The organism is Sutcliffiella sp. FSL R7-0096, from assembly GCF_038595065.1.
Classification (GTDB): Bacteria; Bacillota; Bacilli; order Bacillales; family Bacillaceae_I; genus Sutcliffiella_A.
On the sequence record NZ_CP152003.1, the window covers coordinates 3,223,516 to 3,281,186 of the forward strand.

Here is a 57,671-nt window from a genome sequence, read left to right on the forward strand (position 1 = left end):
TTGGCCAATACTTCTTCATATATTTCAAATAATTTTTCCTTTAAGAAAACAGGCGTGATTATTTCATCAAATTCAAGATTTATGTACTCTTCTTCCACATCCAACTCCAATAAGGTCAAGCAACGCTTATTGATATACTCTATTTTCCCACCCTTTGAAAGCACCAATATGGCAATGTCGAGTGAATGTGTCATAAACTCATTGACCTTTAGAGATTGTTCAATGGTCCCATAATGGAGTGGCAGGACGGTGGAAATGTCTTTGTTCTCAATGACATGGCCAGATAAGTATATCCGTTCACCAGAAAGCACACCGGTATAAACCACTTCAAAGTAGCTACGATTTATCCGATGAAAAAGAATTCTTTTTAAGGGTTTGCCTTCTGCTTCAATGATTTCCTGAAGATATGTATAGACCTCATGGCGATAACTTGATGGAAAACTGAGAAAAAAAGATCGGTCCTCATCCAAGGAGGATAGAAATGTGCTAGCCCTCTCATTCCACTCTTCTATAAAGCCATTTGCGTTAATTATAATTCGTAGGTCTGAGCTTAAATGCTGAAAGATATCTTGTTCTTTCTCATCTATTATAAACGACAAGGTGACTCCCCCTTGTTACTCCTTTGAATATCATTCGTTTATGGAATGTTTTAATTATACAATAATTTCCCAACAGTTGTCATATTATTTCGTAAAGGTAGCCTTTTTGTTTTTTCATCATAGGCTACTATGGGAGGGATAATATGATGAATATTTATCAACAAATCGTCAACAAAAAGCTTCATAACATTACTGCAGAAGAATTAATGAAGTATAGCGGGGAATATAATATTTCGTTGACACCTGATCAGGCAAAAAAGGTTTCCGCCCTATTACAGTCGAAAAAAGTGAATGTATTTAACACCTCGGAAAGAATCCAGCTGATGAAGGAAGTCGCAAAGATTACCGGACATGAAACTGCCAAAAAAGTGAATCAGCTTTTTTTGGAATTTACCAAATAATTTTTTGAAAATTACCAAGTAATTTTTTTGAAAATTACCAAATGAAAAAAGAAGCCAGGAACTTGGTTCCCGGCTTCAGTCTTTTAGTCGTTCATAATCTTGTTTAACAGTTCCTCATCAAACTGTCCATTTTTAAGCATTTCAATCTCATGCTTATATGGCGGTTTCCGGTCTTTCTTATCTTCCCCGACATAAGGCGTCTCCAATATCTTTGGAATATGCTTCAACTGGTCATGGTGCACGATATAGTTTATTGCTTCAAATCCGATATGACCAAATCCGATGTTCTCGTGACGGTCTTTAGCCGCCCCGCATATATTCTTACTATCATTGATATGAAGAACTTTAAGACGTTCCAAACCGATGATGTCATCAAACTGTTTCAATACCCCATCAAAATCGTTCACAATATCATATCCTGCGTCATGAACGTGACAGGTATCCAAGCAGATGGAAAGCTTCTCGTTCAGATGTACCCCATCAATGATTGCAGCCAGTTCTTCAAAGGTACGACCACATTCTGAACCTTTCCCTGCCATCGTTTCCAATGCAATCTGGACGTTCTGCTCTTTTGTCAGCGCTTCGTTCAATCCTTTTATGATCTGGGAAATGCCAACTTCCGTACCTGCACTAACATGGGCACCAGGATGCAAGACAATCTGCTTTGCGCCTAATGCCTCTGTCCTTCTAACTTCTTCTGCGAGGAAGTTCACGCCTAGCTCGAATGTCTCAGGTTTTTGTGAGTTACCGATATTGATGATATATGGTGCGTGAACGATAATTTCCTTTAGTCCATGCTCTTTCATATGTGCAAGACCTGCTTCGATGTTTAGGTCTTCGATTTTTTTTCTTCTTGTATTCTGGGGAGCACCTGTATAGACCATGAATACGTTCGACCCGTAGGATGCAGCCTCTTCACTCGCTGCAAGCAGCATTTTTTTTCCGCTCATGGATACATGAGAACCAATCAGTAAATTTTCCACAACATCACCTCTTTTAAAATCAGTCTTTATTTTAACATAAGGATGCCGTGAAAGGTTATCCAAGTACTTTGATTATCTCTTTTTGAGGCGGCGTTGTCTTTTCTTGTATTGCTCTACCTCGTATTTATGTTTCTTTTTATAGCCAGGCTTGACTTTGGTGGATTTTTTAACAGCTGTTTTAGCTGCTACATCAATCTCATTGATCTGTTTTTTACGGTTTTGTCGCTTGTTACGTGGACCAATTTCAACAAGTTCACCATTCTTCAGGTCTATTTGAGTGAATTCAATGCCCAGCTTTTCAATCTGTGCCAATGCATTCTCATCCGCTGGCTCATAAAGGGTGATGGCATTACCTGAATAATCGGCACGTGCTGTACGGCCTACACGGTGAACGTAGAAATCCAGGTCTGATGGGAGTTCATAGTTGATGACATGGCTTACTCCTTCAATATCGATTCCTCTTGCCGCAAGGTCTGTCGCCACTACATATTGATATTCAAGATCATTGATCTGCTTCATCATCTTCTTACGTTCACGAGGGTTAAGATCTCCATGAATTCTTCCGACTTTCAGCCCCTGTTCCAATAGGCTGTCTGCCACTTCATCCGCTTTCTTCTTCGTGTTTGTAAACACAATCGCCAAATAGGGATTATATTGAACAAGGACATCATGTAGAAGCTTAGTCTTGCTTTTTGATTTGACTGGAATCAATAGGTGCTTGATTTTTGCTGCTGTCACCTGCTTAGGGGCAACATGTGTATATCTTGGGTTTTCCATATATTTACGCAAGAAAGGTTTCAACTTTTCTGGGATTGTCGCCGAGAATACCATGATTTGCAGATTCTTAGGCATTGCCGCTGCAACTTTATCAATATCCTCTATAAATCCCATATCAAGCATCAGATCCGCTTCATCCACGACAATCGTTTTTGCTGTATGGACCAAAAGGGCATTTTCCACCATTAGGTCTTTTATTCGTCCAGGTGTCCCAACCACGATATGGGGCTGTTGCTTCAAACGGTCAATCGTTCGTTGCTTGTCCGTCCCGCCGATATAACAGCGTGCTGTGATCATTTCTTCCTCTGAACTGAATTTAGTAATCTTCAGCACTTCTTGGTAAATCTGATTCGCCAGTTCTCTTGTAGGCGCAGTAATGACTGCTTGTACTTCCTGCACAGATGGATCGATTTTACTTATGATTGGAATGAGGTAGGCATGGGTTTTCCCTGTCCCTGTTTGGGATTGACCGATGGCACTTTCTCCATTCAATAAAGATGGAATCATTCTCTCTTGGACTTCTGTCGGCTTCTGAAAACCCAATTCTTTTACCGCTTCCAAAATAAACGGCTTTACCTTAAATTTTTCAAACGTTGTATTCATCTATTTACCTCCACTTTTAAAATCATGCATGGAATATGTATCTATGTCATTATTTTAAAGTTCTATTTTAATTGTTAAAATTGTTAATTCTTGTTGTGTTGTTCGTTCTTTTCAACCCAAACCACTATTATAAAGCAGTTTTTCCATTTTGGCTACACTACGGTTGTGCCCATTCTTTCCACACAATAAACATGCCAAGCACCATTCGCATAAATTATAGGAGACTAGAAAAGATTAGGCTTTTTTCATTTATTCATCTTGTGGAAAATACGCCGAGGCTGATAAAAAAATTAATACATTCTTTTTAGGAAGAAAGGAGGATTACCATGTTTTTTGGACCAAATCGATCTATGTCACCGATGCAGCAATCCCCTTTTCGCATGGGCAATGGCCCATCTCCATTTATGCAACAACAGCCGAATAACATGTTCAATATGTTTACTATGCCCAATTCTAATATGAGCAATATGTCCAACATGCAAAATCCTATGATGATGAGAAACCCTTCTCCATTTATGGGTGGAGCGGGCAGAGGAATGGCTATGGGCGGAGCAGGCAGAGGAATGGGCATGGGAGGTGGTAATGGAGGCGGCGGTCTGCTTGCCAAACTTTTCGGAAGAAGCGGTGCCAACAGCATTGGAAATATGAGCGGACTTGGACAGATGGCAGCCAATACAGGTGCAAGGGGAGGAATTAGCCAGCTCGCAAACGCCGGTACCCTTCAGCAACTTATTAATCCCAACAATTTAACAGGCATGCTTGGCAATGTTCAAAAAGCGCTAAAAATGGCAGAAGGTGTCATGCCGATGGTTCAGCAATATGGACCTCTTGTAAGAAATGTACCTGCCATGATTAAGCTTTATAGTGAATTGAAAAATGTAGATGACACCGACGATGAAACAGAAGACACTTCCTCTGACGAAAAATCTGGTGAGGATACAGAGGTTAAGGTGACTGCGGACAGTGGTGATGAAACAACCAAAAAGAAAAAAGTGCGACTTAAACCAAAATCTGATACTGCTGATGCTGAAGCAAAGCCAAAAGGTAGCTCTGCACCAAAACTTTATATCTAATATCTTCTTTTGTACTAACCCTTCATTTTATACTATAATAGGAAGTAGTGAGAGAGTGTTGATCACTCTCTTTATTTAGGCTCTTTTTTCAAGCCTATATCGATGTAAGGAGGGTTTTCCCTATATGGAACTTATTAAAATCGCCCCTCGTGGCTACTGCTACGGTGTAGTGGATGCTATGGTGATTGCCAGAAATGCAGCATTAGATAAGACGTTACCACGCCCAATCTACATTCTAGGTATGATTGTTCATAATAAACATGTAACAGATGCTTTTGAAGAAGAAGGTATCATCACATTGGATGGTGCAAACCGTCTTGAAATTCTCAACCAGATCAATGAAGGGACCGTCATCTTTACTGCACATGGTGTATCACCTGAAGTAAAGGTTCGTGCCAAGGAAAAAGGATTGACTACCATTGACGCGACATGCCCGGACGTTACCCGAACACATGACTTGATTCGCATGAAAGAAGCTCAAGGGTATGAAGTGATCTATATCGGTAAAAAAGGACACCCGGAGCCGGAGGGTGCAGTAGGTGTCGCCCCATCCATCGTTCACCTGGTGGAATCTGCTGAAGATGTGGAGGCCCTTTCCCTCGATAGTGAAAAAATCATTGTCACCAATCAGACGACGATGAGTCAATGGGATGTTGCAGACATCATGGTGAAGGTACAGGAAAAATACCCACATGTAGAGCAGCACAAGGAAATCTGCCTTGCGACCCAGGTCAGACAGGAAGCAGTGGCCGAACAGGCAGGAAAAGCTGATGTGACAATAGTTGTCGGTGACCCTAAAAGTAATAACTCGAATCGATTGGCACAGGTATCACAGGAGATTGCAGGAACCCCTGCATATCGCATTTCCGATATCAGCGAGTTGAATGTAGAGTGGTTGATGGGTGCCAGCACAGTAGCAGTTACAGCAGGCGCATCCACTCCAACCCCAATTACAAAAGAAGTCATTCGCTTTGTGGAGCAGTTCGATCCATTGAATAAAAATACGTGGAACACCACGAAAAATGTTCCATTGCAAAAGATTTTGCCAAAAGTGAAAAAAGCGAAAACCTCATAAGGTTCATTGTTTTTTTGCACCCTCTCTTTCGAGGGTGTTTTTTTGAATGAAACGAGATAGTTGGCTTCTATGTTGCCTTCGAGTTTTTTGTTGGTTCGCTTTAGGCACTGAGACGCCCTCTCGTTACCTTTTACCCCTTCTTAGAAACGCTTTGGGCATTGATAGACCATACTCCCAGTTCCGCTCCGCTCATCTTTAATCTACAAAAAAAAGAAACATCCCTGCAAAGGATCGTTTCTTTCCACAACAAATTCATTATATAAACGTAAAAGGATCTGTGTTGGTCTCTGAAACTAGGACTTCGAGCTCCCAATTCTTCTCCTGCACTGCCTTCTCCAGTCTCTGTGCTACACCATTTTTCATGATTTTCTCGGCATAATGTCCTGGATCGATTACATTCAACCCGATTGCCATGGCATCATGAGCCGTATGAAAGTATAGATCACCAGTTACATATACATCAGCGCCGGCGAATTTTGCGGCATGAATGTATTTATTTCCGTCTCCACCCAGCACAGCCACTTTTTTAATCTCGCTGTTCAAATCTCCGACCACTCTGACATTTTCAACACCCAGCCCCTTTTTAACATGGGTGGCAAAGTTGGATAGGGTCATACCTGCTTTCAATTTTCCAACACGTCCCAATCCAAGTAAGTCCAATGCATTTTCAAGTTTGAAAAGATCATAGGCTACTTCTTCATAAGGGTGGGCTTTAAACAGCGCATTCAATACTCGCCTCTCTAAATTTACAGGATAAACGGTCTCTACCCGGACTTCCTCTACTTTTTCAAGCTTGCCCTTCTTTCCGATAAAGGGGTCTGTCCCATCTAAAGGAAGAAAACGACCTTCGCCTTCCACGCTAAAAGAACAGTGGCTATAGTTCCCGATATGACCTGCTCCTGCCTCTCCAAGTGCTTCCCTCACCTCTTCCGCATGCGAAATAGGAACAAACACACTCAGTTTACGCAGTTCATCGGAATAAGTGGGTACAAGAACTTTCACGTCTTCCAACTCCAAAGCTTCAGCAAGGAGGTCATTCACCCCACCGGTTGCCACATCGAGATTCGTGTGTGCTACATATACACTGATGTCATGTTTGATACACTTAGTGACAATCTTTCCTGCTGGAGAATTGTCGGTTACATTTGGAAGAGCTCTAAAGATAGGTGGATGATGTGCAATAATCAAATCCACATCAAAAGCAATCGCTTCATCCACGACCTGTTCAAGCACATCTAATGTAACCATCACTTTGTGTACAGGCTTCTTCAACGTTCCAATCTGAAGGCCGATCTTGTCCCCTTCAACGGCGTATTTCTTTGGAGAGAACTGTTCAAACCATTCTATTACCTGTAAACCATTAACTGTTTTCAACCCCTAATACCTCCTCTACCAGATGGATTTTTTCACCAAGTTCTTTCATTTTCATCTCATTCGCTTCTGTTTTGGCAGCTACCTCCAGCTGTGCTACAATTTTCTTCCAATGGGCAAGCTCATAGGTCCACTTTTGCACAAAGACATCATTTTTTTCTTTAGCAAGGAACGGGCCTACAAGTAAGTACGCATCCTTTTTGAAAGTATATGGCTTTTCGCTATCGCCACGCTCTGCCACTAAGATTTCATATATTCTGCCGTCATCCAATAATATCTGTTCTGCTATAAGTTGCCATCCATTTGCAAGGAGCCACTCCCTGATTTTTTTCGCACCTATATTCGGTTGTAGAATAAGCGTTTGAACTCCTTCGAGCTTCTCCTTCCCCTTCTCTAGGATGGATTGGATCAGGGATCCACCCATTCCCGCAATGGTAATGCAAGTAACTTCATTTGGAGAGATGACTTCAAGTCCATCCCCTTTTCTAACTTCAATGACACGGTCTAGTTCTGTTTTTCGAACCTGTTGAACAGCAGATTGAAAGGGACCTTCCACCACTTCACCTGCTATCCCCTTCTCAATCATTCCTTGCAAATAGGCATAACATGGCAAGTACGCGTGGTCGGAGCCGATATCCGCCAATACGCTACCTTTGGGTATAAAAGAAGCCACGGCTTCCAAACGTTTTGAGAGCTTTAATTCATTCATGTCTATATCCTCTTTGTTATGTATTTTAATTGCTTAACACCAAGTATAAAAAAAAACCCTTCACAAATGCAAAGGATCTTTTATATGTGTAACATTTTGCTAATAAAACAAATCTTACTCTTCGCCTTCTTCTTGGCCTTCTTCACTTTCAGCACCATTGGCAAGCCACTCAGCAAGAACTTCAGCTTCTTGAGGTGTAGCTAGGTTAGCTGGCATTGACCCCTGCCCATTGATGATAACGTCTTTAATCTCTTCTTGAGAAAGTTTTTCGCCTACATCAGTTAATGCCGGTGCAGCTCCCGCACCTTCCAAGTTGCCGCCGTGACAGCCGATACAAGAGTTTTGTTGGTAAAGTTCTTCCGCAGTTAATTCTACAGTTTCATCTTCGCCTGATGCGATTTTTTCTGCTTGATCAAGTCCAACGAAAGATAGTAAGAACATTAGTCCGAGACCTAATACCGCAATAAATGCAAAAGGAATAAGCGGATTACGATTCATGCTATTCAAACCTCCTTATGTACATGTACGTGAGTCTAATCTTATACAAGCACTCTCTATTTTACTTTATATTTTACTATAGGAAAAGACTAAAATGCCAACTTCTCTCTTAAATTCACAGTTTAGACAAAAACCTTCATCATGGAGGATGAAGGTTTTTATATTTCTTGACTATATTGTACCTCAAAAAGTGACAAGTGATGTGTTTTTAGTAATTTTTTTGTTAATAATGAATCTCTATATAAACACCGCTGTTGATTTCCGCAAAAGGCTTCGCTTTCCGCGGGGCGACCTTGAGCCTCCTCGGCTTCGTCTGTGGGGTCTCAAGATTGTCTCTACTCCCCCGCTGGAGTCTACGTCTTTTGCTCCAATCAACAGCTAGGAATCCTAAAAATCATTGGCTAATTCCAATTATCAAATCCCTAATGATCTAGCAATGACCATTCTTTGTACTTCGGATGTGCCTTCGCCGATTTCTAAGAGTTTCCCGTCGCGCATGAAACGTTCAACGTGATATTCTTTCATATAGCCATATCCGCCGTGAAGTTGGACAGCCTGATCGGCAATTTCCATGCAAACCTCTGAAGCGTAGAGTTTACACATGGAGGCTTCCTTTGAAAACGGTCTGCCTTGATCCTTCAGCCAAGCAGCTTTGTAGACCATATTTCTTGCTAGTTCTAGTTTCATTGCCATATCGGCAAGTTTGAATTGGTTGATCTGGAAGCTTGATAGGGAACGACCGAATTGTTTTCTTTCAGTTGAGTAAGCGAGCGCTCGCTCAAAAGCAGCCTGGGCAATACCCACAGCCATCGCACCAATCCCGATACGCCCTCCATCAAGTGTGATAAGAAACTGCCTAAAGCCTTCCCCACGCTTTCCTAAGAGGTTCTCTTGAGGAACTCGTACGTCCTCTAGTACCAATTCCGTCGTATTGGAAGCATTTAGCCCCATTTTTTCATAGTTATCAATTACTTGGAATCCTTTAGCATCCGTCGGAACGATTACTGCTGAGATTTCCTTTTCGTTTCCTTTTTTATCGGTGATAGCAGTCAAGGCCAAATGCTTTGCATATGAAGCATTGGTAATGAAGCATTTGTTACCGTTTATGATAAAGTCATTTCCATCTTCCACAGCTGTGGTCTGTGTACCACCTGCATCAGATCCTGCATTGGGTTCAGTCAACCCGAACGCACCAAGTGATTCTCCCGTACAAATCGGCACTAGATATTTACGCTTTTGCTCCTCTGTACCGAATAAATTTAAAGGTGCCCCTCCAAGGGATACGTGTGCGGAATAGGTGATTCCCGTTGATCCACAAGCACGGCTCAATTCTTCCACCACAATTGCAAAGCTTACCGTATCTGCACCGGCTCCTTCATATTCCTCTGGAAATGGTAATCCCATCATTCCCAGCTGTGATAATTGTTGAAAAACCTCAATAGGAAATTTCTTATCCCGATCTCGTTGTAATGCTCCAGGAGCTACCACTTCATCGGAAAATTCTCTAATTGTTTTCTTAATCATCGCTTGTTCTGACGTTAAATCAAAGTTCAAAATCTTTCCCCCCCTGTTGTTTGAAAAACATTAGCCGTTAATTGTTCTACCATCCTACAAAATGTTGAATGCGCTTTCATTTGTATTATAATAGATATGAGGGAATTTTCACAACTTTTTAAAATAAATAAATTATAAGTAAATTACATTAAAATAATGTTCACAACAAGCAACACTACGGTTATGATTGCTGCAATGTTCAAATAGTACCACTTTTTCATAAAACCTAGAATGAACCAAATCAATGCCTGAAAAGTAATGATGATAAAGGTTGCGGGCAGTTGGAAAGCATTCAGTTCCAGCAGTTTGATGGATAGGATGAGAAAAAGCAACGCACTTACAATGACTGGGATATGTATCAGAATTTGTTCTTTTCGAAAAGTAAAATTTCCGATAAAAGAAAGCAGAATAAAAAAAGTTATCAGGACCATTTGCAAATGAACTGGCATTTCAGTAAAATAAATGACAAGAAATGTTATTGGAATAAGTGAAAGTATCAGGCATGCAAAAACGGTAGAAAAGATTTTTTTCCTTTTTCTATCTTGTTGCTCAACCACTTTTCCCTCTGTATATAACGCCAATAAATAATCACAATATTGTTCTGGGAGCATTCGACTTTTCTTCCAATATTCAATTTCTTGTACGATTGTTTGTTTCCTTTGTAAATTCACGGATTAACACTCCAGTAATAAGTCCAGTTTTAGATAACTGAATATTATAAAAGTAAAGAATTGCAAAAAAAGAGAAATAGCTTACTCTTTTAAGAAAAGCAAACTATTTCCGTATGAGGTTCTATTCTAAGAAATCCTTTAGACGTTTACTGCGACTTGGGTGTCTCAGTTTACGCAGTGCTTTGGCTTCAATTTGGCGGATACGCTCCCTGGTGACCCCGAAGACCTTACCAACTTCTTCAAGAGTTCGTGTACGGCCGTCATCCAGTCCGAAGCGCAGTCGCAAAACATTCTCTTCACGATCAGTAAGTGTATCAAGAACATCTTCCAATTGTTCCTTTAATAGTTCGTAGGCAGCGTGATCGGAAGGAGACGTTGCATCCTGGTCTTCAATGAAGTCTCCAAGGTGGGAGTCATCCTCTTCCCCGATCGGAGTTTCAAGTGAAACAGGTTCCTGGGCTATTTTAAGGATTTCACGAACCTTATCAGGTGTCAGATCCATATCTTCTGCGATTTCTTCTGGACTCGGTTCACGACCAAGGTCCTGTAGCAACTGGCGTTGTACCCGGATCAGCTTGTTAATGGTCTCCACCATATGAACTGGGATACGGATGGTTCTTGCCTGGTCAGCGATAGCACGCGTGATAGCCTGACGGATCCACCATGTTGCATATGTAGAAAATTTGAACCCTTTACGATAATCAAACTTTTCTACCGCTTTGATTAGCCCCATATTTCCTTCTTGGATAAGGTCTAGGAACAACATTCCACGGCCCACATAGCGTTTGGCGATACTTACAACCAAGCGCAGGTTCGCTTCAGCAAGTCGGCGTTTCGCTTCTTCGTCACCTTCTTCAATCCGGTTAGCAAGGCTGATTTCTTCTTCTGCAGATAGAAGGTCGACACGGCCGATTTCTTTCAGGTACATTCTTACCGGGTCATTGATTTTCACACCAGGTGGTACAGTAAGGTCGTTCAGGTCAAATTCTTCTTCTTTTGCTAGCTGTTGAGTGTTTGGATCATCATCGGATTCTGCTTCACCAATGATTTCCACACCTTGTTCACCAAGGTACTCGTAGTATTCATCCATCTGATCGGACTCTATCTCAAATCCAGCCATTTTTTCGGCTATCTCTTCATAGGTTAGGACACCACGTTTTTTACCCACTTCTGTTAGTTGCTCTTTTACTTGATCGATGGTCAATTCTGTTTCCATCTCTTTTGATTGCGCTGATTTTTCAGCCATCAACTGTCCCCTCCTTCCAACATTGAACGCGATAAAGAGGTATATTTATTGTTTTAACTCTTTTTTCATTTGGATAATTTCCATCGCGATTTGTGCAGCACCCAGAAAGTCACTTTGTGCTTCTGCCTGTTTCTTTTCTTGCTCTTTTTCTTTTATTGTTAACAATTTTGGATAATTAAACACCTGTTTCATATAATCATGTAAAACCGCATCACTTAATTCTTCCTCAAGCGTAAGCATTCCGAGTTCGGAAATGATTTTCTTGAGCTCCTGTTCCGGGATGCGCTCCATGAAAATGCTGATGTTCGGTTCATAGCCTTCTTCGTAAAAGGCATATAAATAAGTGGCTATAGCCCGATGCTCCTCTATAATGAAGGAACCTTCAATCGCCGCTTGCACTTTTTCCGAAACATTCCTATCCTTCAGCATATGTGCCAGCAAATAGCGTTCTGCATTTAAATAAGCCGGCTTTAACGCTTGTGTGAAGATTTTAGGCTTATTAGGTATATTTATTCTATTCTGCTCGTTATAATCCTTTTTTTGAATCAAAGATTTATACACTTGGAACTGCTGCTGCTTTAAAGCCTCCAAGGAGATGGAAAATTCATCAGATAATTGACGAAGATAATGATCCCGCTCCACCGCTTTGGTCAGCATGCTAATCTCCTTCAGAACATCTTCCACATACCGCATCCGTTCGCCTTCATCGTTCATGTTTCTTCCTCTGCGTAAATACCTGAGCTTGAATGCCATGAACGTTAAACTTGCCCCTATTACATCCTTTTGGAATGCGTCTGATCCTTTAGTGCGGATATAGTCATCAGGGTCCATTTTATCTGGCATCATGGCAATCCTTACATAGCAACCTTGCTGTATCAGTATATTGGCTGCCCTGTAAGCAGCTTCAATACCAGCATTATCTCCATCGTAGCAGATGATGACACTTTCCACATGTCTACGGATGATACGGGCCTGTTCCTCTGTCAAGGACGTCCCCATTGTAGCTATTGCATTTGGAAACCCCGCTCCATCAGCCGCTATGACGTCAGCAAAGCCTTCAAAGAGGATGACCTGTTCTTGCTTTCTGATATGAGGGCGCGCATGATGGAAATTGTAGAGAATTTTACTTTTATTGAAAAGGGGAGTCTCAGGTGAGTTCAAGTATTTCGGTTCTCCCTCTCCAAGTACCCTTCCCGAAAAAGCAATAACATTTCCTTTATGATCATGGATAGGAAACATAATTCTATTTCTGAAGCGGTCGAAGTATTCTGCCGTATGTTCCTTCTCGATCAGCAGACCCGCTTTCTCGAGAAGCTGTTGGTTATAGCCTCTTTTGGTCAGGAATTTCAAAGCAAAATCCCAACTGTTAAGAGCATAGCCTACTCCGAATTTCTTCAAGGTTTCATCGCTAAAGCCCCTGCCAGTCACATAATCATACGCTTCTTGACCCTCTTTTGTATTTAAAAGCAAATGATGGTAAAATTTATGCAAAAGCAAGTGTGCATCCATCATCCATTTTGTTTCCTTAGACTGTCCGGATTGCTCACGTTGTGATACTTCCGGTACTTCCACATCTACATTGGATGACTTGGCGAGCTTCTGTGCTGCCTCAACAAAACTTACCCCATCTATCTCCATGATAAAATTAAAAGCATTCCCACCAGCTCCACAGCCGAAACAGTGGTAGATTTGTTTGTCTGGCGAAACAGAAAAAGATGGAGTACTTTCCCCATGGAATGGACATAGTCCAAAATAGTTGCGACCTTGCTTTTTCAGTTGCACGTATTCACTTATTACATCAACAATGTCGGTAGACTGCCTAATCTGATCAATTGTTTGTTCAGGAATTCGATAATTCATAACAACACTCCGTGATTAACTATTTCTATCTCTATTCGAGAATTCCTGCAATTTTCGACAAAGTTTTTTTAAGTGAGTGGACAAATCTTTCTCGGTCATTCGCCGAAAAAGCTTTGGGTCCCTTTGAATAGTTACCTTTCCGGCGTTCTTTCGCGGACAAAAATCTCATATGAAGGCTCAGTTCCATTTCACTCTCTTCATATTGTTTTCCACGAGGAGTGAGCACGTAAACGTTTCGAGACACCAACATACTTGCTAGACCAATATCTTGCGTGACTACTACATCATTCTTCTTCGCATGATTTAAAATATATAGATCTGCAGATTCCTTTTCATCATCCACATAGATCCAGGTACCTTCTGTTTTATTGGTCATGACATGGGAATAAGAAGCAACATAGCAGACATCTATTTCATATGTATGACTTATCCTGCTTATTTCTTCTTTTACAGGACAAGCATCCGCGTCCACCAAAATAATAGGTTTTCGATTATTTTGCATGTTAAATGGTTTCTACATCCCTTCCCAAAAACCTTCTTTTTTCGCTATGTTTTTTTCAGTTGTCGAACGAAACTATAAAATTGCCCTTGACTTATAGCTAGTTTTAGTTTATTCGATAATCCTTCACTCTAAACCTTATCAAGTAATTTTTATCACAATTTTTTATTATAGTATAAAGTTTATGAATTGACTACTGTTTCGCACTGATAAATCAATGGATATTTAGTCCATGAAAAAGAGCACTTATAAAAGCGCTCCGTTATTTCAATCGTTTGTTATATATGTTGGCTATCATGTTGGCGGTCTCTTCTACGGCTTTGTTGGTAACGTCGATAACCTCACAACCTATTTTATTTACAACAGATTCGAAAAATGACAATTCTTCTTTAATTCTTTCGAGGTTGGCGTAAGCTGCTTTATCATTAAGTCCCAACGCTTTCAATCTTTCTTTACGGATATCATTCAATTTCTCCGGGCTGATTTTTAGGCCAAAGCATTTTTCCGGATTCACTTTAAATAATTCTTCCGGTGGATCCACTTCCGGCACAATCGGCACGTTCGCCACTTTAAGGCGCTTGTGGGCAAGGTATTGTGATAGAGGTGTTTTGGATGTTCTGGATACCCCTACAAGTACGATATCGGCTTTGATGATTCCCCTTGGATCTCTTCCATCATCATACTTTACAGCAAATTCGACTGCTTCTATTTTTTTGAAATAATCATCATCCAATTGACGTACGAGGCCAGGTTGGTATTTCGGTTTAACACCGTATTCCTGTTCCATCAAATCAACCAACGGTCCAATGATATCATACACTGGAACTCCCTCTTTTTTGGAAAGTGATACGAGGTGCTTTCTCATTTCTGGAACAACAAGGGTAAATGCAATCAACGCATGGTTGAGTTTTGCAATGGAGACCACTTCCGTCAAGGTAGCGATATCCTCTACATAAGGTATTCTTTTTAGGTGAAAGTTTGCACCATTAAATTGGCTTATTGCCGCTTTGACTGCCAACTCTGCTGTTTCCCCAACAGAATCCGATACAATATATACGGTACGCTTTTCCATGATTCTCCTCCAATCTAGATAATTTCATCGTGTGCCAGGGCAACCAGCACTTTCGTGATGTTTGTTTTTGTGATTCTACCGATCACTTCATAGCCTTTGTCTGTTTTCTTTACGACCGGAAGAGCATCTATTTGTTTTTCAATCAGTTTTTGCGCTACATCAATAATAAGATCTTCCTTAAAGCAAAACGTAACATTAGGCATTCTCGTCATAATAATATTAACCGGGATAGAAGTAAGCTCCTGCTTCCCGATGCTAGCTCGCAACAGGTCCTTACGGGAAAGCACTCCCACAATGATGGAGAAGTTGTCCACTACGAAAAGTGTCCCTACGTCCTCTAAAAACATCGTACAGATTGCATCATAAACGGAAACACTTTCATGCACTACGACTGGTATGGACTGGTGGTCATTCACCTGTATTTTGTTTATCTTATCAGACAAAAGCTGTGAGCCCGTTTTGCCAGTATAAAAATAGCCGACACGGGGCCTTGCGTCAAGATAACCCGCCATAGTCAATATCGCAAGGTCCGGACGTAGAGTTGCCCTTGTCAGGTTCAGTTGATCTGCTATTGCTTCACCTGTAATCGGTCCCTGATCTTTTACAATTTGTAAAATGGTTTCTTGCCGTTTATTCAGTTCGATTGTCGTTCACCACCTATTCGGTTATGGAGCGGTCGAGGTGCCCTCCGCTTTTCTATTTGTCCAGCTCCGGACACCCAGCGTCTATCAAACTTCCCTCGCCTCCTTACGATAAGCTCAACATCGAATCGCTATCGCCCTTCGTGTTTCCTTTATCTCATACGACTCAGTCCAGTTTGTACGCCGCTGAACGGTTGCCCTCCGCTTCTCTATTTGTGACATACTGTATATGTAATTGATATATACTAATTATACTGATAAACAGAAGAATTGGAAAGAGGCTGACTAAATATTGTGAGGTAATGCCTTTAGTCAGCCTCTTTTGCATGTTTAACCATTTTATCATAGGGTTATGGCTTTGTCTTTTTTAATTACTTGACGATGATCCCATTCACATTTCCGAAAATGGAAATGACTTTAGAAAGGTTATCCATTAATGCTAAACGGTTCGTTTTGATTGCTTCATCATCTGTCATTACCATGATGTTATCAAAGAATGCATCAATGGCAGGCTTCAAGGAAGCAAGTTCATCATAAGCGGATACGAAATCTTGGGCTTCCGCTGCCTCCAGGACACGTGCTTTTTTGTCATTGTATTGTTTATAAAGCTCTTGTTCTTCCGCTTGCTTTAGCAGTTCTTCCTGTACATCAACAGAAGCTGTTGCTTTTTTAGCAATGTTACAAACACGGCTCAATGATTCCATTGTTTCTTTAAAGTTCGTTTCATTTTTCTTCGCTTCCAACGTTTCTGCTTTTTTCACTGTGGAGCAGATATTTTCCAATGGAAGCTCAAGCGTTGCGTCTACGATATCGTATCGTACACCGCGCTCAGACAGATTGTTTTTAAGACGCAATTTGAAGAATGCCAATAGTTCATCAAGAATCGCTGTTGTATCCTTCTTTGCTATCCCTTTCTCCACATAACGTTCAACAACTGATAGAATGAATTTCTCTACCGATATGGTCCACTGTTTGTTAAGGATGGTCTGCAAAATTCCTGCAGCCTGACGTCTTAACGCATAAGGATCCTGAGAACCAGTAGGGATTACACCGATTGCAAAGAAACCGACAATGGTATCCATCTTCTCTGCGATGCTTAAGATTGCTCCAACATCAGAAGATGGTGTCTGATCTTCAGCAGATCGTGGCATATAATGCTCATTGATTGCCTTAGCAACTATCGGACTTTCCCCTTTTGCCACTGCATATTTTTCTCCCATGATTCCTTGTAGTTCCGGGAATTCATAGACCATATGGGAAACAAGGTCAAATTTATAGATAGATGCAGCACGCTCGACATGGTTCTTTGTTTCATATTCGACATTTAAGAGTTCTGCCAGATCTGAAGCAATGGTTTGGACACGCCTAACTTTCTCACCGGTAGTTCCAATTTCCTCATGGAAGACGATTTTATCCAACTTTTTAACAGCTTCTTCTATGACCAGCTTTTCATCTTCTTTGGAGAAGAAGGCTGCGTCTGACAATCTCGCACGCAATACTTTTTCATTCCCTCTCGCAACAATATCTAGGTTCTCATGATTTCCGTTGCGGACCGTCACGAAATAAGGAAGCAGGGTTCCCTCCTCGCTTTTTACTGGAAAATAGCGCTGATGCTCTTTCATGGACGTGATCAATACTTCTTCAGGCAAGGAGAGATATTCTGATTCGAACGTACCAAACAATGCAGTTGGATATTCCACAAGATTATTTACTTCTTCAAGAAGATCTTCATCTACAGGGATGTCCCAGCCATTTTCTTCTCCAATGATAGAAAGCTGTTTCCTGATAGCTTCTTTTCTTTCCGTAGCATCGACGATTACATAGTTGGAAAGCATCTCTTCTACGTAACTTCCTGCATCCTTCAGTTCAACCTGACCTCCAAGGAAACGATGCCCGGAAGAAACGCGGTCTGACTTTACCTTTGCAATCTCAAATCGGATGATATCTTCTCCAAATAGGGCAATCAGCCATTTAATTGGACGCACATACCTTAAGTCCTCATCAGCCCAGCGCATGTTTTTAGGAAAGTGCAGGCTTGTTGCAACAGAAGCAATAGAGCTAAGAATCTCTTTCGTTTCTTTTCCTTCCACATGTTTTTGAACATGTACGTATTCAACGCCGTTAATCTCTTTGAAATAGATATCTTCCACAGTTAGTCCTTGACCTCTTGTAAAGCCTTGGGCTGCCTTTGACCACTCTCCGTCTGCTGTAAGAGCGACCTTTTTGGCAGGACCTTTCGCTTCTAACGTAACATCTTCTTGTTTTTCCACAAGTCCTTCTACCACCACTGCAAGTCTTCTTGGAGTAGAATACGCATGGATGTTTTCATAGGTAAGTTGATTTGTCTCCAACCAAGATTTCACTTTTTCCTGAAGCTGATTCATGGAATCTGTCACAAACCGCGCCGGCATCTCTTCTAATCCTATTTCAAATAAAAAGTCTCTCTTATTCATGGTCGCTCTCCTCCTTTTTCAAAATTGGGAAACCGAGCTTTTCTCTTTCCTCATAGAATGTTCTTGCCACTTTCCGAGCCAGGTTTCTGACGCGGCCGATATAGCCCGTTCGTTCTGTAACAGAAATGGCACCCCGTGCATCTAGTTGGTTAAAGGTGTGAGAGCACTTAAGCACATAATCATATGCAGGGTGCACAAGGCCGTGGTCCATCTGACGGTGTGCTTCTTTCTCATAAATGTCAAATAAAGAGAAGAGCATGTCAGGATCAGATGTTTCAAAGGTATATTTAGAATGTTCATATTCTGGTTGCAGGAAAATATCGCGAACCGTGAACCCTTCTGTCCATTCCAGGTCAAATACATTTTCTTTGTCCTGAATATAGGAAGCAAGACGCTCAATCCCGTAAGTGATTTCTACAGATACCGGTTTACATTCGATTCCGCCAACCTGTTGGAAGTAGGTGAATTGGGTGATTTCCATTCCATCTAGCCAAACCTCCCAGCCAAGTCCCGCCGCTCCAAGAGTCGGTGCTTCCCAGTTGTCTTCTACAAAACGGATATCGTGCTTGAGCGGATCGATTCCAAGTTTTTTCAAAGATTCTAGATAAAGCTCCTGAATATTATCTGGTGAAGGCTTCATGATGACTTGGAACTGATGATGTTGGTATAGACGGTTCGGGTTTTCACCGTAACGGCCATCGACAGGTCTTCTGGATGGTTCCACGTATGCTACATTCCACGGCTCGGGGCCGATGCTTCTTAGGAATGTATAGGGGCTCATGGTTCCGGCACCTTTTTCTACGTCGTAGGCTTGCATGAGGATACAGCCTTGTTCTGACCAGTGGTTTTGCAGGGTCAGGATCATGTTTTGGATGTTCATTGTGACACCTTCCTTTTTTTATTGGGGTACTGCTTGTGACTCCTGTAGATTTCCGTTCCAGGTGTTCGCTTTCCGCGGGACGGTGCTTGAGCCTCCTCACTTCGTTGCGGGGTCTCAATCAACCGTTACTCCCCCGCAGGAGTCTCACACCTTGCACTCCAATCAACAGGGGATATCCATCTTTGAGCCAAAAACAAAAACCATTTAACTTTATTTGTTGGCTTGAGTACAAAAGGAAGAACCTCTTGTCTCTATGCCAACTGTTTTGTCAGCATAGGGACGAGAGGTTCTCCCGCGGTTCCACCCTATTTGTAAAGGATGTAAGGACAGCCTTTACCACTTTATCCGTATCGCTCCAGAACGCCTTCCTTACCGCTTGATTCCCTAGCTCACACCGTCCTAGGTTCGCTTTAATCGAGTTTGATAAGTACTACTTTCCTTCAACGCAATCTTTATGAATGTAATTGGATAATATATGATTTCTTTTGCAAAGTCAATCTGGTTTTTCTTTTTTTTCAGGCAGACTTGCTTTCAATGAGCCTATTTGTTTCAGAAAGCGCTTGGATTTTAACATTATCCCTGAATAGGCCTCGTAATATTCATCTATGATGAAACGCAGTTCTTTTCTTGTCTCTTCTTTTAAGGAAAGATTACCGATGCGATTCAGGTCATAATAATAAAACGTTCGTAATAGCCTCAACGTTGCTGGGGATACTTTGATTAGATATGGATCCTTATGGAAGCATCTGTTACAAAGAAAACCGCCCTCTTTTATGGAAAAGGCAAATGTCCCTTCCGTTGCCCCGCAAGATGCACAACGATTCAATTCCGGTGTGATTCCAATAACATCGCACATCTTCATTTCAAAGATGAATGTCAATATTTCAGCATCAAAGCCCTCGTCAATATAATGTAAAACTTGATAAAGCAATTCATAAAGAGCTGGATTTCGTTTTCCTTCATCGGTTGTTTTGTCCATCAATTCCACAATAAACGAAGCGTAGGCGGTAAGAAAGATATCTTCCCTTATAGATCTCATGGAATCCATTATTTCGCCTTGCTGGAGGCTACCAAGGCCAGTTCCCCTTTGGAAGACAAAGGTCCCATGGGAAAATAGCTGGGAGACGGCGGTAAAACGGCTGCTTGGTTTGTTCGCCCCTCTGGCCATCACGCCAACTTTTCCAAGCTCTTTGGAATAGATGGTTACAATTTTATTATTTTCTCCATAGGCATTCGTTCGAATGACAATACCTTCGCATTTATGTAGCAAATCGTACACCGTCCATTTTTATCAGGCTTTAAATTTATTGTAAAGTTTCCAAAATAAAAAGGCAATCCACAACATCCATGTGTGCAAATTGCCTTCATTATTTGATCATCCTTCATTATGAAATTGGTAAGTCACGATTCGCTAGCTCTTCTGTCTGTTCGGGTAAATCGCCATTTTCTTTCTCAAGCTCTTTAAAAAGTAGATAGGTATCAATATTACCTGTTTCCTTAAAGACCTTCCAGGTAAAATCCAACATTGTAAACCCCACCCTTTCTGTAGTAAAGACCAGCATACTTGTTCCAATTCCTATATGACTATGATGACCGTAGAAGGGTCAAAACATGTTAGATAAATATTGTAAATTTCCTGTTTTGATTTGACTGCGTTCCGCTCGTCTTCCCGATTAATATTCGTCCTCGTTAAAACCAAAATCCCTAAGCTGGGACTGCTTATTACGCCAATCCTTCTGAACTTTCACCCACAGTTCCAAGAATACCTTGGAGCCGAGCAATGCTTCAATGTCCACTCGGGCTTTTTGTCCGACTTCCTTCAGGACTTTCCCTTGCTTTCCAATGACGATACCTTTTTGGGAATCCCGCTCCACGACTATGGTCGCTTGAATATCTACCATGTCCTTATTTTCCCGTTTTTTCATCGAGTCGATTGCCACTGCAATGGAATGCGGTACTTCTTCCCTTGTCAGATGCAACACTTTCTCCCTGATCAGTTCTGCGACAATAAAACGTTCGGGATGGTCTGTCACTTGATCTGCTGGGTAATACTGAGGTCCTTCTGGAAGGAACTTCTTTATTTGGTCCAACAGTACCTCTACATTGTTGCCTTGCAATGCCGATATGGGTACGATTTCTTTGAATGGATACAAAGCTTTATATGTTTCCATTAACGGGAGGAGGTCATCCGGATGGACTTCATCAATTTTGTTTATTACCAGATATACTGGAGTGGAAGTTTCTTTCAGCTTCTCAATAATAAATTCGTCGCCTTTTCCCAATCCCTCTTTCGCATTAATCATGAATAGGACAAGATCAACCTCTTTTAACGTGTTTTGCGCCACCTTCATCATAAAGTCCCCGAGCTTATGCTTCGGCTTATGGATGCCTGGTGTGTCGATGAAAACTATTTGTGCGTCATCTTGTGTATATACACCCTGAATTTTATTTCGAGTTGTTTGCGGCTTGTCGCTCATAATCGCAATTTTTTGGCCGATTACTCTGTTCAAAAATGTAGATTTCCCAACATTCGGCCTGCCAATAATGGAGACAAACCCTGATTTATAATTTGTAGTTGTATGATTATGCATCTAAATCCTCCGGTGAAAAAGCTCCTGGTAGCAATTCAGCCACAGTTAATTCCTGCGTATCACCGTGTAGATTTGTCAGGATTACTTTCATTTCAGGTGCACATAGCTCCGAGATAACTTGACGGCAAGCTCCACAAGGTGGAACTGGTCGTTTTGTGTCGGCTACAACAGCAATGGCATCGTATTCTTTTATGCCTTCTGAATACGCCTTGAAAAGCGCTGTTCTTTCTGCGCAGTTACACATACTATATGCAGCGTTTTCAATATTGCATCCGCGATAGACCTTGCCGTCTTTTCCCAATAATGCTGCGCCTACTTTGAATTTGGAGTAAGGTACATAAGCCATTTCTCTTGCTGCTTTTGCTTCTTGGATTAGAGCTTCGATGTTCACAGTTGTTTCTTCCTTTCTTCTGTAAGCTTCAGTTGCGCGTTACTTATATTTTACCTCAATCGGCATCGTAAATCACCCTCAAATTAAATAAAAATATAAAAGATTTTAAATTTTCAATTTATTTAAGGGTGTCCCATTATATAAGGGCCAAATAAGATTACACCAATTATAACAGAGATACAAGCAAAAACTAAGGCCGCAGAAGCAGCCACATCTTTCGCCGTTTTTGCAAGGGGATGGAACTCTTCTGTCACTAGATCTACCACATTCTCGATCGCTGTATTGATGATTTCAATGACGAACATCCCACCGATAACCAGAAAAAGAATCAACCATTCCACTTTCGTAATTTCAAAATATATGGATAATCCAATCATCATTATAGCTATGACTAGGTGAAATTTTATGTTTCTTTCTGTTCGAAGTACAAAAAGCAGTCCTTCAAATGCATAGGAAAAACTTCGAGTGAAGGACCCCCGGTATCCCTTATTGTTACGATCGCGTGAGTCCATATGCATCCAATATTTCCTTTTGTTTATCAAACATCACTTTTTCATCCGCTTCGTTTTCATGATCATATCCTAGGAGATGCAATAGTCCATGAAGGGCAAGAAACCCAAGTTCCCGCTTAACGGAATGTCCGTATTCTTTTGCTTGTTCTTCCGCTTTTTCAATGGAAATGATGATGTCTCCAAGCATTCTCGGTGCTTCGTCATCATAATGAATTTCTATTTCCCCATCGCCCATTTCCTCCATGGCGAAAGAAATGACATCTGTCGGTCGATCCTTTTCTCGATATTCACGGTTGATTTCCTGGATTTTCTCATTATCCACAAAGGTTACCGATAGTTCACCTGTTTGGATGGATTCTTTTTCAGCAGCAAAGGTCAACAAGTCTTTGATATCCTTCCATTGCTCATCCGTCAGTCTTGACGTTTCGTCTATCATATCGATTTCCATCATGATTCTTCTTCTCCTTTCGGGTACTCGATTCTCGAATGAAAGATACCTTGTAAAGTTTCACAGAAGGATCGGCCGATTTCCTCGAGCTCTTTGAATGTCAATGAACAATCACTATATTGGCCATCCTGAAGTCGATCTTTAATGATAGCTTTTACAATACTCTCAATTTTATCGGGGGTTGGGTTATTCAAGGATCTTACCGCCGCTTCGATGCTATCGGCTGTCCCCACTATCGCCGCCTCCTTGGAGGAAGCTTTCGGTCCAGGATAACGGTACTCGTCTTCAGGGATATCTTCATTCTGTTCTTTTGCTTTAAAATAAAAGTACTTTAATAGTGTTGTCCCATGATGTTGGGCTGCAATGTCCACAATTTCTTTTGGCATATTATGTTCACGAAGGATCTGTGCCCCATCCGTCGCGTGGGCTACAATGATATTCCTGCTCGTCTGAGGAGGGAGCTTGTCATGTGGGTTGGATCTTCCCATCTGATTTTCAATGAAATAATGCGGCCTTTTTGTTTTGCCTATATCATGGTAATAGGAAGCCACCCGGGCAAGCAATCCATTAGCACCCACGGCTTCACAAGCAGATTCGGATAAATTCGCCACCATGACACTATGATGATACGTACCAGGCGTTTCCATCAGGATTTTTCTTAATAGAGGATGGTTCGGATTAGAAAGCTCCAACAATTTCATGGTGGAAAGCATTCCGAATCCAACCTCGAAGAATGGTAATATCCCGATGGTCAGAACAGCGGAAACCACGCCTGAACCAACAGCCATGGTTCCATTTACTCCAAGCTCCAATAATTCCGTCATTCCTGATAGATCCCTGTTTGTGAGCAGGACCATGGCAATCACGGTTACCACGTTAATGAATGAAACAAACAAACCTGTCTGCAAAATGGTGAGTCGCCTGTTATGCTGATTCAAAAATAGCACAGATGCCACTGCAGAAATGATAAGGTAGGAACCTACCGTATAGTTCATCGCACCTGGAACCATATTAAAAATAAAGCTTCCACATATGCCGAAAATAATACTAGAAAGTATGGCGATGCGATCATTTATCAACATTTTAATCAGCATTGCTCCCATTGCAACAGGGGCAATATAGCCAATTTCGGTCGTATTCAATGTTTGAAAGAAACTGAAGATCTTTAACAATATCAGCGTAATGGAAAATATCAACAAGTACATCGTCAAATACGTATTTTTACTATGAATGGTCGTTTCGATGTTCTTAAACAGATAGACTAATGCACTGATCATTAATCCGATAATAATCAATAAGCCGACAAATGGGGTGATACTTTTGGATTGATCAACAAATCCAGCAACCGTAAGGAGTCGATAGATATCGCGATCAATGAATTGACCGGCCTTCACTATTGTATCCCCTTGCGAAATTCTTACAGGTTCAACAGAATCGATTGCCTGTTGCCGCTTCTCCTGCGTCTGGGCAGAATCATAGATGACATTCGGCACGACAGAAAGGCTGGAAAGATTGATGATGACACTTGGAACATTGCCTGATAGGGATAGTTCTGTTCTGGCAATATTTCTCGCCTCAGTGAGGTTCTCGGGTGTACGAATATCCCTAGACATGGCATTGTTGATAGCTGTAACGGAGGCATTCTTGTACCTGATTAAATCGGTTTCTTTGGAAGCCAGTAAAAACAATAGATCTTCATCATCGAGTTCATCGTTCCATTGCTCAGGCACTTGGCCGCCAAGAGATTCTTCCAAAAGTTTCAGCTTTTCTGCATCCGTCAATTGTACAGCTTCTGACTCTTCAGGGGTTGCAGAAGCATCACCCTCTTCTTCAGTGGAAGTGGATGGTTCTGGCGGTTTCTCGAGTTCTGCCACCTGTTTTTTCGTATCTATTAAAACGTCAAAAAAGTTCTCTACCCTTGCAACCTGTTGGTAAGCTTGATCCTTGTCACGATTGTACTGATCCGGAACTTGATCTTCTGCTTCTTTTCTCAAGTTCTCTGTCGCTTCCCTGTCTTCGAAGCTATGAGGTGCCACAATCGTCTTTTCTGCATTGGTGAACAGCTGTACATTTATTTTCTCTGGTTTCACATTACTGAACATGATACCGAACATGATAAGTCCCAATAAAATGTAAATGATAACATGATAAAACTTAAAGGTCTTCAAGTGTTGAAAAGAAATACTCCGTTGTTTCGATTTCTTTTTCACTTTTTTTATCCCCTTCCATAAACGACGTGCCTGAAGATTTTATCCGCTTCAAGTGAAAAGTGAAAGAGCCCCAGTTAAGGGGCTTTATTTTGTTTCCAACTTATCATATGCTTCGATAATTCGAGCCACCAATGGGTGACGGACTACATCGGACTGTTCCAATTCAATAAATTGAATGCCTGAAGTATTCTTTAATATATCACGAACAACTGCAAGTCCTGACTTCATCCCCTTAGGAAGATCGACTTGGGAGATATCTCCCGTTATCACCATTTTCGATCCAAAGCCTAGTCTTGTAAGGAACATTTTCATCTGGGCTGCCGTTGTATTCTGCGCTTCATCCAGGATGACAAATGCATCGTCTAATGTCCGGCCCCTCATATATGCCAATGGAGCAATTTCGATTGTCCCTCTTTCAATCAATCTTTGTGTGTGCTCAGACCCAAACACATCATGCAGTGCATCATACAATGGGCGGAGATACGGATCCACTTTCTCTTTTAAGTCTCCTGGAAGAAAGCCCAGACTTTCTCCTGCTTCCACTGCGGGTCGGGTTAGGATGATACGCTTCACTTGTCCATTTTTCAATGCGGTGACTGCCATCACGACAGCCAAATAGGTTTTCCCTGTTCCCGCTGGACCGATACCGAATACCAGATCTTTTTTACGGATGGCTGAAACGTACTGTCTTTGTCCCAATGTTTTAACGCGGATGGATTTACCTTTAACATTCTTGGTCAATTCTTCATCATAAAGCTCTAAAAAAGAGTCAATCTTATCCTCTTTTGCGAGCTGTATTGCATAGATGACATCTCGCTCACTGATGGAAACACCCTTTCGGATAACCTGCAACAGATGTTGAATGACGATGTCCACTATCTCCACCTGTTTCACATCTCCGGATACATTCACTGTTTCTCCGCGTGTCACAATGGACACATTCAACTCTTCTTCCATTCTCTTCAGATGTACATCCTGGTTTCCAAATAGTGCAATTGCTTCGTTTGGATTATTTAGTTGTTGATTCATCATCACTAGTTCTTCTGACATTCATTAGTCTCCTTGAATAATTGGTTCGATTTTGACAATATTTTCAATGACTTGGTAATGTATATCTACCCTTACTTTACCATTCTCCTTATGAGTGCGCAAAACTTTTTCACCTTTTATCGCCGCATCTCCATCCAGATTGGAGAGAACTTGATTTCTTCCCATTTCCAGTGCCTGTTCAATCACTTCTTCATCATCATAAATTCTCTCGACAATTTCTTGTTCATAAACGGTTTTCCCTACATAGGAGATGGGCAGCTTCCATTTCCAGAAATAAAAAGGTCGTTCCGCTTCATATTCCTCTTGTCTTTCAAAATCCTTGTTGAAAAATCCCCATACCGGCATTTTCAGACTACCCACCTTAATAGAGTGCCTGTTAAAAGCTTCTCCTGTTAAAACCGGCAGTGTCGTCTTGATAGGGATATCCGCTTGCGTTAAGTACCAAGTTTCCCCTAACACCTCTCCAACAGCCGCAATCGATTTTTTATTATCTTCTTTCCCTATAAGTCCAGATACCAAAACTTGACCTTTATCCACGTAATCATTTACCTGTACAAGTGGTTGTCCTTTTTCCACATATATTTTAGCAATCATCGCTTTTTTCTTTGCAACAAGGCTTCTAGGGCTTAAGGTTTCTATCTTTTTCGGTTCATTTTTTTCCACCACTTCAAAATGGTAGGATGTTCCGTTTAAAACAACACCTATCCATGTAATTTCACTTATTGTGTCCGTTAAACTGCGCTGAATACTCTCAACATCCATAAGGAAAAATTGGAACTTCCCCTTTTTCACGCCAAGCTTGTCCAACTCCTGCATAATCTTGTGCTCAGTTGCAGGCTCAGCCCCCTTTATTTCAATACTCCAAACCATATTAGATAATAAGAATACGGTGAGGAAGCAAAGGATAACCCCGACAATCAATCCGCTATTCTTAAGGGAATACTGTGTTAGGAAAGGGAGTCCTTTTCTCGTAAGAAATCGGAAAGTACAATCCTGCCTCTTAATGAGGGATCTGAGCTTCTTTACATCCTTCAAAAGTACATGGCAGGTATATGCCTCCTGCCCCAGTTTTTTCACATTCCATATCTGTATCCCGTTCCGGGTACAATCATTAAGGAACCTTTCTATACCTTTGCCATGAATAATTATCTTAACGCTACCTGTAAAAAAGTTCATCCATTGATTTTTCATGTGAATCCCCCTATTTTATTCTTCCAGATACATTACTTGACTGATCTTCCCTTCAAGTAGGATCTCTTCAGGTAAGATGGTTCTGATCACAAACGAATCCCCTTTTACGAGAAGCTGTCCCTGTTTCAGCAGCAAGCGAATTTCCGTATCGCTAAACGTAATCAACCCTCGGTGATTTTCAATATATATATGTATTTGTCCTATCATTGTTATGCGTGGCAGATCCATCATGACATCTGCGGGTAATTCCATATTGTTGGTGATCCAGTTATTCATACGGGAACGAAACTTTTTCAGCATGGAATAACCCCCTTTCCTTTCATATGTATGAAGGGAGGAGAGGGTTTAACACAGAATTTTTCGGTCTGTTATGGCGGTGGACCCTGTTTGATTTTAATGCACATAAAAACCCCTGTAGAAACATTAGATTCCTACAGGGGTTTAACGTTAATTATTTTCTTTTGGAAAAGTGTTCTGCGTAAACAGGACGATGAGGGTTTCTAGAACGAGGCTGGCCTAAAATTTCAGACCACATCACACCTTCTACCACACGGTTCGGTTTAATACGATGACGGGAATTCACGACTTTTCCTTCTGAAAGCTTAAGTTCATCCCTTAGGATAGGACTGTCCTTGGAGATTTCCTGACCTTTAATGGACAGCTCTTTCACCTCTTGGGACACCCTCTCTCTAATAGGGGTAACCTGTTCTCTCTTCTTTTCCACTTTCTCTAGGTAAGGGTTCACTTTTTCCCGAACTTTTTGTTCAAGCTCTTCAAGTTTGCCTTCACCGAATACATCTATATCCCAGTCAAAACGTGGTTTTTCTTCCCTCTTAGGAGTAGAGGCGCTTTCGCGTCTGTAATCCTCATAGTCATCCTGCCTTTTTTGTGCAGCCTGTGAAGCAGCTTGTTGACGTTGTTGTTGCTGTCGCTTTTGCTGTTGCTGCTGTTGTCGCTGCTGCTCTTCTTGCTTCTTGCCCCTAAATAGGCTCGAAATGATACCTAGCAGTACAATCAATAGCCAGGGAGCCTGCTGAAAAATATCAAAAATCATTTCCAATTGCACATCATCCTCCCTTCCTTAAAGGAGTTGCAGGAAAAGCGATTCAGCTTTTCCCGTTTCATTTTCTAGCTTACTTCTCGCCATCTTCAGGCTGATCAGAAAGTTTTCCAATGGAGTCTCTCATATCCGTATCAGCTGTAATGTTCTGGATATTCATGTAATCCATTACACCGATGTTGCCAGAACGTAAAGCTTCTGCCATTGCAAGAGGTACTTCCGCTTCGGCTTCCACCACTTTCGCACGCATTTCTTCTACGCGGGCGCGCATTTCTTGTTCTTGGGCAACGGCCATTGCACGACGTTCTTCTGCTTTTGCTTGTGCAATTTTCTTATCCGCTTCCGCTTGGTCAGTTTGTAATTCAGCACCAATATTTTTCCCGATATCAATATCAGCAATATCGATGGATAAGATTTCAAATGCTGTACCTGCGTCCAGCCCTTTTGATAAAACCGTTTGTGAAATCATGTCAGGGTTTTCCAGTACTTTCTTATGATCTGTTGCAGAACCGATTGTACTTACGATCCCCTCACCTACACGTGCGATAACTGTTTCTTCACCAGCACCACCGACAAGACGCTCAATGTTTGCACGAACGGTGATACGCGCTTTTGCTTTCACTTCAATACCATCCATCGCAACACCGGCGATGAATGGTGTTTCGATTACTTTCGGGTTAACGGACATCTGTACTGCTTCTAAAACGTCACGACCTGCAAGATCAATAGCAGCCGCACGTTCAAATGTCAATTCAATGTTTGCACGTTGAGCCGCGATAAGTGCGTTTACTACACGGTCAACATTACCACCAGCTAAATAATGACTCTCTAATTGATTCGTTGAAACCGCTAATCCAGCTTTATGAGCCTTAATCAGTGGATTAATTACACGACTTGGAATAACACGTCTTAATCTCATCCCTACAAGCGTGAAGATGCTGACTCTTACCCCCGCTGCCAATGCGGAGATCCACAGCATTACCGGTACAAATGTCAGTAATACGGATAAAAAGATAATTCCTAGTACAACAGCTAACAAAATTACTAAAGTAGTTGGATCCATAATCTAATTCCTCCTAAATATTATTCAACAGAATGGATTTCCCGAACGACGATACGGGATCCTTCCGCTTTTACAATTCTCACTTTTTTGTTTGCCCCAATAAAGTTCCCCTCTGTCACAACGTCAATACGTTCTTCGTTGATAACAGCGGTTCCTGCAGGCCGCAGTGGTGTCATGGTGACCCCTTCCTGACCTACCAATTCAATTCTCGATACGTTTGATACATAGCCCTGCTCCGTATTGGTGGAATCCCGGAGTACAATCCGGTCGAACAAACGAATTTTCTTACCGAATACCGTAAATAGAAGCACCATCGCAATTATAGTTACCAACATAGCAATCAATAAGGATAACCCCATTCCTGCAATATCATCTGTCGCCAAAAAGAAACTTGTAATAACTGCGCCCAGTCCGATAACACCAAGTATCCCACCAGGCACAAAGAGCTCTAGCACAATCAGCACCACCCCTACGACAAACAGGATGATCGTTTCCAATCCTGCCAACCCAGCTACAAGATGGCCGTAAAAGAATAATAACAGCGCACTGATTCCCATCGCACCAGGAATACCAAAACCGGGGGAATACAATTCAAGTACGAGTCCAAGCGACCCTATCGACAATAAAATCGGGACCACAATAGGGTCAGTCAAAAATCGCGCAATCTTCTCAGCGAAAGTCACTTCAGAAGTAACAACCTCTGCATTTTCAAATCCTAAGTTACTTAGAAGTTCATCCAGAGTGGAAACAGTTCCTTCTGAATAACCAACCTCCAGGGCATTCTTAGGACCTAATGTAAGCAAAGAGCCTTTTGCAGCCCCTACTTCCGGCAGGTCAATCTCTTTATCTGCCATAGCCATCGCGTATTGTGGATCACGATCATTTGACTCTGCAGCATTTTTCATTTCATTAAGCCAATACGACTGTGCCTTATCTTCCGCAGCATTACCGTCTCCAGTTATAACAGCAGCTGCCCCCATACTTGCATTTGGCGTCATATATATTTCATCAGCATATAATGCTAAGTATGCACCTGCAGATAATGCCCGATTGTTGACAAAGGCAACTGTTGGAATGGAAGTGCCTTGGAAGCTGTCGGCAATTTCACTTGCAGCATCTACAGCCCCACCTGGTGTATTTATTTCAAATACTATTAGATCGGCCCCTGATTCCTCTGCGGTTTCAATGGACCTATTGATAAATGCAAGCAGCCCCTTCTCCACCGTTCCATTGACAGGTATCACATGCACCAACTTCTCGGCACTGCTAGTATGAGATGGAAAAAGCGGTAACGCCGATAAAATAAGTGCAAGGACAAAAGCGCTAATATAACTAATACGAAGAACTTTTTTCATCATGTCCTCCTCTCCAAATACCTTTTCTTTTTATTTTCACCGTAACCAGTATGTAATACGCATGAAAAACCACAAAGTTTCATCGTTGCAGATTTTTTATGCACTATTAGCTAAAATGTGGCGGTTATGTGAACAACATGATTAAAAAAGGGTTTTAATTTCTTAGGAGATTGATTAAAAAATGCAATAAGTCGGATACTACCAATCCTATCGGTGGACTTGGCTAACACAGCTTAAAAAATAGCACCTTACAAAGGTAAGGTGCTATTTTGGGTTTTTATGAAAGATGTTGTTGTACAAGTTTGTTAACAAGGCTACCGTCCGCTTTGCCTTTAACTTTAGGCATCAGTGCTCCCATTACTTTACCCATATCAGCTTTCGAAGAAGCATTAACATCCGCAATCGTCTGTTGGACGATTGCAGACAATTCTTCTTCAGATAGCTGTTTAGGCATATAATGTTCAACTATTGCAATTTCACCCTGTAATTTATGAACCAAGTCTTCACGACCGGCTTTATCAAATTCTTGGAGGGAGTCTTTACGTTGCTTTAATTCACGAGACAATACGGTAAGTTCTTCCTCTTCAGATAAGTCTCTGCCGTGCTTGATCGATTCGTTTTGAATCGAAGACTTAACCATTCGGAGTACGGAAAGCTTCTCTTTGTCCTTATCCTTCATAGCTTGCTTAATATCGGTATTTAAACGCTCGAGAAGACTCATTCTTACACCCTCTTGTTAAAATTTACGCTTTCTAGCAGCTTCAGACTTCTTCTTGCGTCTTACGCTTGGTTTTTCATAGAATTCACGCTTTCTTGCTTCTTGCAACGTTCCAGTCTTTGAAACTGAACGTTTGAAACGGCGAAGAGCATCTTCAAGCGATTCGTTTTTACGAACAACTGTTTTTGACATTCTAATTCCCTCCCTCCAGAACAACCACTAACATTTTCAGAAAAAACATGATCCCATAAATGCAAAAAAGCATGTATAGAACATGTACTTACCAATTATAATATATTCACTATTGCTGGTCAACAATTATAAGGAATTGGTTTAAAACTATCTGGACTAACTATTATTCCGATATAGGTTTAACACCTTGGAATCCTTATTTGCCAGCATGTATTGGGACCTCCCCAAGTATAACGGGATCGAAAGTTCATCCCAGTTTGGCAGTCCATTTTCGGCAAAAAGTGCTTGATCTTTGTAAAATCCTGTCATCTCACCTACAAACCAGTCATGATCACCTTAAGTCTGCTGATCCATCACTTTACATTCATATGCGATGTAAGCCTCTTTTAAAATTGGTGCAGAAACGGTTCTGCCTTGGTCATATTCCATATTCAGTTCTTCAAATTTATTATGCTCTTTTCCAGTCAGCATACCTGACTGCTGAATATAGTGAGCAAATTTTTCCGGGACAAAATTTATCGCAAACTCTCTGGAATTTTCCATTAAGTGATGTGTATATCTTTCCTTCGCAATCGCAACCCCATAGATTGGAGGGTCGTATGAAATATAGCTGTGCCAGCCGGCAGCCATAATGTTCTGCTCCCCGTTCCATTTTGCGGTTACCAGGGCAACCATGCCTGGATAGCTATGCATGACGGTATTGGTCGTCCACTCCCTCATGTATCCTCTCCCCTTTTCTTGTCATTCTTGTCCATCACCCGCCATATATTGAAAAGGAGGTGATGGGCTTGTTTTCTATTATAACGTTATTATCTGTTTATTTAGCTATCTTTTTGATTGGGATGACCGTCATGAGGTCGGGATTGCTTCAATTGTCCGAGGAGAGGACAAAAGGGTATCTCACCAAATTTACCGATATGCCTTGGAAAGGTCTATTGATCGGGATATTGATTACCGGTCTACTGCAGAGCAGTTCAGCTGTCATGGTCATCACCGTTGGGTTGGTAGCGGCAGGGTATCTCACTTTTTATCAATCAATCGGCATTATGCTCGGAAGCAATATCGGTTCTACTTTTATAACAGAGCTTATCACCATAGATATTTCACAATTGATTCTCCCGATGCTTGTTATCGGATTTTTATTTTTGTTTTCTAAAAAGAAATTACCTTTCAGTTTCGGGTCTAGCATGTTCGGGTTGGGATGCTTGTTTGTTGCGATGAACGGTTTTGAATCTTTGGCTATTCCATTGTCAGGCTTCCCGAAGGTACAGGACATGCTTGCCATGACAAATGATCATCACTTATTCGGTGTAGGCATCGGAACACTCCTTACAGCCATCATCCAATCCAGCTCTGCTACAACGGGAATCAGCATGAGCTTTTTGAATAATGATCTGTTGTCCCTTCCCGCAGGAATTGCCATTATGCTTGGATCGAATATTGGGACATGTGTGACTGCCTATTTGGCCAGCCTGGGCTCCATCAGGGAGGCCAAATTGACAGCATATGCGCACATTTGGTTGAACGTTATCGGGGTGGCAGTGTTCTTTCCATTGATCCCTTGGTTGGGCGACTTGGTGGCAATGCTTGCTTCAAGTGCCGATGTGCAGTTAGCACACTCCAGCTTAATTTTTAATGTGCTAAGTTCTGCGGCGGCGTTACCGTTTTTGCGGCCGTTTGCAAGGTTTGTGGAGAGGCTACATGGATAAAGGGGCAAATATTTTAGGCTGAAGGGATTAATCCAGTTAAATTTAGCTTCCCAACAGGTTATTGTGAGTTTTTTCGGAGTTATTGTGAGTTTTAGGTGCGTTATTATGAGTTTTTCATTGGTTATTGTGAGTTTTCCATCAGTTATTGTGACAATAGTACAATTTGATCAATCAAATATCGCCACACACTAAACACCCACACCATCCACAGAAAACCCGCAAAGCTAAGTAAAAACAAAAAAGCACTCCTTCAAGCAGAAATGCTCAAGGGAGTGCTTTATTTTATATCTTAATAATCCGTATCAGCCGTTAAACCTTTAACAATTGCGATACCAGAACTTGCTCCGATACGTGTAGCTCCAGCTGCGATCATTTCTTCCGCACCTTTTGCATCACGAACACCACCGGAAGCTTTTACTCCGATTTCAGGTCCAACTGTTTGTCTCATCAGTGCAATATCAGCAACTGTTGCTCCGCCTGTTGAGAATCCAGTGGAAGTTTTCACGTAGTCCGCTCCAGCTTTAACAGCCAACTGGCATGCTCTTACTTTCTCTTCTTTTGTAAGCAGGCAAGTTTCGATGATCACTTTAGTCAACGCGCGACCTTTTGCAGCGTCTACAACTGCACGGATGTCCCGTTCCACTAACTCATCGTCGCCATCTTTAAGTGCGCTGATGTTGATAACCATGTCCACTTCAGTGGCACCGTTTTCAATTGCATTCGTCGTTTCGAATGCTTTTACTTCAGGAGTGTTTGCCCCAAGAGGAAATCCAATTACCGTACACACTTTTACGTTGCTGCCTTCTAAAAGCTCTGCAGATGTTTTTACCCAAGTCGGGTTAACACAGACAGATGCAAAGTTATATTCTCTCGCTTCTTGGCAAAGTACTTCTACTTGTTCTTTTTTTGTATCGGCTTTCAATAATGTATGATCAATCATTTCTCCAATGTTTGTATGCATGTTCATACTCCTTTCAAGTTAAGAGGTCTGACCTCTAACATCATAACATGATTCCATTATTTTGGCGAGTACAATGTTAGTATTGCCTTCAGAAAAAAATAAACAGATTTAACAAATTGGACTAACTGGATATTAATAACAATAAAACCTAAGCTTGTAGAATATCCTTCAAGCTTAGGTTTTGTTTAAGATAAAATTATTAATGTTACCGTTCTTTTGTATTACGAATTGATCGAATTGCCTCCCTTGTTTCATCAATATGCTGAATTGCATCACTGTACAACTCATTTGCAACACATGTAAAAAGAATATCTATCACATGTAGTTGTGCCAATCTAGAAGAAGTAGCTCCACTCCTAAAGGTAGCTTCCCTTGAGGTGGACGTTTTTAAGGCTATCTTAGCCAAACTGGCTACATTTGAAGAACCTAGTTTGGTAAGGCTTATAGTTGTTACTCCTTTTTTGTTGGCTAATTCCAGTACCTTTTCCACTTCATATGTGTTTCCTGAAAAAGATATCCCAAAGACTACGTCATTTTCTTTAAGGTTTGCCACATGCATAATCGCCATATGAAAGTCTGTAAAGGCACTTGCATGCTTATTGATTCGTATAAATTTAAGTTGTGCATCCTGAGCGATAATATTGGATGCACCAACTCCAAAGAAATGAATATTCTCCCCATTAGTAATTGCTTTCACAGCTTTTTTAAGTTCATTTTTGTCAATCACATCTATTGTTTCCTTAAGAGTTTGAATACTGTTATTTGTCATTTTCATAATAACTTCTGATTGAGGCTCCCCAGGTTTAATATCACGATAACCATCTACCTGGTCTTTTTTATGAAGGTCCCCAGCAATTTTTATTTTTAATTGTTGAAAACCTTTTAAGCCTAATGATTTACAGAGTCTAATAACAGCGGCACTACTTGTTTTGCTTCGTTCTCCAAGCTGACTTGCCGTTAATGATGTTGTTTCTTCGGGAAACTCAAGAATAAACTCAGCTATTTTGCGCTCTGAAGGTGGAAGCGCATCAATCATTTCTTTAATTATCAACAAAGCTCCTGAAGTATGCTGCATTTAAACACTCCACTCCAATAAATCTTACTTTACATTTAATATAACTTATCAAGTTCTTTTATTGAAGTGATAATACAGTCAGGAATACATGAAGCAGGGATTGCAGTATCTTGACTCTGGATTTCCTTATTCCATTTCTTTTTCAATAATTCAATAACTTCATTTTGTTTAGGTCTTTCATCTGCTGGGATATTTACTATGCTATCGGGATACGATCGCATAATAAATATTGATTTAGTTTGACATTCATTTGCATAACGGACATCATGGTCAATTCTATCCCCCACATGGGCTATAACTTCATCTTCTAATGTAAATGCTGATGCCATTCCAATATTAGGTTTTGCCACCCCTATTTTTTCTGGGGTAATAATCTTATCAAAAACATGATAAATATTTAGTTGTACTAAAACCGGGGCCTGATATTTGTAGTATCCATTTGTGATAATAGCCAATTTATAGCCTTTTGCTTTTAAGCTTTCTAGCGTAGAAAGAATATCCTCTTCTAGGAGATATACCTTCCCATCACTTAAATGCTTATTAACTAAAGCTTCAACATCTATTTTATGTTTAATGTTATGTTGGGTAAAAATCTGCTCAATGATACCATCCCAATCGTAGGCAGCAACAATTTCCTCCTCTAACATTCTTCTATTATGTTCATCAATAACCAATTCAAATTTCAATTCATTCAATTGATTTACTTTTGACACTTCTTGAAAAACTTGTTCTATTTCAGGGAAAACCCATCCTATAAAAGGGTTTTGCATTAGAGTCCCATCCAAATCAAACGTGATCCATTTATTTTTCATTATTTAATCGCTCCTGAGGTAAGACCTTCCATAAATTGTTTCGACGCAAACAAAAATGCGATGATCATTGGAAGGGCAGATATTGTTAATCCAGCGAACAATAGATTCCATTGCGTATCGAATTCTCCAAATAAAGTTAACATTCCTAACGGTATAGTTTTTAGAGCGTCACTTCTTATAAAAATTAACGGATAAAAGAAATCGTTCCATACGCCAATCAAATTAATGATCCCAATCGTAGCTACAGGTGCTTTCATTAGCGGTAATACAATTTTTGTATAGACCTGAAATTCATTGCATCCATCCATTCTAGCCGATTGTTCAAGTTCAGATGGCAATGTACGGAAAAAAGCATAGAAAACAAATACCGCTAAAGGGATACCCCCGGCCACATAAACAATAATGAGCGGTATCAAAGTATCAAGAATTCCAAGGTTCATAAAAATTAAATATAATGGTAATATTGCAAGCTTCATTGGAACCATTAAACCTATTAAGAAAAAGAACAATATTAAACCATTCCATTTAAATTTATACCTCGCAAGGTAGTAGGCACCAAGTGATGATACAAATAAAACCAGAAAAACCGATGATACACTTACAATTACACTGTTGAGGAAATAAGAAGAGAAATTAACTTTGTTCCAAACAGTGGCGTAATTTTCAAACATTACTTGGCTTGGCAACCCAAGAGGGGATGTGAAAATATCCTTATTTGACTTCAAAGAACTAGAAATCATCAAGAATATTGGATATAAAAAGATAAAAGCAAAGAAGAATAAAATCATATATTTAAAAAGTTGTGCCCACCATTTTGTACGCATGTTCCCCCTACCTTTCGAAATCTTTTTTTCTAAATAAAATCAGTGATAATGCAGATACACTTGCAATAATTAAAAATAACACCACCACGACTGCGGAACCCAGGCCTATTGATTGTCCTCCTTCAATAGAACCGAAAATCAAACGATAAAAATACGTCCCAAGTACATCTGTGGAATAGAAAGGTCCACCTGTAGATCCTTGCAAAGCGTAGATTAGCTCAAAAGTTTCAAATGAACTAATAAAAGTCAGAATAGTTACTATCATGATTGCTGGCATAACCATAGGAATTGTTATCTTTAGTATTTGTGTAACTATTTTCGCTCCATCGATTTTAGCAGCTTCATAAATTTCCTTATCGACACCTTGGAGAGCTGCCAAGAAAATCAACATAGAAAAACCAATACTATTCCAGCTGTCTACCAAAATAATGGTGTATAAAGCAGTAGTCGTGCTTCCTAGCCAAGGTTGAGCCAAACTTCCTAACCCGACTAAATCCAAAAAAGAATTAAGGGCCCCACTGGTTGGATTAAGGATCAAGCTAAAAAGATATCCAACAACTATAATGGAGAGCATTCTAGGAAGAAAGAAAACAGTTTTGAAAAACTCCTTCCCTTTTATTTTGCTATGTATCAGAAGTGCAAGAAGAAAGGAAACAACTATTTTAGAAAAGAACGTGACCACAAAATATATCCAGTTATGATGAAGTGCATTATAAAAAGTCTCTTTAAAAGGTGATTGTGTAAACAACATCTTAAAGTTATCCAACCCAATAAATGTATCTCTTGCAAAACCTTGAAAGGAATAAAAACTATTCATCAACGCGGAAATGATAGGATATACTTGAAACATTGAATATAACAATAAGGATGGCAGGATAAACAAATGTATTAAGTATTTCTTCATATTTCTACTCTTTTTTTGAGTTACTGACACCTGCTCCAACCCTTTTTCTGTCTGTTGCATCATTGAACCTCCTTTTTTATGAACAATCGTAGGAAACAACTGTACCCCGCAAGATTTTTACGGGGTACGGGGGACAATTTTTTTTACTCAGATGCCCTATCTGCGTTCTTTTGGGCTTCTTCTATAACTTCTTGTGGAGATAATTCTCCCAAGTACATTCCTTGTAGGTGATCTTCAAAAACTGTTTTAGTTGTTGGTGAACCATCTCCAAAGTGAACAAGCAATAAGTAAGGAGTGGACTCCTTTTCTACAGCGGCTGCAATTTCATTTACAATGGGGTGTGATGGATTGACTCCATTAATAGCACCTAAGCGATTAAGTTCATCTGCAAATAACTGACCAAACTCTTGGCTAGCTAAGAACTCCATGAATAATAACGCCTCTTCCTGATGTTTAGTGTTTTTAACCACACCATATGAACCATCTACCCATGTTGTAACAGGAGCATTTCCACCTTTTTCTTCTGCAAGGGATGGTATAACCCCTAGATTCATATCTGGTATATTACTTTCAAATGTCTCAAGTCGATAGCTACCATTGATATACATTGCTGCCTGCTCTGAATAGAACATTCTCTGTGCATCTTGATCATCTAGAGCAATAAAGTCTTTTGGAAAATACTGTTCAAGTTGCTTCATTCGGTTAACAGATTCAACGAACCTAGCGTCTTTTAAATCTGCAGACCCAGCTAAAATCTCTTCAACAAACTCATTACCATTATATGCCGGAGGAGCAATCACTCCATGTACTAAGGAAAGTACGTAAGCAGCTCTACCACTTTGTGCAATAGGGACTACACCTGCCGCATTTAATTTATCAGAAACTTCTAAAAATTCCCCCCATGTCTCTGGTACTTCAAGGTGGTGCTCTTCAAAAATATCTTTATTGAAGAAAATAACTCCTGCATTAAGGGCCAATGGTACTCCATAAACCTTTCCGTCACTACCTTTTGCTGCATCCAGGAAATCTTCATTTATTTCATCAAGACCAGGAACCCCTTCTAAAGGTACTAAATAATCACTATCAGCTACACTTGCAGCTCCTTGATATGGGCGTAATTGCACAATATCAGGCCCAGTACCACTAACTAATGCATTATTAAGAATTGTGTTATATTCCGTTGATTGAAAAGGTTCAAATTTCACTCTTATATTAGGATGAATAGATTCAAATTTTTCAATGAATACTTCATATGCTTCTCGGTCTTCCGCTCTCCAGCTATACATTACTAATTCAACTTGTTCTTCTGATTCCACGTTCCCCTGATCATTTGTTTGATTATTGTTTGAAGTATTTTCTTGATTGTTTACATTAACAGTCGCGCAGCCCATCAGAAAGATACTTACACTCAAAAAACAAATCAATAACAATGAAAAATGCTTTTTCATCAAATCCACCCCTAAATAGTTTATTTACCTTTGCTCACTTACCATTTTTCACATACAATCCTTATCTTTCTAAAAAATATATTATTCGTATTTGGAAAGTTCAATCGCAGCCCTTACTTTTCCATCTGTTTTTTCAAGTAAGCGTTCGGCCTGGCTCCTAGTCACTTTTCCCAATATCATCACTAGTCCTTTTTTTACATCGTAATCCGTTTCTTCCAGAATAAAAACTGATTCTTCATGGGCTGCATTTGTAAGTGTTTTGATGATATTTATTGCCCTGCCTTTTAGTTTTTCATTACTTACGTTCATATCAACCATTAGGTTTTCGTAAACTTTTCCTAACTTTACCATTGATACGGTGGTCAACATATTTAATATCATCTTATGTGCGCTCGCGGCTTTCAATCTAGTGGACCCAGCTATTACTTCAGGTCCCACAGGCACGTCCAAAGACACATCACAAAGGTAACTTAATTCCGAATTATGATTGCATGTTAAACCTACAGTGTTGGCACCACAGCTATTTGCATAATTAATTGCTCCTAATACATATGGTGTTCTACCACTGGCTGCAATCCCCACTACGACATCGTTAGACGTAATCTGTTCTTTCTTGAGATCCCCCGCCCCTCTATCCGCATCATCCTCAGCACCTTCTACTGCTTGGAAGATAGCATCATATCCACCGGCAATGATACCTTTAATCACTTCTGGATCTGTCCTGAATGTAGGTGGACATTCTACTGCATCCAATACACCCAACCTGCCGCTAGTTCCAGCACCGATATAAATCAATCTCCCCCCTTTTTTTAATGCCTCGAAAATTATCTCTATACTAATTTCAATTTGTGGAAGTATGTATGAAATTGCTACAGGGACAGAATGATCTTCTTCATTCATTAACAGTAGAATTTCTCTTGTTGAAAGATTGTCAATATTTCTAGTTCGTTCATTTCGTGATTCTGTCATAAGCGTAGATAAAGTATCTTTCATAACATCACCAAACTCCTGAAAATTTTAAAATTATATTTCAATTTAATTGTAAGTAAACCGAAAGAAAATTTCAACACTATTTTTAAAATTCTGTAAATATAATTCAGCATTAAAAAAAGTAACCCTATTTTAATAATAGGATTACTTTATAGTACACTTATGAACTCAAACGAACACTCTCTTCTTCCAAGCGTGGTGCATCCTCAAGCACGCGGACGAATTGACCTTCGTTGTATGGATAACCAGCTTTGGCAATTTTTACTTTAACAAGCTTGCCGACCATTCCTTCTGTTGCAGGGAAAACCACTTTCAAATAGTTGTCTGTGTATCCAACATATAGTCCTTGGTCTGGTGCTTCTTTATAGATTTCTTCCGGAATGACTTCCAATACTTCGTCTTCAAAAGTGGATGCATATTCTTTTGCCAGTTGATCAGAAAGTGCAATCAGGCGATGAACTCGCTCATTCTTCACTTCTTCATCCACTTGATCGGTCATTCTCGCTGCTGGAGTTCCTGTACGTTTGGAGTACGGGAATACATGCAGCTCAGAGAATTTATGTTCTTTAATGAAATTGTACGTTTCCATGAACTCTTCTTCTGTTTCACCAGGGAATCCCACAATTACATCGGATGTAATCGCAAGCCCAGGTAATGCTTCTTTCAAACGGTCTAGTCGTTCTGCAAAGAACTCCATCGTGTATTTACGACGCATTCTCTTAAGTACCGTATTTGAGGCTGATTGAATAGGGATATGGAGATGGCGGACAATTTTATCGGAATTGTTCAGTACTTCAATTACTTCATCCGTGATTTGACTTGCCTCAATGGATGAAATACGGATACGCTTTAAGCCTGTCACTTTTTCATCCAATTCACGAAGAAGCATGGCAAAGTTGTAATCCTTCATGTCTTCTCCGTAACCGCCTGTGTGGATTCCGGTCAGGACGATCTCCTTGTATCCTGCATCTACAAGTTGCTGTGCTTGAGTGACAACCTCTTGTGGATCGCGGGAACGCATAAGGCCGCGAGCCCAAGGGATGATACAGAAGGTACAGAAGTTATTGCAACCTTCTTGGATCTTCAGGGAAGCACGGGTACGGTCTGTAAATGCCGGTACGTCCAACTCTTCATAAACACGAGCCTTCATGATGTTTCCAACGCCATTAATTGGCTGGCGCTCCTGTTTGAATTGCTCGATATAATCAAGCATTTTCACACGGTCCTGCGTACCAACGACAACATCCACTCCAGGAATCGCCATGATCTCTGCAGGAGAAGTTTGCGCATAGCATCCAGTTACACAGATGACTGCATCCGGGTTCTTACGGATCGCACGACGGATGACTTGACGGCTCTTTTTATCTCCGGTATTCGTAACGGTACAGGTATTGATGACATACACATCTGCCGTACCTTCAAATTCTGTACGTTCATAATCATTTGCTTTGAAAAGCTGCCAGATAGCTTCTGTTTCATAATGGTTCACTTTACACCCTAGTGTGTGAAAGGCAACAGTTGGCATGTTTTCCACCTCACATTAATTCAAAATGATACGAAATGGCGGCAAGCGCATATAGCGGTGCCGTTTCCGTCCTTAATATTCTTGGCCCAAGAGCACAAGGAACAAATCCATGCTCCAAAAGTCGATCAATTTCTTTTTCTGTCAGGCCCCCTTCAGGACCGAACACACATAAAATCGATTCACCATGTTTCATCTTTTGGAGAGTGGAGGCAAAAGCTGCATGCTCCCCTTCTTTTGCACTCTCTTCATAGGCGACAATCTTATAAGTATAGTTTTTGCTCTTCTCTAAAAGCAGGGCTAGTGAAGCAGTCTCCTCTACAACAGGCACCATCGAACGATGTGACTGCTCAGCCGCTTCTTTGGCAATCTTATTCCAGCGTTCCACTTTCTTTTTGCCCTTTTTTTCGTCCCACTTCACTATCGAACGAGCAGCATTAAAAGGGATAAACGACTCTGCTCCGAGTTCTGTTCCCTTTTGTATTACTAACTCCAATTTATCCCCTTTAGGCAGCCCGTTCGCAATCGTAACACGAACTGGAATTTCCGTTTCAGCCTTTATCCATTCTACAATATCCGTCACTACCATATCATTGGTAATTTCAGCAATTTTGCAAAGGGCCGTCTGCCTGGTTTCCGAACAGCTGCAAAGAAGTTGATCGTCAACGCTCATCCTCATAACCCGAACTATATGATGAACATCTTCCCCTGTAATAGTTATGGATGTATCATCTATTTGATTGGAGTCAATAAAATAACGTTGCACGATCTTCACCCTCGCTTATTCTTCTTTTTTGGCGATAAATGCCACCCAATCTTCCATCATCATCGTTTCTTCAATTTTGAAGCCTGATTTGATGAGGGCGTCTTTCACTTCCTGCTTTTTCATGCTGATGATTCCTGAGGAGATAAATGTCCCTCCATTTTCTAGGACGCGGTACACATCATCTGTGAAACGGACAATAACCTCTGCCAAAATATTAGCAACAACTACATCAACAGGACCTTCTACATTTTTTAGTAGGTTATTTTGTTTCACTGTCACTGTTGGATGCACTTTGTTCAATTTGATATTCAGTTTAGCAGATTCCACTGCCACGTCATCGAGATCAAGAGCCAGAACTTCCTTCGCATCAAGCATGGCTGCAGCGATACTTAAAACCCCGGAACCTGTACCTACATCAATCACTTTATCTTGTGGCTTGACGGTTCTTTCGATCGCCTGTATGCAAAGTACCGTTGTCGGGTGGGTACCCGTTCCAAACGCCATCCCCGGATCAAGCTCGATGATCTTCTCATCAGAGCTTACTGGTTCGTACGTCTCCCACGTAGGCACGATAGTAAACTTCTCAGAAATTTTCACAGGATTGTAGTACTTTTTCCAAGCAGTTGCCCATTCTTCTTCGTTCACTTCACTGATGGAGATATTGTTTAATCCAAGGTCAATATCATAAACCAACAGATTATTGATTGCGTCCTTTATCCCTTCCACTGTTTCACCTAAAAAACTGTTTACAGGAAGGTACGCTTTCATTACGACACCTTCTTCGGGGTAGTCATCTGGATTGAGTTGGTATATCTCCCCGAACTGATCTTCTCTTTCTTTTGTAAGTTCAAAAGGGTCCTCTATGACCACTCCACTCGCCCCTGCTTCGTGAAGTATATGAGAGATCGGTTCTACCGCCTCATTAGTTGTATGGATACTAATTTCTGACCATTTCATTCATACCAACTCCAATCCTGACTTAATGATAGCTATTAACACTTATTTATTCACCTTTAAGGACACGTTTTACTTTTGCAAAGAAGCTGTCTTCCTGCTCATCCGGCGCTTGCCCACTTGTTTCCGCAAATTCGCGTATCAACTGTTTTTGTTTCTCGGACAGTTTTGTAGGGGTGATCACACGGATCTTGATATGCTGATCTCCTTGGCCATAGCCGCGGACATTGGCAATACCTTTTCCTTTTAGACGGAAGTTAGTACCTGTTTGCGTCCCACCAGGTACTTTCAATTTCACTTTCCCGTGCAAGGTCGGCACTTCCACCTCATCACCAAGTGCTGCCTGAGCAAAAGTTATCGGCATTTCGCAGTACACATCATCGCCGTCCCTTTCAAAGAACTCGTGCCTGCGAACATGGAATACAACATATAAGTCCCCAGCAGGACCGCCGTTCACTCCAGCTTCCCCTTTTCCAGCTACGCGCAATTGTTGTCCTTCATCCACACCAGCCGGGATGTTGACTTTGATTTTATTGCGTTTCTTCACACGGCCTGCGCCATGGCATGTTGTACATTTGTTGGGAATGGACTTTCCTGAACCATTACATTTTGAACAGGTTCTTCTGTTTACAATTCGTCCAAATGGAGTGTTTTGTTCCACACTTTCCTGCCCGGTTCCTCGGCAATGTGAACATGTTTCCACTTTTGTACCGGGTTTTGCTCCTGTTCCTGAACATGTATCACATGTTTCTTCAACAGGAATTTCAATGGTCGTCTCTTTTCCGAATGCTGCCTCTTCAAAAGAAAGCGTCATGGTGTATTGAAGATCTGACCCTTGTCTTGGAGCGTTCGGATCACGACGTCTTCTTCCGCCGCCTTGACCACCAAAAAACGTTTCAAAAATATCTTCAAAGCCGAAGCCACCGTCAAATCCAGCGCCGCCGCCAAATCCTTGGTTAGGATCGGTATGGCCGAATTGGTCATAGTGCGCTTTCTTTTGGTCGTCGCTCAACACTTCGTAAGCTTCTTTGATTTCTTTAAATTTGTCCGCTGCATCTTCTGCTTTATTGATGTCCGGATGGTATTGTTTTGACAGCTTTCTATAAGCTTTCTTTATTTCGTCTTTCGACGCGCTTTTACTGACGCCAAGCACTTCATAGTAATCGCGTTTACTCATTAAATACCCACTCCCGTTTCATTCACATAAAGGTTATTGTATCACCTGAAAGAGGGAAAAAGCAATAAAAGTTATGTGCTTCAACCCCAGTCTGGTTAACTCCTTGGCACCTTCCGTTTCAGGTGGTCGCTTTCCGCGGGGCGGTGCTTGAGCCTCCTCACTTCGTTGCGGGGTCTCAAGCTACCGCTACGGTCCCGCAGGAGTCGACCACCTTCCACTCCAGGCACCAAGGGATGTTTCTTTTTCCTGCTTACATAAAAAGAAAGCCAAAGCCATGGCTTCGACTTTCTTTTTATCTTTATCAGAAAAGCCCTAGGACTTAATCTTACTTTTTATCGTCGTTTACTTCTTCGTACTCTGCGTCGACAACATTGTCGTCGTTGTTCGCAGCGCCTTCTGCACCCTCTGCTCCTTGAGCGGCTTGTTGTGCTTGTGCAGCCTGCTCATAAAGCTTCATGGAAATTTGTTGGACGATTTCTTGAAGTGCATCCTTTTTCGTACGGATCTCTTCTAGGTCGCCTTTTTCGATAGCAGCTTTCAATTCTTCTTTTGCGTCTTCCGCTTTTTTCACTTCTGCTTCTTCCACTTTACCTTCTACTTCTTTAAGTGTTTTTTCAGTTGTGAATACAAGCTGATCTGCTTCATTGCGTAATTCTACTTCTTCTTTACGCTTTTTGTCTGCATCCGCATTCTCTTCCGCTTCTTGAACCATGCGGTTGATTTCGTCCTCGGATAAACCTGAAGAAGATTTGATAGTGATAGCTTGCTCTTTGTTTGTTCCAAGGTCTTTCGCACGAACGTTCACGATACCGTTTTTATCGATGTCAAAAGAAACCTCGATTTGTGGAACACCACGCGGTGCTGGCGGGATATCAGTCAATTGGAAACGACCTAATGTTTTGTTGTCGCTTGCCATTGGACGCTCCCCTTGAAGTACGTGAATGTCTACCGCTGTTTGGTTGTCAGCAGCTGTAGAGAATACTTGTGACTTACTTGTAGGAATAGTTGTGTTTCTTTCAATAAGCTTCGTGAATACGCTGCCCATTGTTTCGATTCCTAAAGAAAGTGGTGTTACGTCAAGAAGTACTACGTCTTTAACATCACCAGTAAGTACTCCACCTTGAATAGCTGCACCTAGAGCAACCACTTCATCCGGGTTAACCCCTTTGTGTGGGTCTTTACCAGTTTCTTTCTTGATTGCATCTTGAACGGCAGGGATTCGAGTAGATCCACCTACAAGGATAACTTTGTCAAGTTCAGAAGCAGAAATACCTGCATCTTGTAATGCTTGACGAACAGGGCCCATTGTACGTTCTACAAGTCCAGCAGTAAGATCATCAAATTTCGCACGGGACATGCTAACTTCTAAGTGAAGTGGTCCAGCTTCCCCAGCTGTGATGAATGGTAGGGAAATTTGTGTGCTTGTTACACCGGAAAGGTCTTTTTTCGCTTTTTCCGCTGCATCTTTCAAGCGTTGTAATGCCATTTTATCTTTAGAAAGGTCAATGCCGTTCTCTTTTTTGAATTCTGCAACAAGGTAATCAATGATAACCTGGTCAAAGTCATCTCCACCAAGACGGTTGTCACCAGCTGTAGAACGCACTTCAAATACGCCATCTCCAAGCTCTAGTACGGATACGTCAAACGTTCCGCCACCAAGGTCATAAACAAGGATCGTTTGATCTTCGTCCATTTTATCAAGACCGTATGCCAATGCTGCTGCAGTTGGCTCGTTGATGATACGTTCTACTTCAAGACCAGCGATTTTACCTGCATCTTTTGTAGCTTGACGCTCAGCATCATTGAAGTATGCAGGAACTGTGATAACAGCTTTTGTAACTGTTTCTCCCAGATATTCTTCTGCATAGCCTTTTAAGTGTTGAAGGATGATTGCAGATACTTCTTGTGGAGAGTACTCTTTTCCTTCTACTTCCACTTTGTAGTCTGTACCCATGTGACGCTTAACTGACATGATTGTGTTAGGGTTTGTGATGGATTGGCGTTTTGCCACTTCCCCTACTTGGCGTTCGCCGTTTTTGAAAGCAACAACAGATGGAGTTGTTCTGTTACCTTCTGGGTTAGGGATTACTTTTGGTTCGCCGCCTTCAAGCACAGCTACACATGAGTTCGTTGTACCTAAGTCAATACCGATGATTTTACTCATTTTGTTTTTCCTCCTATTGCAACTTACATTAATATGTAGTTATTTTATATTTCGGTTACCGTTGATCTCCGTTGCAGGCACTCGCTTTCCACGGAAGGTATCGCGGCCTCCCGGCGTATACTCCTGCGGGGTCGCCCTTAACACGCTTATCCCTCAGGAGTCTCGTGCCTTCCACTACAATCAACTATTGTCTTACTTTTACCATGGACGGGCGGATGACGCGGTCTTTGAGCTTATACCCTTTTTGAAACTCTTCCAAAACAGTGTTGGATTCCGCTTCTCCCTCTTCCACCTGCATGACTGCCTGGTGTAAATGAGGATCGAATGACTGTCCAACCGCTTCGATCGCTTCGAGTCCTTCTGACTTCAGTGCCTCCACTAACTGACGGTGCACCATTTCCATGCCTTGTAAAAACGTTTTTATTTTCTCATCCTCAGAATCTACTTTAAGCGCACGCTCAAAGTTGTCAAGGGCAGGAAGTATATCTGTAACAAGATTCTGTGCACGATATTTTTGTGCAGCCTCTTGGTCAAGTCTCACACGTCGACGGTAGTTATCAAAATCGGCTTGTAAGCGAAGAAGGCGGTTTTCCGACTCTTCAAGCTTAGCTTCCAATTCGGAAATTTTCTGTTGTTCCGCAGTTACTTCTGCTTCTTCAACGTTTTCCGTCGTCTCTTCACTTTCTTCCGTTGCTACTTCTTCATTTTCAACTGTTGCTTGTTCGTTCTCGTTTACCAATGGTTTCACCTCCCTCAAAGTGTAAAAATCATGTTGTTGTTGCATGGTGATAGGACGGAGCGGTAACTCCATCCTCTAACAATATTTCCATGCTCAGTCCTTTTGATACAGTTTATTGACCGCCTGTGAAAGGTCGGAACTGACAAGTTGCAAGAGACTGACCACACGGGAATATTCCATTCTGGTCGGACCGAGCAAAGCGATCGTACCAAGCTGTTCTGGTCCGATGGAATAGCTTGCAGAAATAATACTGCAGCCTTCCATACCCGGAATGTTATTTTCACTGCCTATCTTAATATGGATACCTGCTTCTTTCGCGCGAATATGCTGGGACAAGTCCTTGCCTTGATCAATCAACAGCATCAATGAACGTATCTTATTGATATCATTAAACTCGGGTTGGGCAAGCATATTCGTTTTGCCTCCAAAAAACACCTTATCCTTTTCTTCCATATATAAAGTGGAGCTCAAGGATTGGAGAATGTTTTCATAGTTCCCGATATGAGATCTTAAGAGTGTTGCCACTTCCTTATATAGCTTATTGATCAGCTCTGACAGTGGTACCCCCACTAGACGTTCATTTAAGATATTGACCATCTTTTGGATATCGGATGAATCCATGCTGGCCGGAAAAGAAAACATGCGGTTTTCGACATGTCCTGTATCCGTCACGATGATTGCAACCGCTTGTTCCGGATTGATGGGAATGATCTGCAGGTTTTTAAGTCTGTGATCCCTTACTCCCGGCCCAAGGACAATGGAAGTGTACTTGGTCAGATCAGAAAGAATCTGTGCAGATTTTTGGACGGTTTTTTCCAATTCATATATTTGCTCGCGAAAGATGGATTTAATTTCAAACACATCCTGCTTCGTAAGCCTTTCCGGAGAAAGCAAGTGGTCCACATAATAGCGGTACCCCTTTTCCGATGGAACCCTTCCTGAAGAAGTGTGTGTTTTTTCTACGAATCCTAATTCTTCCAAATCTGCCATCTCATTTCTGATAGTGGCAGAGCTGAACGAGATTTCATCTTTCTTGGAGAGCGTTCTGGAGCCAACAGGTTGTGCAGATCGGATAAAGTCGTCAATTATGACTTGCAATACTAACAACTGTCGTTCTGTAAGCACTCAGCATCACCTCTGTTAGCACTCCTATTCATCGAGTGCTAATTCTATAAATAAATTACCAAATACCCATTCACATGTCAATCAGATCGCACCAATAAAAGCCTGAAAAACTTCATTACCGAGAAATTTCCCTTTTCTCGTAAGTCGGATGTGGCCATTCACGTGCTCTAAGAGGCCCTTTTCTAGATTTTCAGCAATAGCATCTTTGAAAATAACCAGCAACTCTTCTCCAAATTTCCTCTTGAATGTGGAGCAAGAAACTCCCTCACTCTTTCGAAGCCCAAGGAACATCTCTTCTTCCATTCTCTCTGTTTTTGTTACATCATGTTGCTCTTTATATGGAAACTTAGTTTCTTCTATTGCATCCATATACTTTTTAAGCGGTCCGTGATTGGCAATTCGCACACCATCTAAATAACCGTGGGCACCTGCGCCAATCCCATAATAGAATTCGTTATCCCAATAGGTAATATTGTGTCTGCTTTCATAACCTTCTTTTGCAAAATTGGAGATTTCGTATTGCTGATAACCGTTCTTCGCCATCTCATCCAATAGCACTTCATACATTTCCGCTTCTTCTTCTTGTGTTGGTAAAGGGAGCTTCCCTTTGTTCATCAGGTTATAGAAAACCGTTTTGGGTTCGATAATCAAGGAATAGGCAGAATAGTGTTCCATCTCTAAGGAAAAGGCCGTGTGCAAAGTTTCCTTGAAATCAGCTACTGTTTGATCTGGAAGACTGTAAATTAAATCGATACTGATATTTTCAAAACCTGCTTCTCTCGCATGTTCAATTGATTTAAAAACATCCGCTTTTCTATGAGACCTGCCTATCCTTTTCAAAAGATCATCATTAAAGCTTTGCACTCCGAAACTGAGCCTGTTGACCCCACCCTCTTTTAGGAGGCGAAGTTTTTCCAGCGATAGGTCACCAGGGTTGGCTTCGAATGTATATTCCATTTCGGGTTTTACTGGAAAATGCTTTTGCACGGAATCAAGCAAAAAGGATAATTGTTTTTCATTTAATGCAGTAGGTGTCCCCCCGCCGACAAAAATGGTTTGGAGTCCTGAGGCAGGGTATTTTTCTATCGTATTTTTCATTTCTGTATCCATGTATGCCAAGTATTCATCTACTGGTTGATTTTTCAAGAATACTTTATTGAAATCACAGTAGTGACAAATGTGTTCACAAAATGGGATATGGATATAGGCTGATTTAATCATAAGATCACACTTTCGTTTGTTTACTTCGTATCTGTTAGCTTATCACATGTGACGCATGTATGAAAAAATACCGCAGATTAAACTGCGGTATTTTTGTTATTGTTTTTTGTTGGCATTGTCGTCCATTTTCAGTACTGCCATAAATGCTTCTTGCGGTACTTCTACAGAACCAACTTGCTTCATGCGTTTTTTACCTTCTTTTTGCTTATCTAAAAGCTTACGTTTACGGGAGATGTCTCCTCCGTAACATTTTGCAAGAACGTTTTTACGCATAGCTTTGATGTTTGACCTTGCAACAACTTTCTGACCAATGGTCGCTTGGATTGGTACCTCGAATTGCTGTCTTGGAATAAGTTCCTTTAGCTTTTCCACAATGATTTTCCCACGCTCATAAGCAGAATCTCGGTGAACGATAAAGGAAAGGGCATCAACCTTCTCAGCGTTAAGCAGGATGTCCATTTTAACAAGATGCGAAGGTTTGTAACCAATTAGTTCATAATCAAATGATGCATAACCTTTTGTATTGGATTTCAACGCATCGAAGAAATCATAAACAATTTCCGCTAATGGAATTTCATAAATTACGCTGACGCGAATATCATCCAAGTACTGCATGTCAATGAAGTTTCCACGCTTTTCTTGGCACAATTCCATAACTGCCCCAACGTAATCATTCGGTACCATGATTGTAGCTTTTACATATGGCTCTTCCACTCGATCGATGGACTGAGGATCTGGCATGTTAGAGGGATTGTCCACTCGCAATTCCTCGCCATCTGTCAAATGTACATGATAGATAACGGATGGTGCTGTTGTAATTAAATCAATATTAAATTCACGCTCGATACGTTCTTGAATGATTTCCATGTGGAGCAAACCAAGGAATCCGCAACGGAAACCAAAGCCTAATGCTTGGGATGTTTCCGGCTCATATTGAAGCGCAGAGTCGTTTAGTTCAAGTTTTTCAAGGGCTTCACGCAAATCATTGAATTTTGCAGAGTCGATTGGATATAATCCACAGAACACCATTGGGTTTAATTTACGGTAACCAGGAAGAGGTTCTGCAGCTCTATTTTTCGCATGAGTGATAGTATCACCGACACGCGTGTCTCCAACATTTTTGATGGATGCAGACAGGAAACCAACATCTCCAACGGTCAGCTCATCAAGCTGCACAGCTTTTGGCGTGAACACCCCGACCTCATTAACCTCAAACTCTTTTCCAGTAGCCATCATACGGATTTTGTCTCCAACTTTTACGGTCCCTTCCACGATACGGATATAGGCAACCACCCCTCGGTAAGGGTCGAACAGGCTATCAAAAATCAACGCTTTCAATGGTGCTTCCGGATCGCCTTGAGGTGCAGGGATCTTTTCTACTACCTGCTCCAAGATCTCACCGATTCCAATACCAGCCTTGGCACTTGCCAGGACAGCATCAGAAGCATCAAGTCCAATTACATCCTCAATTTCTTGGCGAACCCTCTCAGGCTCTGCACTTGGAAGGTCAATTTTATTAATGACAGGCATGATCTCTAGTTCATTATCAAGTGCCAAATACACATTGGCTAATGTCTGGGCTTCAATACCCTGTGCCGCATCGACTACAAGTACCGCCCCTTCACAGGCAGCCAAGCTTCTGGAAACCTCGTATGTAAAATCGACATGTCCAGGTGTATCGATAAGGTGGAAAATATATTCTTCGCCATCATTAGCTTTATATCGTAATTGAACGGCATTCAATTTAATGGTGATCCCACGTTCACGTTCAAGGTCCATGGAATCAAGCAACTGATTCTTCATTTCCCTTTGTGTCAATGCAGACGTTTTTTCCAATATTCGGTCTGCTAAAGTTGATTTCCCATGGTCAATATGGGCAATGATTGAAAAGTTTCTTATCTTTGATTGTCGTTTTAACCGTTCTTCTCTGTTCATTATCTGTTTCACTCCTACACTTTCGGCAACGTACACTATTTCTGATTATATCAATACGAAAAGGAAGATTCAATGAAATTCGGATTGTTTGAATTTCTCTTTATAATAAAGGCATTGTTAAACGCCGCTGATGATTTCCGCGAAAGGCTTAGACTCCATTCATCAGCTAAGATGTTCAAATCAATTTATAGATGGAGCAAAAAAAGAAAGCAAAGTCATGGATTAAAAACTCCTAGCCCACGTCCCTCGCTCTCTACAAGTCCTATCATTCTTCCGTTTTTTCCTCTATCGTATCCTGCACTTTATTGAAAATCCCGCTCATCATGCCTGACATGCCATCTGCCAGTTTCTTTCCTGCAGAAGAGAATACGTTATAAGCTTTAATGCCTTCCAACTTTTCCTGCTTCTCTTTCATATCCTGAGAATTTATCTGGCGTCCGAGGATGGTGCCATTAATTCCCTCTGTCGTTTCAGCCACATGGAAAGCTTGGCCACTAAAAGCCGGATCATCGTATCCCTTCATTTTCCGCATTCCTTCATTTGCCTGTTGCATCCCTAAAAGCACTCCAAGAAATAGCACCAGAGAAATAAATAAACATTTGACCATAAATCTTTTCATCGCACTTTCAGCTCCTTTTTCACCTTATTGCGCTTCACCTTCAGCATTTCCGTCCACTTTTTCTGCCTGCCAGTAAATTTCACTGAACACATCGGCAAAAATCTCCAATGTACGGTTCATTTCTTCAAATGTATTATCCACTCCCCCCACTTCAATCAGCATCGAATTTGGGGAAAGGTCCTGATTATAGATACCATTACGAGTCTCGGCAGAAGGCGGAACAAATATACCTTTACTTAATCCAGGATACTTTTGCTCCAACTTTTTATGAATCTGTTCGGCCAAATACTGGTTCTTCTCATAGTGTTGATTTTTCTTCCCTATTACAAAATAAAGCCTTGCATGCGGAACGCCATTTATGTCCATTGTCGTGCTTTTTCTTCTCCCCGAATCTCGATGGACGTCAATCAGATAATTTAGATGTTGGTTCCCTGCCATCGCTTCTTCCACGATAGGCCGCGTCACATCATAAGATTGACCGTACACCCAGCCCCTGTTCTTTAAGGCCAAGGCGGTGTCGGTTGTGTCAATATCAGTTCCGATGCCCCGTTGGACCAATTCTTCCTGAAGCTTTTTTCCAAGCCTTGTTACATTCACTTCGGGATGACTTGCTGCATTGGGGCTTGTCACACCTTCAAGATAAGGTAGGAACGATTCCCGGGAATGCGAGTGATAAATGAGAACAGTACGCTTGTCCCCTGTGGTCTGGGCAGGAGGTGGAGCGCTTTCCTCATTCTCTTTTTCCTCGTCCAGGTCGACGATGGAAGCTTGTCTTTCTTGTAGTAGCACTTCCATAGGCGGGGAGGATTCCACCGGCATATCCGTATAGTTCACCCCTGACCCCGCTACCAGAATTTCTCCGTCATAATAAGCAAAGCCTGGAATTTCATTTCGGATCAGACTGCGCGGATCATCAAGGTTAATGCTTGTCGTTAACTCAAATAAAGCGGAAGCATAATTAGGTGCTTTCGCTTCACTTGATAATCCTTGCGTAAAATAGGCATTGGTATACCCGAAAATATATAACAGAGACTCTCCCGAGAACCTTTTGGAAAACTCATTGATGGAGCTCGAGGTGACTCGGTATTCTGGCTTGAGAGATGTCATAACACCGGATACCGCAAATACAAGAATAAATCCTAAGATCACTGCTACGACTGATTTCTTAATGCTTGTCCCATTTAATACGACGACGTGTGAGGAGCGGTAGCCCTTCATTTTCTCACCCTTTCACATACTTGTTGCTACTATATGTATGCAAAAGGGTGAAAAGTAGAACACGGACGCCTAGTGTGTATAAGCGTCTACATTATCCTGGTTCACATGGAAATGCAGCGCAGAGTTCAAACCTTCCGCCACCACATTGGCCATGTCTTCTATAAAATCATCCACTTCCTTCGGTGTAACCATCAGGTTATGACCGAGCGGAGACAACACTTCGTGAATCAGCTTCCGTTTTTCCTCTTCAGGTAACGTTCCAACGATACCAAGGAAATTCTTACGATGCTCTTCCCCTGGAAGATCCTCTTCTGTCAGCTTCCGCCTTTCCCCAAATGTCATTCCTGCGGGCGCGAGCGACCTTGAAGGACTGTCCCCCTCTCTCATCTCTTTCCCAAAATGCTTCAGGATGAAGTCGATGGTGTCACTTGCCATGGACACAGCATCTACCACAGTCGGAATGCCAATGGCAATCACCGGAATTCCAAGTGTATCCATGCTCAGCTCCTTACGCTTGTTCCCAACACCTGAACCAGGATGTATCCCTGTATCAGAAATCTGGATGGTCGCATTTACCCGCTCGATGGACCTCGCAGCCAAGGCATCTATGGCAATCACAAAATCTGGCTTCGTTTTTTCCACCACTCCCAAAATGATGTCACTCGTTTCAATTCCTGTAATCCCCATCACTCCCGGGATGATCGCACTGACAGGCCTGAATCCATCCTGTACGGACTCTGGTTGCAGCTTGAACAAGTGCCTTGTGATTAACAGGTTTTCACATACCAACGGACCAAGTGCATCCGGTGTGACATTCGTATTACCAAGCCCTACAACCAGACAGGTGGCATCCTTGGATATATTAAGGGATGTAAGGAAGGCGCTGAATTCTTTTGCAAAGACAGTCTCGACTTTTTTCTGCAGATCGGAATCCTTTTGCCTGATTCCCACCGCTTCCAATGTGAGGTAGTTACCAGGCTTCTTTCCGGTCATTTCCGCTCCCTTATCTGAAATGGTCACGGTTGTAACATTGATACCATCCGTCTGTCTTTCTTTAACGACTACTCCTTCTATGGCCGATACAGGATTTGATGTCTGGTTATTTTCATTGTTCTGTAGGTTTTGATTCTGCCCATTCTGTCGGTTATGTTTCTCAATAGCCATCTGATTGGCTTCTACCGCCAAGTCGGTTCTCACTTCATACTTGCTTAGATCCAAAGGTTGTGGTTGATTCATTCTTTTTCCGCCTCCAGCATTGCCAAATTTTAGTTTTATTTTGACCCTACAACCGTTTTTCATGCATGAGAATGTGGGTGTTTTACACTTTCAAGAAAATTCCCTTGACTCCCTATTGCATAATCATAATGGATTTGATAAAATATCACTTGTTCTCATAAGTAAAGAAATGTCGAGTTTTATATAAATCTCGATCGTTGAATTGTATGGAGGTGAAAGATATGCCAAACATTAAATCTGCTATCAAACGTGTAAAAACTAACGATGTACGTCGTGCTCATAACGCTACTATCAAGTCTTCTATGCGTACTGCTGTGAAGAAAGTAGAAGCTTTTGTTGCTAACAACGATGTTGAAGGTGCAAAAACTGCTTACCTAGAAGCTGCTAAACGTTTAGACAAAGCTGCGCAAAACGGTATCATCCACAAAAATGCAGCAAACCGTCAAAAATCTCGCCTAGCGAAAAAAGTAAACGGAGCTACTGCATAATAAAAGGGCGATCCGGTTGGGTCGTTTTTTTATTTTTTGTCCTTTGGGGGTCAGACCCCCAAAGGATTTTTTTGTTTTACGGCGAATATAGAATAATACTGCGCTTTCAGATTATGGGTCAACCGGCTTTTTAAAGGTTGGTTGATGTTCTTCAGAGGTGTGGGATGATTCAATGATAGTGGATGGATGTTGGTAACGGACGTGATTCCGTTCAAATGTCCAAAGATTTTTGGTTTTTGTCCGAAGATTCCGCATAGTTGTCCGAAGTTTGGAGCAACTTGTCCGAACCTATTTTTTAAATGTCCAAACACTTAAAAATCTTGTACGAACTAGGTAGTGCAAATGTCCGAACTCCTTGCCAAAAGCTAATTATTTGTCCGAACCAACAAGGTAGTTGTCCGAATGCTTTTTCAGAAGCTCAAAATGCTCTATATTCCATTATTTTTCGTTAGTTTGTTGTGGTTTTGAAGAAATTCCTAAACAATAAAAAACCACCGAAACTGGTTGTTCGGCGGTTGACTGTTTGGTTTTATTTAGTTGATTGGCGCCAGTCTGATTAATAGCATCTCCATCGCCAACTGTTTATCTATCTTTCCGCTCTTCATCAGATAATCCGCTTCGGCAAGCTCATCCACTACTTTCATCAATTCAGCACGCCCGAAATACCGCCCCTGCTGTGCTGCCAGTTTCACCCTGTACGGATGGACCCTTAGCATGCCGGCCATTTTCTGTTGGCTGTACCCTTGTTCGCTTAAATCCTTTACCTGATATAACAAGCGGAACTGGTTGGCAATGAGCGCGTGGAGCTTTATCGGTTCCTCGTTGTTTCGAACCAAATCATAAAAAAGTTCGAGTGCTTCATCTATCCGCCTATGCACCATTTTTTCAATGAGTTCGAATACGGAGTGCTCAATGGATTTGGCTGCCAACAGCTTGACTGTATCAACGGAAATTTCCTGATCGGAAGCGCCGATATACATGGCCATTTTGTTGATCTCCTGGGCAAGGACAGAAAGATTGACTCCCGCAATCTTTAGTAATTCCTCTGATGCGGCATCTCCTAGAATCGCTCCATTTTGCATTGCTTTGTCTTTCATCCAAAGCTTCAAGTCCCTTTCCCCGAGCGGCTGTGCTTCGATGACTTCCGCTTGCTTTTTTAGCTCCTTGACAATCTTTTTCCGCTCATCCAGCTTCTCGTAAGATGCTTGAATTACCAAAATGGTATATGGTGCAGCTTCTTTTATGTAAGAAATAAATCGGTCCGTGTTGTGTTCAACCTTGCTCTTATTTTTTTCCGCTGTAAGAAAGAAGGGATTGGTCATGACCACCACTCTTCGCTCCCCCATGAACGGTAGAGTCTCCGAGTCCTCGATGGCTACATCCACCGGCTGTTCTTCCATATCATAAAAGGAGAGATTAAAATCATGTTCTTCCACATCAAGAGCATGCTCTATGATGGCATCCCTTATTTCCCTCATTAAAAATCCTTCGGTGCCCAATAATAAATATATCGGCGCGAAATGTTTTGCTTTTATTTTCTTTAACGCTTCGAATCCCATTGTTATGCTCCCGTCATTTGTTTCTACTCCTTCTTATCGTACATGAGAGATGAATGAGTTGACAAGGAGTTATATAAGCAAACAAAGTCAAAGGAGATTAGTTCTCACCTACAAAGAACTAATCTCCATTTTATATAAACGTCAACGATGCTAGCCCCAGGTAACTCGCCCGTTAACGATTGCCCCGTTTGGGTGTAATACTATGTTCTCCTTGAATTTCTGAACTATTTGTGACAACTCTTGTCAAAGGTGGAAAAGCAAAAATGACTGGTGGATTTTTTTTGCCGTATAGCTTATACTAATGTGTGATAGGAGGGATACTTATGAACGAATTTGAGAAAAGCGTCCAAAGTAAACGTAACGATGCAGTAGATTCTGGTGTCGGTTTTATCGTATCCTTCGGTTTTTTCGCAACAATCTTTGCAATGGCAACATTGATTCATTACCTAGGATCTTAATGGCGGCATAACAATACATAC

At 41.3% G+C, this 57,671-nt stretch carries 57 protein-coding genes (1 of these 57 running past the window's edge); 6 read left to right on the plus strand and 51 right to left on the minus strand.

Annotation, left to right across the window (positions count from 1 at the left end; all coding sequences use genetic code 11):
- A protein-coding gene (locus MKY77_RS16580; protein WP_339146914.1) for an ATP-binding protein crosses the window boundary here: on the minus strand, positions 1 to 599 show its beginning. Its footprint begins 811 nt before the window's first position; the window shows 599 of its 1,410 coding nt (coding positions 1-599); the start codon lies at positions 597 to 599; its stop codon lies beyond the left edge, outside the window.
- Positions 600 to 742: 143 nt separating this feature from the next.
- Here MKY77_RS16580 and MKY77_RS16585 point away from each other — a divergent pair, with 143 nt between their 5' ends.
- A complete protein-coding gene (locus tag MKY77_RS16585; RefSeq protein ID WP_339146915.1) occupies positions 743 to 1,000 on the plus strand; it encodes a DUF2624 domain-containing protein in 258 nt (85 codons plus the stop codon).
- A gap of 83 nt (positions 1,001 to 1,083) precedes the next feature.
- Here MKY77_RS16585 and MKY77_RS16590 read toward each other — a convergent pair whose 3' ends face one another.
- Together MKY77_RS16590 and MKY77_RS16595 are read right to left on the minus strand one after the other, a co-directional pair.
- Positions 1,084 to 1,983: a deoxyribonuclease IV gene (locus tag MKY77_RS16590; RefSeq protein WP_339146916.1), complete on the minus strand. Its 900-nt coding sequence runs from the start codon at positions 1,981 to 1,983 to the stop codon at positions 1,084 to 1,086.
- A gap of 72 nt (positions 1,984 to 2,055) precedes the next feature.
- Entirely contained in the window at positions 2,056 to 3,363 is a 1,308-nt protein-coding gene (locus MKY77_RS16595) for a DEAD/DEAH box helicase (protein ID WP_339146917.1), read from the minus strand.
- A gap of 326 nt (positions 3,364 to 3,689) precedes the next feature.
- Here MKY77_RS16595 and vrrA point away from each other — a divergent pair, with 326 nt between their 5' ends.
- Together vrrA and MKY77_RS16605 are read left to right on the plus strand one after the other, a co-directional pair.
- Entirely contained in the window at positions 3,690 to 4,436 is a 747-nt protein-coding gene (gene vrrA / locus MKY77_RS16600) for a VrrA/YqfQ family protein (protein WP_339146918.1), read from the plus strand.
- A gap of 124 nt (positions 4,437 to 4,560) precedes the next feature.
- The gene (locus MKY77_RS16605) at positions 4,561 to 5,511 is read left to right on the plus strand and encodes a 4-hydroxy-3-methylbut-2-enyl diphosphate reductase (RefSeq protein ID WP_339146919.1); all 951 of its coding nucleotides are present in this window, start codon (positions 4,561 to 4,563) and stop codon (positions 5,509 to 5,511) included.
- A gap of 255 nt (positions 5,512 to 5,766) precedes the next feature.
- On the opposite strand, the gene MKY77_RS16610 is transcribed toward MKY77_RS16605, so the two are convergent.
- The 28 genes from MKY77_RS16610 to MKY77_RS16745 form a co-directional block, all read right to left on the minus strand.
- Positions 5,767 to 6,885 (minus strand): Nif3-like dinuclear metal center hexameric protein, encoded by a 1,119-nt coding sequence (locus MKY77_RS16610; RefSeq protein WP_339146920.1) that lies wholly within the window; start codon positions 6,883 to 6,885, stop codon positions 5,767 to 5,769.
- Positions 6,872 to 7,591 (minus strand): tRNA (adenine(22)-N(1))-methyltransferase TrmK, encoded by a 720-nt coding sequence (locus MKY77_RS16615; RefSeq protein WP_339146921.1) that lies wholly within the window; start codon positions 7,589 to 7,591, stop codon positions 6,872 to 6,874. Before MKY77_RS16615 ends, MKY77_RS16610 begins: the two co-directional genes overlap by 14 nt.
- A gap of 114 nt (positions 7,592 to 7,705) precedes the next feature.
- Complete coding sequence (gene cccA, locus MKY77_RS16620) at positions 7,706 to 8,089, minus strand: cytochrome c550 (protein WP_339146922.1); 384 nt, start codon at positions 8,087 to 8,089, stop codon at positions 7,706 to 7,708.
- A 414-nt stretch (positions 8,090 to 8,503) separates the two neighbouring features.
- The gene (locus tag MKY77_RS16625) at positions 8,504 to 9,643 is read right to left on the minus strand and encodes an acyl-CoA dehydrogenase family protein (protein ID WP_339146923.1); all 1,140 of its coding nucleotides are present in this window, start codon (positions 9,641 to 9,643) and stop codon (positions 8,504 to 8,506) included.
- A 143-nt stretch (positions 9,644 to 9,786) separates the two neighbouring features.
- Positions 9,787 to 10,314, minus strand: a complete 528-nt coding sequence (locus tag MKY77_RS16630) for a hypothetical protein (RefSeq protein ID WP_339146924.1) — start codon at positions 10,312 to 10,314, stop codon at positions 9,787 to 9,789.
- A gap of 121 nt (positions 10,315 to 10,435) precedes the next feature.
- On the minus strand, positions 10,436 to 11,560 hold the full coding sequence (gene rpoD, locus MKY77_RS16635; protein WP_047969363.1) for an RNA polymerase sigma factor RpoD: 1,125 nt from the start codon (positions 11,558 to 11,560) through the stop codon (positions 10,436 to 10,438).
- Between the two features lie 45 nt (positions 11,561 to 11,605).
- Positions 11,606 to 13,420: a DNA primase gene (gene dnaG, locus MKY77_RS16640; protein WP_339146925.1), complete on the minus strand. Its 1,815-nt coding sequence runs from the start codon at positions 13,418 to 13,420 to the stop codon at positions 11,606 to 11,608.
- Positions 13,421 to 13,451: 31 nt separating this feature from the next.
- Positions 13,452 to 13,922, minus strand: a complete 471-nt coding sequence (locus MKY77_RS16645; protein WP_339146926.1) for a YaiI/YqxD family protein — start codon at positions 13,920 to 13,922, stop codon at positions 13,452 to 13,454.
- 259 nt (positions 13,923 to 14,181) lie between these two features.
- Positions 14,182 to 14,991: a pyruvate, water dikinase regulatory protein gene (locus tag MKY77_RS16650; RefSeq protein WP_339146927.1), complete on the minus strand. Its 810-nt coding sequence runs from the start codon at positions 14,989 to 14,991 to the stop codon at positions 14,182 to 14,184.
- A 14-nt stretch (positions 14,992 to 15,005) separates the two neighbouring features.
- On the minus strand, positions 15,006 to 15,635 hold the full coding sequence (locus MKY77_RS16655; RefSeq protein ID WP_339149844.1) for a helix-turn-helix transcriptional regulator: 630 nt from the start codon (positions 15,633 to 15,635) through the stop codon (positions 15,006 to 15,008).
- Between the two features lie 368 nt (positions 15,636 to 16,003).
- Positions 16,004 to 18,085 (minus strand): glycine--tRNA ligase subunit beta, encoded by a 2,082-nt coding sequence (gene glyS / locus MKY77_RS16660; RefSeq protein ID WP_339146928.1) that lies wholly within the window; start codon positions 18,083 to 18,085, stop codon positions 16,004 to 16,006.
- Positions 18,078 to 18,965, minus strand: coding sequence for a glycine--tRNA ligase subunit alpha (gene glyQ / locus MKY77_RS16665; protein ID WP_237663771.1), 888 nt, complete (start codon positions 18,963 to 18,965; stop codon positions 18,078 to 18,080). Before glyQ ends, glyS begins: the two co-directional genes overlap by 8 nt.
- Positions 18,966 to 19,458: 493 nt before the next feature.
- Entirely contained in the window at positions 19,459 to 20,235 is a 777-nt protein-coding gene (gene recO, locus MKY77_RS16670) for a DNA repair protein RecO (RefSeq protein ID WP_339146929.1), read from the minus strand.
- 115 nt (positions 20,236 to 20,350) lie between these two features.
- A complete protein-coding gene (locus tag MKY77_RS16675; protein ID WP_082380828.1) occupies positions 20,351 to 20,491 on the minus strand; it encodes a YqzL family protein in 141 nt (46 codons plus the stop codon).
- A 147-nt stretch (positions 20,492 to 20,638) separates the two neighbouring features.
- The gene (gene era / locus MKY77_RS16680; RefSeq protein ID WP_339146930.1) at positions 20,639 to 21,556 is read right to left on the minus strand and encodes a GTPase Era; all 918 of its coding nucleotides are present in this window, start codon (positions 21,554 to 21,556) and stop codon (positions 20,639 to 20,641) included.
- Positions 21,549 to 21,947, minus strand: a complete 399-nt coding sequence (locus tag MKY77_RS16685) for a cytidine deaminase (RefSeq protein ID WP_339146931.1) — start codon at positions 21,945 to 21,947, stop codon at positions 21,549 to 21,551. The genes era and MKY77_RS16685 overlap by 8 nt, the downstream gene beginning before the upstream one ends.
- A 122-nt stretch (positions 21,948 to 22,069) precedes the next feature.
- Positions 22,070 to 22,465, minus strand: a complete 396-nt coding sequence (locus MKY77_RS16690) for a diacylglycerol kinase family protein (RefSeq protein ID WP_339146932.1) — start codon at positions 22,463 to 22,465, stop codon at positions 22,070 to 22,072.
- A complete protein-coding gene (gene ybeY, locus MKY77_RS16695) occupies positions 22,440 to 22,910 on the minus strand; it encodes an rRNA maturation RNase YbeY (protein WP_339146933.1) in 471 nt (156 codons plus the stop codon). The genes MKY77_RS16690 and ybeY overlap by 26 nt, the downstream gene beginning before the upstream one ends.
- Entirely contained in the window at positions 22,907 to 25,117 is a 2,211-nt protein-coding gene (locus MKY77_RS16700) for an HD family phosphohydrolase (protein WP_339146934.1), read from the minus strand. Before MKY77_RS16700 ends, ybeY begins: the two co-directional genes overlap by 4 nt.
- Before the next feature lie 84 nt (positions 25,118 to 25,201).
- On the minus strand, positions 25,202 to 26,167 hold the full coding sequence (locus tag MKY77_RS16705; protein WP_339146935.1) for a PhoH family protein: 966 nt from the start codon (positions 26,165 to 26,167) through the stop codon (positions 25,202 to 25,204).
- A gap of 3 nt (positions 26,168 to 26,170) precedes the next feature.
- Positions 26,171 to 27,358 carry a sporulation protein YqfD gene (yqfD, locus tag MKY77_RS16710; protein WP_339146936.1) on the minus strand — a complete coding sequence of 396 codons (1,188 nt, stop codon included), beginning with the start codon at positions 27,356 to 27,358 and terminating at the stop codon, positions 26,171 to 26,173.
- Between the two features lie 15 nt (positions 27,359 to 27,373).
- On the minus strand, positions 27,374 to 27,658 hold the full coding sequence (gene yqfC, locus MKY77_RS16715) for a sporulation protein YqfC (protein WP_063560198.1): 285 nt from the start codon (positions 27,656 to 27,658) through the stop codon (positions 27,374 to 27,376).
- Positions 27,659 to 27,809: 151 nt separating this feature from the next.
- Positions 27,810 to 28,424 carry a hypothetical protein gene (locus MKY77_RS16720; RefSeq protein WP_339146937.1) on the minus strand — a complete coding sequence of 205 codons (615 nt, stop codon included), beginning with the start codon at positions 28,422 to 28,424 and terminating at the stop codon, positions 27,810 to 27,812.
- Between the two features lie 67 nt (positions 28,425 to 28,491).
- Complete coding sequence (gene floA, locus MKY77_RS16725) at positions 28,492 to 29,481, minus strand: flotillin-like protein FloA (RefSeq protein WP_339146938.1); 990 nt, start codon at positions 29,479 to 29,481, stop codon at positions 28,492 to 28,494.
- Between the two features lie 20 nt (positions 29,482 to 29,501).
- Entirely contained in the window at positions 29,502 to 30,836 is a 1,335-nt protein-coding gene (locus tag MKY77_RS16730; protein ID WP_339149845.1) for a nodulation protein NfeD, read from the minus strand.
- A gap of 277 nt (positions 30,837 to 31,113) precedes the next feature.
- Complete coding sequence (locus MKY77_RS16735) at positions 31,114 to 31,557, minus strand: GatB/YqeY domain-containing protein (protein WP_339146939.1); 444 nt, start codon at positions 31,555 to 31,557, stop codon at positions 31,114 to 31,116.
- Between the two features lie 15 nt (positions 31,558 to 31,572).
- The gene (gene rpsU / locus MKY77_RS16740; RefSeq protein ID WP_010196218.1) at positions 31,573 to 31,746 is read right to left on the minus strand and encodes a 30S ribosomal protein S21; all 174 of its coding nucleotides are present in this window, start codon (positions 31,744 to 31,746) and stop codon (positions 31,573 to 31,575) included.
- Between the two features lie 336 nt (positions 31,747 to 32,082).
- Positions 32,083 to 32,466: a flavin reductase family protein gene (locus MKY77_RS16745; protein ID WP_339146940.1), complete on the minus strand. Its 384-nt coding sequence runs from the start codon at positions 32,464 to 32,466 to the stop codon at positions 32,083 to 32,085.
- Positions 32,467 to 32,528: 62 nt separating this feature from the next.
- Between MKY77_RS16745 and MKY77_RS16750 the strand changes: the two genes are divergently transcribed.
- On the plus strand, positions 32,529 to 33,455 hold the full coding sequence (locus MKY77_RS16750; RefSeq protein WP_339146941.1) for a Na/Pi symporter: 927 nt from the start codon (positions 32,529 to 32,531) through the stop codon (positions 33,453 to 33,455).
- A gap of 289 nt (positions 33,456 to 33,744) precedes the next feature.
- On the opposite strand, the gene deoC is transcribed toward MKY77_RS16750, so the two are convergent.
- The 19 genes from deoC to gpr all read right to left on the minus strand — a co-directional run bounded on the left by deoC (position 33,745) and on the right by gpr (position 55,145).
- Positions 33,745 to 34,416 carry a deoxyribose-phosphate aldolase gene (gene deoC / locus MKY77_RS16755; protein ID WP_339146942.1) on the minus strand — a complete coding sequence of 224 codons (672 nt, stop codon included), beginning with the start codon at positions 34,414 to 34,416 and terminating at the stop codon, positions 33,745 to 33,747.
- A gap of 205 nt (positions 34,417 to 34,621) precedes the next feature.
- Positions 34,622 to 35,491 (minus strand): MurR/RpiR family transcriptional regulator, encoded by an 870-nt coding sequence (locus MKY77_RS16760; RefSeq protein WP_339146943.1) that lies wholly within the window; start codon positions 35,489 to 35,491, stop codon positions 34,622 to 34,624.
- Between the two features lie 35 nt (positions 35,492 to 35,526).
- Positions 35,527 to 36,303: an HAD family hydrolase gene (locus tag MKY77_RS16765; protein ID WP_339146944.1), complete on the minus strand. Its 777-nt coding sequence runs from the start codon at positions 36,301 to 36,303 to the stop codon at positions 35,527 to 35,529.
- Complete coding sequence (locus MKY77_RS16770; RefSeq protein ID WP_339146945.1) at positions 36,303 to 37,127, minus strand: carbohydrate ABC transporter permease; 825 nt, start codon at positions 37,125 to 37,127, stop codon at positions 36,303 to 36,305. Before MKY77_RS16770 ends, MKY77_RS16765 begins: the two co-directional genes overlap by 1 nt.
- A 7-nt stretch (positions 37,128 to 37,134) precedes the next feature.
- Positions 37,135 to 38,091 (minus strand): sugar ABC transporter permease, encoded by a 957-nt coding sequence (locus MKY77_RS16775; RefSeq protein ID WP_339146946.1) that lies wholly within the window; start codon positions 38,089 to 38,091, stop codon positions 37,135 to 37,137.
- 83 nt (positions 38,092 to 38,174) lie between these two features.
- The gene (locus MKY77_RS16780) at positions 38,175 to 39,479 is read right to left on the minus strand and encodes a sugar ABC transporter substrate-binding protein (RefSeq protein ID WP_339146947.1); all 1,305 of its coding nucleotides are present in this window, start codon (positions 39,477 to 39,479) and stop codon (positions 38,175 to 38,177) included.
- 81 nt (positions 39,480 to 39,560) lie between these two features.
- The gene (gene murQ / locus MKY77_RS16785) at positions 39,561 to 40,472 is read right to left on the minus strand and encodes an N-acetylmuramic acid 6-phosphate etherase (RefSeq protein ID WP_339146948.1); all 912 of its coding nucleotides are present in this window, start codon (positions 40,470 to 40,472) and stop codon (positions 39,561 to 39,563) included.
- A gap of 157 nt (positions 40,473 to 40,629) precedes the next feature.
- Positions 40,630 to 41,994, minus strand: a complete 1,365-nt coding sequence (gene mtaB, locus MKY77_RS16790; protein WP_339146949.1) for a tRNA (N(6)-L-threonylcarbamoyladenosine(37)-C(2))-methylthiotransferase MtaB — start codon at positions 41,992 to 41,994, stop codon at positions 40,630 to 40,632.
- Positions 41,995 to 42,004: 10 nt separating this feature from the next.
- On the minus strand, positions 42,005 to 42,757 hold the full coding sequence (locus tag MKY77_RS16795) for a 16S rRNA (uracil(1498)-N(3))-methyltransferase (protein WP_339146950.1): 753 nt from the start codon (positions 42,755 to 42,757) through the stop codon (positions 42,005 to 42,007).
- A 15-nt stretch (positions 42,758 to 42,772) separates the two neighbouring features.
- Complete coding sequence (prmA, locus tag MKY77_RS16800; RefSeq protein ID WP_010196205.1) at positions 42,773 to 43,714, minus strand: 50S ribosomal protein L11 methyltransferase; 942 nt, start codon at positions 43,712 to 43,714, stop codon at positions 42,773 to 42,775.
- Between the two features lie 46 nt (positions 43,715 to 43,760).
- Positions 43,761 to 44,888, minus strand: coding sequence for a molecular chaperone DnaJ (gene dnaJ, locus MKY77_RS16805; protein ID WP_339146951.1), 1,128 nt, complete (start codon positions 44,886 to 44,888; stop codon positions 43,761 to 43,763).
- A 325-nt stretch (positions 44,889 to 45,213) separates the two neighbouring features.
- Positions 45,214 to 47,052 (minus strand): molecular chaperone DnaK, encoded by a 1,839-nt coding sequence (dnaK, locus tag MKY77_RS16810; RefSeq protein WP_237663753.1) that lies wholly within the window; start codon positions 47,050 to 47,052, stop codon positions 45,214 to 45,216.
- Between the two features lie 184 nt (positions 47,053 to 47,236).
- Positions 47,237 to 47,836, minus strand: coding sequence for a nucleotide exchange factor GrpE (grpE, locus tag MKY77_RS16815; protein WP_339149846.1), 600 nt, complete (start codon positions 47,834 to 47,836; stop codon positions 47,237 to 47,239).
- 48 nt (positions 47,837 to 47,884) lie between these two features.
- On the minus strand, positions 47,885 to 48,916 hold the full coding sequence (hrcA, locus tag MKY77_RS16820; protein WP_339146952.1) for a heat-inducible transcriptional repressor HrcA: 1,032 nt from the start codon (positions 48,914 to 48,916) through the stop codon (positions 47,885 to 47,887).
- An 81-nt stretch (positions 48,917 to 48,997) separates the two neighbouring features.
- Positions 48,998 to 50,137 carry a radical SAM family heme chaperone HemW gene (gene hemW / locus MKY77_RS16825; RefSeq protein ID WP_339146953.1) on the minus strand — a complete coding sequence of 380 codons (1,140 nt, stop codon included), beginning with the start codon at positions 50,135 to 50,137 and terminating at the stop codon, positions 48,998 to 49,000.
- A 96-nt stretch (positions 50,138 to 50,233) separates the two neighbouring features.
- Positions 50,234 to 52,075 carry a translation elongation factor 4 gene (gene lepA, locus MKY77_RS16830; RefSeq protein ID WP_339149847.1) on the minus strand — a complete coding sequence of 614 codons (1,842 nt, stop codon included), beginning with the start codon at positions 52,073 to 52,075 and terminating at the stop codon, positions 50,234 to 50,236.
- A gap of 262 nt (positions 52,076 to 52,337) precedes the next feature.
- Positions 52,338 to 52,691 carry a DUF3679 domain-containing protein gene (locus tag MKY77_RS16835; protein WP_339146954.1) on the minus strand — a complete coding sequence of 118 codons (354 nt, stop codon included), beginning with the start codon at positions 52,689 to 52,691 and terminating at the stop codon, positions 52,338 to 52,340.
- Between the two features lie 24 nt (positions 52,692 to 52,715).
- A complete protein-coding gene (locus MKY77_RS16840; protein WP_339146955.1) occupies positions 52,716 to 53,909 on the minus strand; it encodes a stage II sporulation protein P in 1,194 nt (397 codons plus the stop codon).
- 69 nt (positions 53,910 to 53,978) lie between these two features.
- On the minus strand, positions 53,979 to 55,145 hold the full coding sequence (gene gpr / locus MKY77_RS16845; RefSeq protein WP_339146956.1) for a GPR endopeptidase: 1,167 nt from the start codon (positions 55,143 to 55,145) through the stop codon (positions 53,979 to 53,981).
- A gap of 221 nt (positions 55,146 to 55,366) precedes the next feature.
- Here gpr and rpsT point away from each other — a divergent pair, with 221 nt between their 5' ends.
- The gene (gene rpsT, locus MKY77_RS16850; protein ID WP_010196181.1) at positions 55,367 to 55,633 is read left to right on the plus strand and encodes a 30S ribosomal protein S20; all 267 of its coding nucleotides are present in this window, start codon (positions 55,367 to 55,369) and stop codon (positions 55,631 to 55,633) included.
- 533 nt (positions 55,634 to 56,166) lie between these two features.
- On the opposite strand, the gene holA is transcribed toward rpsT, so the two are convergent.
- Positions 56,167 to 57,192, minus strand: a complete 1,026-nt coding sequence (gene holA, locus MKY77_RS16855) for a DNA polymerase III subunit delta (protein WP_339146957.1) — start codon at positions 57,190 to 57,192, stop codon at positions 56,167 to 56,169.
- 323 nt (positions 57,193 to 57,515) lie between these two features.
- On the opposite strand from holA, the gene MKY77_RS16860 reads away from it, so the two are divergent.
- Positions 57,516 to 57,650, plus strand: a complete 135-nt coding sequence (locus tag MKY77_RS16860; RefSeq protein ID WP_237663745.1) for a YqzM family protein — start codon at positions 57,516 to 57,518, stop codon at positions 57,648 to 57,650.
- The last annotated feature ends 21 nt before the right edge of the window (positions 57,651 to 57,671 follow it).

What these genes read in the sequence shown, in the direction of transcription:
- ybeY (WP_339146933.1), bottom strand. Translation starts at nt 22,910, where the DNA reads ATGATGGAAATCGATATGATAGACGAAACGTCAAGACTGACGGATGAG.
- MKY77_RS16770 (WP_339146945.1), bottom strand. Translation starts at nt 37,127, where the DNA reads ATGCGTACAAAATGGTGGGCACAACTTTTTAAATATATGATTTTATTC.
- dnaK (WP_237663753.1), bottom strand. Translation starts at nt 47,052, where the DNA reads ATGAGTAAAATCATCGGTATTGACTTAGGTACAACGAACTCATGTGTA.
- MKY77_RS16705 (WP_339146935.1), bottom strand. Translation starts at nt 26,167, where the DNA reads ATGTCAGAAGAACTAGTGATGATGAATCAACAACTAAATAATCCAAAC.
- dnaJ (WP_339146951.1), bottom strand. Translation starts at nt 44,888, where the DNA reads ATGAGTAAACGCGATTACTATGAAGTGCTTGGCGTCAGTAAAAGCGCG.
- MKY77_RS16585 (WP_339146915.1), top strand. Translation starts at nt 743, where the DNA reads ATGATGAATATTTATCAACAAATCGTCAACAAAAAGCTTCATAACATT.
- MKY77_RS16835 (WP_339146954.1), bottom strand. Translation starts at nt 52,691, where the DNA reads ATGAAAAGATTTATGGTCAAATGTTTATTTATTTCTCTGGTGCTATTT.
- MKY77_RS16615 (WP_339146921.1), bottom strand. Translation starts at nt 7,591, where the DNA reads ATGAATGAATTAAAGCTCTCAAAACGTTTGGAAGCCGTGGCTTCTTTT.
- cccA (WP_339146922.1), bottom strand. Translation starts at nt 8,089, where the DNA reads ATGAATCGTAATCCGCTTATTCCTTTTGCATTTATTGCGGTATTAGGT.
- yqfD (WP_339146936.1), bottom strand. Translation starts at nt 27,358, where the DNA reads ATGAAAAATCAATGGATGAACTTTTTTACAGGTAGCGTTAAGATAATT.
- holA (WP_339146957.1), bottom strand. Translation starts at nt 57,192, where the DNA reads ATGGGATTCGAAGCGTTAAAGAAAATAAAAGCAAAACATTTCGCGCCG.
- grpE (WP_339149846.1), bottom strand. Translation starts at nt 47,836, where the DNA reads ATGCAACAACAACATGATTTTTACACTTTGAGGGAGGTGAAACCATTG.
- rpsU (WP_010196218.1), bottom strand. Translation starts at nt 31,746, where the DNA reads ATGTCAAAAACAGTTGTTCGTAAAAACGAATCGCTTGAAGATGCTCTT.
- vrrA (WP_339146918.1), top strand. Translation starts at nt 3,690, where the DNA reads ATGTTTTTTGGACCAAATCGATCTATGTCACCGATGCAGCAATCCCCT.
- MKY77_RS16645 (WP_339146926.1), bottom strand. Translation starts at nt 13,922, where the DNA reads ATGCAAAATAATCGAAAACCTATTATTTTGGTGGACGCGGATGCTTGT.
- glyS (WP_339146928.1), bottom strand. Translation starts at nt 18,085, where the DNA reads ATGAATAAGAGAGACTTTTTATTTGAAATAGGATTAGAAGAGATGCCG.
- yqfC (WP_063560198.1), bottom strand. Translation starts at nt 27,658, where the DNA reads ATGCTGAAAAAGTTTCGTTCCCGTATGAATAACTGGATCACCAACAAT.
- MKY77_RS16760 (WP_339146943.1), bottom strand. Translation starts at nt 35,491, where the DNA reads ATGCAGCATACTTCAGGAGCTTTGTTGATAATTAAAGAAATGATTGAT.
- rpsT (WP_010196181.1), top strand. Translation starts at nt 55,367, where the DNA reads ATGCCAAACATTAAATCTGCTATCAAACGTGTAAAAACTAACGATGTA.
- MKY77_RS16745 (WP_339146940.1), bottom strand. Translation starts at nt 32,466, where the DNA reads ATGAGGGAGTGGACGACCAATACCGTCATGCATAGCTATCCAGGCATG.
- MKY77_RS16775 (WP_339146946.1), bottom strand. Translation starts at nt 38,091, where the DNA reads ATGCAACAGACAGAAAAAGGGTTGGAGCAGGTGTCAGTAACTCAAAAA.
- dnaG (WP_339146925.1), bottom strand. Translation starts at nt 13,420, where the DNA reads ATGAATTATCGAATTCCTGAACAAACAATTGATCAGATTAGGCAGTCT.
- MKY77_RS16735 (WP_339146939.1), bottom strand. Translation starts at nt 31,557, where the DNA reads ATGAGTCTTCTCGAGCGTTTAAATACCGATATTAAGCAAGCTATGAAG.
- MKY77_RS16605 (WP_339146919.1), top strand. Translation starts at nt 4,561, where the DNA reads ATGGAACTTATTAAAATCGCCCCTCGTGGCTACTGCTACGGTGTAGTG.
- MKY77_RS16860 (WP_237663745.1), top strand. Translation starts at nt 57,516, where the DNA reads ATGAACGAATTTGAGAAAAGCGTCCAAAGTAAACGTAACGATGCAGTA.
- MKY77_RS16690 (WP_339146932.1), bottom strand. Translation starts at nt 22,465, where the DNA reads ATGCATATGGACTCACGCGATCGTAACAATAAGGGATACCGGGGGTCC.
- glyQ (WP_237663771.1), bottom strand. Translation starts at nt 18,965, where the DNA reads ATGAACATCCAAAACATGATCCTGACCCTGCAAAACCACTGGTCAGAA.
- murQ (WP_339146948.1), bottom strand. Translation starts at nt 40,472, where the DNA reads ATGAAAGATACTTTATCTACGCTTATGACAGAATCACGAAATGAACGA.
- MKY77_RS16595 (WP_339146917.1), bottom strand. Translation starts at nt 3,363, where the DNA reads ATGAATACAACGTTTGAAAAATTTAAGGTAAAGCCGTTTATTTTGGAA.
- rpoD (WP_047969363.1), bottom strand. Translation starts at nt 11,560, where the DNA reads ATGGCTGAAAAATCAGCGCAATCAAAAGAGATGGAAACAGAATTGACC.
- MKY77_RS16650 (WP_339146927.1), bottom strand. Translation starts at nt 14,991, where the DNA reads ATGGAAAAGCGTACCGTATATATTGTATCGGATTCTGTTGGGGAAACA.
- MKY77_RS16750 (WP_339146941.1), top strand. Translation starts at nt 32,529, where the DNA reads ATGGGCTTGTTTTCTATTATAACGTTATTATCTGTTTATTTAGCTATC.
- MKY77_RS16780 (WP_339146947.1), bottom strand. Translation starts at nt 39,479, where the DNA reads ATGAAAAAGCATTTTTCATTGTTATTGATTTGTTTTTTGAGTGTAAGT.
- floA (WP_339146938.1), bottom strand. Translation starts at nt 29,481, where the DNA reads ATGGATCCAACTACTTTAGTAATTTTGTTAGCTGTTGTACTAGGAATT.
- MKY77_RS16730 (WP_339149845.1), bottom strand. Translation starts at nt 30,836, where the DNA reads ATGAAAAAAGTTCTTCGTATTAGTTATATTAGCGCTTTTGTCCTTGCA.
- MKY77_RS16840 (WP_339146955.1), bottom strand. Translation starts at nt 53,909, where the DNA reads ATGAAGGGCTACCGCTCCTCACACGTCGTCGTATTAAATGGGACAAGC.
- gpr (WP_339146956.1), bottom strand. Translation starts at nt 55,145, where the DNA reads ATGAATCAACCACAACCTTTGGATCTAAGCAAGTATGAAGTGAGAACC.
- MKY77_RS16675 (WP_082380828.1), bottom strand. Translation starts at nt 20,491, where the DNA reads ATGTTGGATTTTACCTGGAAGGTCTTTAAGGAAACAGGTAATATTGAT.
- hemW (WP_339146953.1), bottom strand. Translation starts at nt 50,137, where the DNA reads ATGATTAAATCAGCCTATATCCATATCCCATTTTGTGAACACATTTGT.
- era (WP_339146930.1), bottom strand. Translation starts at nt 21,556, where the DNA reads ATGCATAATCATACAACTACAAATTATAAATCAGGGTTTGTCTCCATT.
- prmA (WP_010196205.1), bottom strand. Translation starts at nt 43,714, where the DNA reads ATGAAATGGTCAGAAATTAGTATCCATACAACTAATGAGGCGGTAGAA.
- MKY77_RS16765 (WP_339146944.1), bottom strand. Translation starts at nt 36,303, where the DNA reads ATGAAAAATAAATGGATCACGTTTGATTTGGATGGGACTCTAATGCAA.
- deoC (WP_339146942.1), bottom strand. Translation starts at nt 34,416, where the DNA reads ATGCATACAAACATTGGAGAAATGATTGATCATACATTATTGAAAGCC.
- mtaB (WP_339146949.1), bottom strand. Translation starts at nt 41,994, where the DNA reads ATGCCAACTGTTGCCTTTCACACACTAGGGTGTAAAGTGAACCATTAT.